This window comes from Rhizobium sp. 01T444 (assembly GCF_056398305.1).
The window spans coordinates 429,785-487,455 of record NZ_JBFTPD010000003.1 but is presented as its reverse complement, the minus strand read 5'-3'; the positions used below and the strand labels follow the sequence as shown (position 1 = coordinate 487,455).

At 58.4% G+C, this 57,671-nt stretch carries 50 protein-coding genes and 2 tRNA genes (2 of these 52 running past the window's edge); 31 read left to right on the top strand and 21 right to left on the bottom strand.

The window, feature by feature from the left end; translation table 11 throughout:
• The 3 genes in view from AC1DTN_RS07780 to AC1DTN_RS07770 are tightly spaced (at most 44 nt apart) and all read right to left on the bottom strand, a layout consistent with a single transcriptional unit that may run on beyond the window.
• Positions 1-421, bottom strand: the 5' end (the start) of a protein-coding gene (locus AC1DTN_RS07780) for an ABC transporter permease (RefSeq protein ID WP_113319862.1). The gene continues 647 nt to the left of window position 1, outside the view; only the first 421 of its 1,068 coding nucleotides appear in the window; the start codon lies at positions 419-421; its stop codon lies off the left edge, out of view.
• Positions 422-442: 21 nt separating this feature from the next.
• A complete protein-coding gene (locus tag AC1DTN_RS07775; RefSeq protein ID WP_113319863.1) occupies positions 443-2,083 on the bottom strand; it encodes an ABC transporter substrate-binding protein in 1,641 nt (546 codons plus the stop codon).
• A 44-nt stretch (positions 2,084-2,127) separates the two neighbouring features.
• Positions 2,128-3,186, bottom strand: coding sequence for a dipeptidase (locus tag AC1DTN_RS07770; RefSeq protein WP_477920301.1), 1,059 nt, complete (start codon positions 3,184-3,186; stop codon positions 2,128-2,130).
• Between the two features lie 212 nt (positions 3,187-3,398).
• On the opposite strand from AC1DTN_RS07770, the gene AC1DTN_RS07765 reads away from it, so the two are divergent.
• Complete coding sequence (locus tag AC1DTN_RS07765; RefSeq protein WP_477920299.1) at positions 3,399-3,950, top strand: NUDIX hydrolase; 552 nt, start codon at positions 3,399-3,401, stop codon at positions 3,948-3,950.
• A gap of 54 nt (positions 3,951-4,004) precedes the next feature.
• Here the strand turns inward: AC1DTN_RS07765 and AC1DTN_RS07760 are convergent, their stop codons facing one another.
• The 3 genes from AC1DTN_RS07760 to AC1DTN_RS07750 form a co-directional block, all read right to left on the bottom strand.
• Complete coding sequence (locus AC1DTN_RS07760) at positions 4,005-5,030, bottom strand: ABC transporter permease (RefSeq protein ID WP_310385437.1); 1,026 nt, start codon at positions 5,028-5,030, stop codon at positions 4,005-4,007.
• Positions 5,031-5,064: 34 nt separating this feature from the next.
• Positions 5,065-6,606, bottom strand: coding sequence for a sugar ABC transporter ATP-binding protein (locus AC1DTN_RS07755; RefSeq protein ID WP_477920298.1), 1,542 nt, complete (start codon positions 6,604-6,606; stop codon positions 5,065-5,067).
• Between the two features lie 69 nt (positions 6,607-6,675).
• A complete protein-coding gene (locus AC1DTN_RS07750) occupies positions 6,676-7,605 on the bottom strand; it encodes a sugar ABC transporter substrate-binding protein (RefSeq protein WP_310385441.1) in 930 nt (309 codons plus the stop codon).
• Between the two features lie 386 nt (positions 7,606-7,991).
• Here AC1DTN_RS07750 and AC1DTN_RS07745 point away from each other — a divergent pair, with 386 nt between their 5' ends.
• Positions 7,992-8,495, top strand: coding sequence for a DUF1993 domain-containing protein (locus tag AC1DTN_RS07745; RefSeq protein WP_477920297.1), 504 nt, complete (start codon positions 7,992-7,994; stop codon positions 8,493-8,495).
• A 7-nt stretch (positions 8,496-8,502) separates the two neighbouring features.
• Here the strand turns inward: AC1DTN_RS07745 and AC1DTN_RS07740 are convergent, their stop codons facing one another.
• Both AC1DTN_RS07740 and galE read right to left on the bottom strand, forming a co-directional pair.
• On the bottom strand, positions 8,503-10,047 hold the full coding sequence (locus AC1DTN_RS07740) for an alkaline phosphatase family protein (RefSeq protein WP_477920296.1): 1,545 nt from the start codon (positions 10,045-10,047) through the stop codon (positions 8,503-8,505).
• Positions 10,025-11,008 (bottom strand): UDP-glucose 4-epimerase GalE, encoded by a 984-nt coding sequence (galE, locus tag AC1DTN_RS07735; RefSeq protein ID WP_113319871.1) that lies wholly within the window; start codon positions 11,006-11,008, stop codon positions 10,025-10,027. Before galE ends, AC1DTN_RS07740 begins: the two co-directional genes overlap by 23 nt.
• 358 nt (positions 11,009-11,366) lie before the next feature.
• On the opposite strand from galE, the gene AC1DTN_RS07730 reads away from it, so the two are divergent.
• Positions 11,367-12,011, top strand: a complete 645-nt coding sequence (locus AC1DTN_RS07730; RefSeq protein ID WP_439016877.1) for a ThuA domain-containing protein — start codon at positions 11,367-11,369, stop codon at positions 12,009-12,011.
• A 188-nt stretch (positions 12,012-12,199) separates the two neighbouring features.
• On the opposite strand, the gene AC1DTN_RS07725 is transcribed toward AC1DTN_RS07730, so the two are convergent.
• Positions 12,200-12,457: a DUF2934 domain-containing protein gene (locus AC1DTN_RS07725; RefSeq protein WP_037102067.1), complete on the bottom strand. Its 258-nt coding sequence runs from the start codon at positions 12,455-12,457 to the stop codon at positions 12,200-12,202.
• 178 nt (positions 12,458-12,635) lie between these two features.
• Positions 12,636-14,165, bottom strand: a complete 1,530-nt coding sequence (locus tag AC1DTN_RS07720) for an MFS transporter (protein WP_477920295.1) — start codon at positions 14,163-14,165, stop codon at positions 12,636-12,638.
• A gap of 163 nt (positions 14,166-14,328) precedes the next feature.
• Here AC1DTN_RS07720 and AC1DTN_RS07715 point away from each other — a divergent pair, with 163 nt between their 5' ends.
• The 3 genes from AC1DTN_RS07715 to AC1DTN_RS07705 all read left to right on the top strand — a co-directional run bounded on the left by AC1DTN_RS07715 (position 14,329) and on the right by AC1DTN_RS07705 (position 16,543).
• Positions 14,329-15,273 (top strand): LysR family transcriptional regulator, encoded by a 945-nt coding sequence (locus tag AC1DTN_RS07715; protein WP_477920391.1) that lies wholly within the window; start codon positions 14,329-14,331, stop codon positions 15,271-15,273.
• Positions 15,274-15,709: 436 nt separating this feature from the next.
• Complete coding sequence (locus AC1DTN_RS07710; RefSeq protein WP_007824862.1) at positions 15,710-15,919, top strand: cold-shock protein; 210 nt, start codon at positions 15,710-15,712, stop codon at positions 15,917-15,919.
• A gap of 336 nt (positions 15,920-16,255) precedes the next feature.
• The gene (locus tag AC1DTN_RS07705) at positions 16,256-16,543 is read left to right on the top strand and encodes a hypothetical protein (protein WP_037072484.1); all 288 of its coding nucleotides are present in this window, start codon (positions 16,256-16,258) and stop codon (positions 16,541-16,543) included.
• Positions 16,544-16,850: 307 nt separating this feature from the next.
• On the opposite strand, the gene AC1DTN_RS07700 is transcribed toward AC1DTN_RS07705, so the two are convergent.
• Positions 16,851-16,940 (bottom strand) — tRNA-Ser (locus AC1DTN_RS07700).
• Between the two features lie 204 nt (positions 16,941-17,144).
• On the opposite strand from AC1DTN_RS07700, the gene AC1DTN_RS07695 reads away from it, so the two are divergent.
• The 3 genes from AC1DTN_RS07695 (at position 17,145) to AC1DTN_RS07685 (ending at position 27,001) form a co-directional block, all read left to right on the top strand.
• Positions 17,145-20,651 carry a helicase-related protein gene (locus tag AC1DTN_RS07695; RefSeq protein ID WP_477920294.1) on the top strand — a complete coding sequence of 1,169 codons (3,507 nt, stop codon included), beginning with the start codon at positions 17,145-17,147 and terminating at the stop codon, positions 20,649-20,651.
• A gap of 79 nt (positions 20,652-20,730) precedes the next feature.
• Positions 20,731-23,634: a DUF1156 domain-containing protein gene (locus AC1DTN_RS07690; protein WP_477920293.1), complete on the top strand. Its 2,904-nt coding sequence runs from the start codon at positions 20,731-20,733 to the stop codon at positions 23,632-23,634.
• Positions 23,635-23,644: 10 nt separating this feature from the next.
• On the top strand, positions 23,645-27,001 hold the full coding sequence (locus AC1DTN_RS07685; RefSeq protein WP_477920292.1) for a DUF499 domain-containing protein: 3,357 nt from the start codon (positions 23,645-23,647) through the stop codon (positions 26,999-27,001).
• A 112-nt stretch (positions 27,002-27,113) separates the two neighbouring features.
• On the opposite strand, the gene AC1DTN_RS07680 is transcribed toward AC1DTN_RS07685, so the two are convergent.
• Positions 27,114-27,680 carry a recombinase family protein gene (locus AC1DTN_RS07680; RefSeq protein WP_477920390.1) on the bottom strand — a complete coding sequence of 189 codons (567 nt, stop codon included), beginning with the start codon at positions 27,678-27,680 and terminating at the stop codon, positions 27,114-27,116.
• A 203-nt stretch (positions 27,681-27,883) separates the two neighbouring features.
• On the opposite strand from AC1DTN_RS07680, the gene AC1DTN_RS07675 reads away from it, so the two are divergent.
• Positions 27,884-28,144 (top strand): hypothetical protein, encoded by a 261-nt coding sequence (locus AC1DTN_RS07675; protein ID WP_477920291.1) that lies wholly within the window; start codon positions 27,884-27,886, stop codon positions 28,142-28,144.
• Between the two features lie 578 nt (positions 28,145-28,722).
• Here AC1DTN_RS07675 and AC1DTN_RS07670 read toward each other — a convergent pair.
• Positions 28,723-29,724 (bottom strand): hypothetical protein, encoded by a 1,002-nt coding sequence (locus AC1DTN_RS07670; protein WP_477920290.1) that lies wholly within the window; start codon positions 29,722-29,724, stop codon positions 28,723-28,725.
• A 925-nt stretch (positions 29,725-30,649) separates the two neighbouring features.
• On the bottom strand, positions 30,650-31,642 hold the full coding sequence (locus AC1DTN_RS07665; RefSeq protein ID WP_221130422.1) for a site-specific integrase: 993 nt from the start codon (positions 31,640-31,642) through the stop codon (positions 30,650-30,652).
• A 151-nt stretch (positions 31,643-31,793) separates the two neighbouring features.
• Between AC1DTN_RS07665 and AC1DTN_RS07660 the strand changes: the two genes are divergently transcribed.
• The 4 genes from AC1DTN_RS07660 to AC1DTN_RS07645 all read left to right on the top strand — a co-directional run bounded on the left by AC1DTN_RS07660 (position 31,794) and on the right by AC1DTN_RS07645 (position 35,457).
• Positions 31,794-32,897, top strand: a complete 1,104-nt coding sequence (locus tag AC1DTN_RS07660) for an HNH endonuclease (RefSeq protein ID WP_477920289.1) — start codon at positions 31,794-31,796, stop codon at positions 32,895-32,897.
• Positions 32,898-33,111: 214 nt separating this feature from the next.
• Entirely contained in the window at positions 33,112-33,876 is a 765-nt protein-coding gene (locus AC1DTN_RS07655) for an LEM-3-like GIY-YIG domain-containing protein (protein WP_477920288.1), read from the top strand.
• Positions 33,877-33,991: 115 nt separating this feature from the next.
• Complete coding sequence (locus tag AC1DTN_RS07650) at positions 33,992-34,324, top strand: type II toxin-antitoxin system RelE/ParE family toxin (RefSeq protein WP_477920287.1); 333 nt, start codon at positions 33,992-33,994, stop codon at positions 34,322-34,324.
• A gap of 44 nt (positions 34,325-34,368) precedes the next feature.
• Positions 34,369-35,457, top strand: coding sequence for a HigA family addiction module antitoxin (locus AC1DTN_RS07645; protein ID WP_477920286.1), 1,089 nt, complete (start codon positions 34,369-34,371; stop codon positions 35,455-35,457).
• A 21-nt stretch (positions 35,458-35,478) separates the two neighbouring features.
• On the opposite strand, the gene AC1DTN_RS07640 is transcribed toward AC1DTN_RS07645, so the two are convergent.
• Together AC1DTN_RS07640 and AC1DTN_RS07635 are read right to left on the bottom strand one after the other, a co-directional pair.
• On the bottom strand, positions 35,479-37,017 hold the full coding sequence (locus AC1DTN_RS07640) for an RNA-directed DNA polymerase (RefSeq protein WP_477920285.1): 1,539 nt from the start codon (positions 37,015-37,017) through the stop codon (positions 35,479-35,481).
• 179 nt (positions 37,018-37,196) lie between these two features.
• Positions 37,197-37,286: transfer RNA gene (locus AC1DTN_RS07635), tRNA-Ser, on the bottom strand.
• Positions 37,287-37,590: 304 nt separating this feature from the next.
• On the opposite strand from AC1DTN_RS07635, the gene rplU reads away from it, so the two are divergent.
• From rplU to AC1DTN_RS07615, 4 genes are all read left to right on the top strand, one after another.
• On the top strand, positions 37,591-37,908 hold the full coding sequence (gene rplU, locus AC1DTN_RS07630; protein ID WP_088677425.1) for a 50S ribosomal protein L21: 318 nt from the start codon (positions 37,591-37,593) through the stop codon (positions 37,906-37,908).
• A gap of 34 nt (positions 37,909-37,942) precedes the next feature.
• Complete coding sequence (gene rpmA / locus AC1DTN_RS07625; RefSeq protein ID WP_007824841.1) at positions 37,943-38,212, top strand: 50S ribosomal protein L27; 270 nt, start codon at positions 37,943-37,945, stop codon at positions 38,210-38,212.
• A gap of 125 nt (positions 38,213-38,337) precedes the next feature.
• Positions 38,338-38,994 (top strand): GNAT family N-acetyltransferase, encoded by a 657-nt coding sequence (locus tag AC1DTN_RS07620; protein WP_477920284.1) that lies wholly within the window; start codon positions 38,338-38,340, stop codon positions 38,992-38,994.
• Positions 38,991-39,578: a GNAT family N-acetyltransferase gene (locus AC1DTN_RS07615; protein ID WP_113322220.1), complete on the top strand. Its 588-nt coding sequence runs from the start codon at positions 38,991-38,993 to the stop codon at positions 39,576-39,578. The genes AC1DTN_RS07620 and AC1DTN_RS07615 overlap by 4 nt, the downstream gene beginning before the upstream one ends.
• Before the next feature lie 35 nt (positions 39,579-39,613).
• Here the strand turns inward: AC1DTN_RS07615 and AC1DTN_RS07610 are convergent, their stop codons facing one another.
• Positions 39,614-40,480 carry an endonuclease/exonuclease/phosphatase family protein gene (locus AC1DTN_RS07610; protein WP_477920283.1) on the bottom strand — a complete coding sequence of 289 codons (867 nt, stop codon included), beginning with the start codon at positions 40,478-40,480 and terminating at the stop codon, positions 39,614-39,616.
• A gap of 83 nt (positions 40,481-40,563) precedes the next feature.
• On the opposite strand from AC1DTN_RS07610, the gene obgE reads away from it, so the two are divergent.
• From obgE to modC, 7 genes are all read left to right on the top strand, one after another.
• Positions 40,564-41,634 carry a GTPase ObgE gene (gene obgE, locus AC1DTN_RS07605; protein WP_310389691.1) on the top strand — a complete coding sequence of 357 codons (1,071 nt, stop codon included), beginning with the start codon at positions 40,564-40,566 and terminating at the stop codon, positions 41,632-41,634.
• A complete protein-coding gene (gene proB, locus AC1DTN_RS07600) occupies positions 41,627-42,796 on the top strand; it encodes a glutamate 5-kinase (protein WP_477920282.1) in 1,170 nt (389 codons plus the stop codon). The genes obgE and proB overlap by 8 nt, the downstream gene beginning before the upstream one ends.
• Positions 42,789-44,072 carry a glutamate-5-semialdehyde dehydrogenase gene (locus AC1DTN_RS07595; RefSeq protein ID WP_477920281.1) on the top strand — a complete coding sequence of 428 codons (1,284 nt, stop codon included), beginning with the start codon at positions 42,789-42,791 and terminating at the stop codon, positions 44,070-44,072. The genes proB and AC1DTN_RS07595 overlap by 8 nt, the downstream gene beginning before the upstream one ends.
• Positions 44,053-44,709 (top strand): nicotinate-nucleotide adenylyltransferase, encoded by a 657-nt coding sequence (locus tag AC1DTN_RS07590; RefSeq protein WP_477920280.1) that lies wholly within the window; start codon positions 44,053-44,055, stop codon positions 44,707-44,709. The genes AC1DTN_RS07595 and AC1DTN_RS07590 overlap by 20 nt, the downstream gene beginning before the upstream one ends.
• A gap of 495 nt (positions 44,710-45,204) precedes the next feature.
• Positions 45,205-45,996 carry a molybdate ABC transporter substrate-binding protein gene (modA, locus tag AC1DTN_RS07585; protein ID WP_477920279.1) on the top strand — a complete coding sequence of 264 codons (792 nt, stop codon included), beginning with the start codon at positions 45,205-45,207 and terminating at the stop codon, positions 45,994-45,996.
• A 75-nt stretch (positions 45,997-46,071) separates the two neighbouring features.
• Positions 46,072-46,773 carry a molybdate ABC transporter permease subunit gene (modB, locus tag AC1DTN_RS07580; protein ID WP_113322214.1) on the top strand — a complete coding sequence of 234 codons (702 nt, stop codon included), beginning with the start codon at positions 46,072-46,074 and terminating at the stop codon, positions 46,771-46,773.
• A complete protein-coding gene (gene modC, locus AC1DTN_RS07575) occupies positions 46,770-47,840 on the top strand; it encodes a molybdenum ABC transporter ATP-binding protein (protein ID WP_477920278.1) in 1,071 nt (356 codons plus the stop codon). The genes modB and modC overlap by 4 nt, the downstream gene beginning before the upstream one ends.
• On the opposite strand, the gene AC1DTN_RS07570 is transcribed toward modC, so the two are convergent.
• A complete protein-coding gene (locus AC1DTN_RS07570; protein WP_477920277.1) occupies positions 47,841-48,218 on the bottom strand; it encodes a winged helix-turn-helix domain-containing protein in 378 nt (125 codons plus the stop codon). It abuts the gene before it with no gap.
• A 209-nt stretch (positions 48,219-48,427) separates the two neighbouring features.
• Between AC1DTN_RS07570 and rsfS the strand changes: the two genes are divergently transcribed.
• The 6 genes from rsfS (at position 48,428) to AC1DTN_RS07540 (ending at position 54,171) form a co-directional block, all read left to right on the top strand.
• The gene (rsfS, locus tag AC1DTN_RS07565) at positions 48,428-48,871 is read left to right on the top strand and encodes a ribosome silencing factor (RefSeq protein ID WP_007824813.1); all 444 of its coding nucleotides are present in this window, start codon (positions 48,428-48,430) and stop codon (positions 48,869-48,871) included.
• Positions 48,872-48,989: 118 nt separating this feature from the next.
• Positions 48,990-49,472 (top strand): 23S rRNA (pseudouridine(1915)-N(3))-methyltransferase RlmH, encoded by a 483-nt coding sequence (gene rlmH / locus AC1DTN_RS07560; protein ID WP_439016888.1) that lies wholly within the window; start codon positions 48,990-48,992, stop codon positions 49,470-49,472.
• 154 nt (positions 49,473-49,626) lie between these two features.
• A complete protein-coding gene (locus AC1DTN_RS07555) occupies positions 49,627-51,036 on the top strand; it encodes a murein hydrolase activator EnvC family protein (protein WP_477920389.1) in 1,410 nt (469 codons plus the stop codon).
• On the top strand, positions 51,026-52,348 hold the full coding sequence (locus AC1DTN_RS07550) for a S41 family peptidase (protein WP_113183655.1): 1,323 nt from the start codon (positions 51,026-51,028) through the stop codon (positions 52,346-52,348). The genes AC1DTN_RS07555 and AC1DTN_RS07550 overlap by 11 nt, the downstream gene beginning before the upstream one ends.
• A 77-nt stretch (positions 52,349-52,425) precedes the next feature.
• On the top strand, positions 52,426-53,625 hold the full coding sequence (locus AC1DTN_RS07545; RefSeq protein WP_477920275.1) for a divergent polysaccharide deacetylase family protein: 1,200 nt from the start codon (positions 52,426-52,428) through the stop codon (positions 53,623-53,625).
• A 12-nt stretch (positions 53,626-53,637) separates the two neighbouring features.
• Positions 53,638-54,171, top strand: a complete 534-nt coding sequence (locus AC1DTN_RS07540; RefSeq protein WP_477920274.1) for an RNA pyrophosphohydrolase — start codon at positions 53,638-53,640, stop codon at positions 54,169-54,171.
• An 86-nt stretch (positions 54,172-54,257) separates the two neighbouring features.
• Here the strand turns inward: AC1DTN_RS07540 and bfr are convergent, their stop codons facing one another.
• The 3 genes from bfr to AC1DTN_RS07525 all read right to left on the bottom strand — a co-directional run.
• Positions 54,258-54,743: a bacterioferritin gene (bfr, locus tag AC1DTN_RS07535; protein ID WP_007824799.1), complete on the bottom strand. Its 486-nt coding sequence runs from the start codon at positions 54,741-54,743 to the stop codon at positions 54,258-54,260.
• Complete coding sequence (locus AC1DTN_RS07530) at positions 54,709-55,083, bottom strand: BFD-like (2Fe-2S) protein (protein ID WP_081493316.1); 375 nt, start codon at positions 55,081-55,083, stop codon at positions 54,709-54,711. Before AC1DTN_RS07530 ends, bfr begins: the two co-directional genes overlap by 35 nt.
• 109 nt (positions 55,084-55,192) lie before the next feature.
• A protein-coding gene (locus AC1DTN_RS07525; protein ID WP_477920273.1) for an error-prone DNA polymerase crosses the window boundary here: on the bottom strand, positions 55,193-57,671 show its 3' portion. The gene runs 1,001 nt beyond the window's last position; only the last 2,479 of its 3,480 coding nucleotides appear in the window; the start codon falls outside the window, past its right edge — the gene reads right to left on this strand; the stop codon is at positions 55,193-55,195.

Below are 57,671 nucleotides of genomic sequence, written 5' to 3'. Positions count from 1 at the left end.
CGGCAGCGAGAACGCCAAGCGGCACACCGACAACAGAGCCGATGATCGTGCCGACGGTCGCAAGTTCCAGCGTCGCAGGGAAGACGCGGCGAATATCGACCATGACCGGATTGGTGGTCAGGACGGAATTGCCGAAATCACCGGAAAGGATGCCTTTTAGATAGATATAGAACTGCTCGTAGAGCGGCAGGTCAAAGCCCATCTCGCGGCGGACTCGCTCCACGACATGGGTCGGCGCGCGGTCGCCGAGTATGGCGAGCACGGGATCGATCGGCACAACGCGGCCGATGAAGAAGGTGACGGCCAGAAGGCCGAGATAGGTGGTGGCGGCGGCGAAGAGGAAACGCCCCAGCGCCTTCGCAAAGGAGAGTGCACGGCCCTTGCGGGGCCGCGCCTCCTGTCTTGTTTCGACGATGCTCACTGGATCAGCCTAGCCGGCTCATCACTTCGAGATCGGGCCTACATAGTTCGTGTCGAAGCTGGGACCCAGCTTGAAGTCCTTGAGGCTCTTGCGATAGCCAGCCACTTCGATCTGCTGGAAGATGACGACGAAGGGGCTGTTGGCCAGGAACTTTTTCTGGACATCCTCATACATGGCCGCACGCTTAGCGGCGTCACGTTCAAGAAGGGCAGCCTTCGTTTCCTTGTCGAGCTCGGGCGCTTCCCAGGTATTGCGCCATGCGAGCGTCTTCACCGTACCGGCGTCGGAATTGTCCGGGTTGGATGTGAACGTGTCGGCGTTAGAGTTCGGGTCGAAATAGTCCGAGCCCCACTGGCCGATATATATGTCGTGCGTGCGAGCGCGGTACTTGGTCAACGTCTGCTTGCCGTCACCGGGGATGATTTCCATCTTCACGCCGGCCTGGGCGAGTGTCTGTTGCATGGATTCGGCAATGCCGGTGACTGGCTGCGTGTTGCGCACATCCATGGTGACCGAGAAACCATCCGGCAGGCCGGCCTTGGCGAGCAGTTCCTTCGCCTTGGCAACGTCGAGCTTGTAGGGGTTCTCATTCAGCGCACCGAGCTGGCCGGTCGGCAGGAAAGTCTGGTGGATCTCGCCGATGCCCTTGATGAGGGTCGCGCCGATTGCATCGTAGTCGACCAGATATTTGAAGGCTTCCTGGACCTCAGGCTTCTTCAGATTCTCGTTCTTGCCGTTAAGGCTGACATAATAGACCGTGCTCTTCGGCGCATTAGTCGTCGCCAGATCCGCATTTTTGGTCACGGCGTCGAGGTCACCGGGCTCCAGGTTGCGGGCGATATCGATATCACCGGCCTCAAGCGCCAGGCGCTGAGCGGAGCTTTCCTTCATGTAGCGGTAAATGACGCGATTAAGCTTTGCCTTCTCGCCGTAATAATTGTCGTTACGCTCCATGACGACGACTTCGTTGGCGCGCCACTCACGCAGCTTGTAAGCGCCGGAGCCGGCATAATTCGTCTTCAGCCACTCGTTGCCGAAGTCGTTGTCGTATTTGTGGTCGGCATCGACGGTGACCGGTTTCACATGATCGAGAACCAGCTTCTTGTCGACGACAGAAGCCACCGTTGCCGTCAGGCAGTTCAGTACGAAGCTCGGCGCATAGGCCTTGTCGACAGTGAAGGTGAAGGTGGTCGGATCGACGGCCTTTGCCTTTTCGGTGACGTTGTCGCCGGTCAGGCCGAACTGGGTGAGAATAAAGGCCGGGCTCTTGTCGAGCTTCACGGCACGCTCGAAGGACCAGGCAACGTCTTCGGCGGTGATCGGATTGCCGGAGGCGAACTTCAGATCCGGCTTCAGCTTGAACGTATAGGTCAGGCCGTCATCGGAAACGGTCCAGCTGTCGGCGAGATCGCCCTTGATCTTTGACGTGTCGTTCATGTCGAGACGAACGAGCAGGCTGTAGGTGTTGCTTGTGACTTCCGCAGTCGAAAGCTCGAAAGCTTCGCCCGGATCCATCGTGATGATGTCGTCGATGGCAAAACCTTCGACGAGCGTGTCCTTCGGCGTCTCTGCAAAGGCCGCAGGCGCTGCTACCATCAGGAGCGAAAGGGCAGCCCCTGCGGAAAGAAGACGGAAGCTGCGGTTGAGTTTGGTAATCATCATGGTTTGTTCCCCTGTTTTGATTGATTACTAATTATTATTTGGTTTCAAGCGTCCTCTTCCCTCCACGCCGAAGCCAGAATGCGAAGCCAGTTTTCGCTGGCCATTTTGGTCAAGTCCTCCTCACCATAGCCAGCTTGCCGGAGAGCGGCAATCAGCCTCTGGTTGCCCGAGGCATCACCGATTTCTTCCGGAATGGTAGCACCGTCAAAGTCCGAGCCGAGCGCAACGCAATCGATCCCGACGCGGTTCACGAGATAGTCGATGTGGCGGATCATGTCGGAAAGCGGCGTGTCGGCATCTGAGCGGCCGTCCGGACGAAGCATCGCGGTGGCGTAGTTCACGCCGACGAGGCCGCGACGCTCACGGATCGCATCGAGCTGCCTGTCGGTGAGGTTGCGCGCGAGCGGCGTCAGCGCGTGGACGTTGGAATGGCTAGCTACGAGCGGCTGATCGCTCGTCTTCGCCACATCCCAGAAGCCTTTCTCGGTAATATGGGCAAGGTCGACCATGATGCCGAGACGATTGCACTCGCGCACCAGCGCGAAGCCGGCTTCCGTCAGACCCGGCGCCGTATCCGGCGAGCTCGGGAAGGCAAAGGGCACGCCATGACCGAAGATATTGTGCCGGCTCCACACCGGGCCGAGCGAGCGCAGCCCGGCGGCATAAAAAACATCAAGCGCAGCAAGATCGGCGCTGATCGCCTCGCAGCCTTCGATATGCATGACAGCAGCGAAAATGCCTGATGCCATCGCCTTACGGATATCTTTCACCGTGCGGCAGAGCCGCCAGGCGCCGGCACGGTCGAGCCGGAGCGCAATCGCCGCCATTTCCGTAGCAATTGTGAGCGACGGCAGTGGATCAAGGGGGGCAGCAAGCGGCGTTGCGTAGTGGCCGTTCCCATCCGGATCGGCAAAAACCAGATCGCCCGAGGGAATGTAGATGGCACAAAGGCCGCCCGCCAGACCGCCGGCCTTCGACCGCGGAGCATCTATATGGCCTGCGGTCGTACCGTTAGCAAATTCCGCAACCGGATCACTTCCGTCTTTCGCATGGGACCAGAGTCGAAGGAGAACGTCGTTATGACCGTCGAATACGAGTTGCATCTGCTTTCCTGCACTGCCCGAACGGGCGGATCGAAGCGGCAAGAATAGAAAAGCTGGCAGAAAGCGCCACCTATTTTTTTACAAATGCGCAATGGAGAAACCGTGCAATTTTGCGATGCAAAAAGGTAACGTCGCAAATACCTTGGATGCCGCAGTCCGCAGGCTCAACCGCCGCGGAACGTCTTTTTCTGCCAATGATCTGAGAGAACCCCATGAGTGAGGAAATTTTCCCGGCGCTTATTCGACAATACCCGGATGCCAGGCTGACGACAGCCGATCAGCCCTTGCCGGAAGCCGATTTTGAGACACAGAAACACAAGCACTTTTCCCGCCGGGCGTTGGGCGGAGCGATCGGCATCGTCCATAATGCCAGAGGCCAAATCGTCTTGGCGAAGAGAAGCGGTATGCATGCAGGCTGGTCTCTGCCGGGCGGAACGGTCGAAGAAGGCGAGGATTTCTCCGCCACATTTCGCCGGGAGATATCTGAAGAGATCGGCGTGTCTTTGGACCTGGTAGATCTGATCGAAGTCGAACGAAAAAAGTTTATTTCACCACAAGGCGAAACCTTCGATTTTCTGCTCACCGTCTTCGAAGCACGGATGCGTGAGGAAGAGCTGCCGGGACCAACGGATGACGCTATCGCGGAGGGACTGGAAATCGCTCTCTTCTACCCCGCCGATATTCCTTCCGAGATGATTTTGGGTGATCGCCAGAAACTCATGCAACATGTGAAGATATCGGGAGCCCTGGATTCTTCGTTGTGATCGCAGTCATTCTCCATGAAACAATGAAGGGGGCCGAAGCCCCCTTTTTTCGGTTCAGTGCTTGGTTCGTTTCTTCTGCCTGTAGACGTCGATGACGACGGCCGCGATGATGATGACGCCCTTGACGATTTCCTGGTAATAGGCATCGATCCTGAGGAAAGTGAAGCCTGACGTCATGACGCCGAGGATGATGGTGCCGATGACGGTGCCGGTGATGCGCCCGACGCCGCCGGTAAGCGAGGTGCCGCCGATGACGGTCGCGGCAATCGCGTCGAGTTCATACCCGACCCCCATGCTCGCTTGCGCGGTTTCAGCGCGCGCTGCCGTGACGATACCGGCAAGACCGGCAAGCAGTCCCGCGATCACATAGACCTTGACGAGGTGCGCCTCGATATTGATGCCAGATACGCGCGCAGCCTGCGGGTTCGCGCCGATGGCATAGGTGAACTTGCCATAGCGCGTGTAGCGCAGCGCAATATGAAAGATCAGCGCGACGACGAGGAAAACGACAACCGGCCACGCCTTGGTTCCAATGAAATGAAACTGCTCGGTAATGCCGGAAACCGGCTGTCCCTTCGTATACCACTTCGCCACACCTCTGGCCGAAACGAACATGCCGAGCGTCGCGATAAACGGCGGTATCTTCGTGTAGGCGATGAGCGCGCCGTTTATGAGACCGGCCGCCGCCCCGATCAGCAGGCCGATCATGATCGGCACGAGAGCCGGCAGGTCGGTCAGCGACGGGAAGACGGCTCGTCCCCAGGTAGAGGACTGGGCGAAGCTCGTTGCGATCATCGCTGTCATGCCGACGACCGAGCCCGACGAAAGATCGATGCCGCCGGTGATGATGACCTGGGTGACGCCGACGGCGATAATGCCGATGACGGAAACCTGCAGGATCATGATCGTCAGGCGCTGCGAGTTCAGAAGGAAGCTCTGGCCGATGAAGATCCAGCCAAGGATTTCGTAGATGAGCGCAATACCAACCAACACGAGGAAGATGCTGAGTTCCGGCGGCACACGCCGCCTTCTCGGCCGGGTTGCGAGCGGAGCCGTACCCTCTGCTGCCTTGGTAGTCATGTCAAACCTCCCTTTGGCGATCGCGGACAGCGCATCACTGCGCAGCCAGTTCCATCACCTTGATCTGCGTTGCTTCATCGCGATTGAGGAAACCGGTCACGCGTCCTTCATGCATGACCATGATGCGGTCACTCATGCCGAGCACTTCGGGCATCTCGGACGAGATCATGATGATCGCCACGCCGTTTCGCGCCATTTCGGTGACCAGCCGATGAATTTCCGCCTTGGCGCCGACATCGATGCCGCGTGTCGGCTCGTCGAGGATCAGGATCTTCGGATGGGTGAGCAACCAGCGCCCGATCAGCACTTTCTGTTGATTGCCGCCCGAAAGATTCTCGACCCGCTCGTAAAGACTGGGCGTTTTCACGCGTAGCCTTTTTGCCATGTCTTCGCACGTCGCCTCGATCGCACCCTGCTGCACGAAGCCGCCCTTGACATATCTGTCCTGCAGGACGGCAATCTGCATGTTCTCCAGAACATCGAGGATCAGCAGGCAACCGGTGTCTTTCCGATCCTCGGTCAGAAACGCCATCTGGTGACGGATGGCCTCGGTCGGCGAGGATATGGTCACCGGCTTGCCGAAGAGTTCAACCGAGCCGGAACTCGCCGGCGTTACTCCGAAAAGCGTTTCGGCGACGTTCGAGCGCCCGGAGCCGACAAGGCCGGCCACACCGAGAATCTCGCCGGCTCTCACTTCGAAGGAGACGTCGCGGAAGACCCTGTTGAGACAGAGATCTTTGACCGAGAGCACGACCTCGCCGATCGGTACCTCTTCCTTGGGGAACATCTGGGTGATCTCGCGCCCGACCATCATGCGGATGATGTCGTCGCGGGTGACCTCGGTCGAGGCATGCGTGCCGATATAGCGGCCGTCGCGGAAGACAGAGAATTCGTCGGCGATCTCGAAAAGCTCGTTCATCTTGTGGGTGATGTAGACGATGCCGATGCCTTGGGCCCTGAGATCGCGGATAATGCGGAAAAGATGCTCGACCTCGCGCTCCGTCAACGCCGAAGTCGGCTCGTCCATGATGAGGACGTCGGAATTGTAGGAAACCGCCTTGGCGATCTCGACCATCTGCCGGTTTGCGACCGAGAGATAGCGGACTTCGATATCAGGATCGATCGCGATATTGAGCCGGGCAAACAGCTCCTCGGTCATGCGATGCATCACGCCATGATCGACGAAACCGAAGCGGTTCTTGGGCTCGCGGCGAATCCAGATATTTTCCGCAACCGTCATGAACGGCATCAGGTTCAGTTCCTGATGGATCATGGCGATGCCGTTTTCCAGCGCATCGAGCGGAGATTTCAACCGGATTTCGACCCCTTTCAGGCGGATATCGCCTTTGTCGGGCGTGTAGATGCCGGCGAGGATCTTCATCAGCGTCGATTTGCCAGCGCCGTTTTCGCCCATCAGCGCATGCACGGAGGCGCGCTTCAGCCGGAACTGCACGTCGTCGAGCGCGACGACGCCCGGAAATTCCTTGCGAACACCCTCTGCGCTCAAGAGATATTCCGCATTCGGAACTGCGCCGCTCGCGCGCACGGCGGCCATGGTTGACGGGCTGACGGCCATATCATCTCCTCCGGATACGGACAGGCTGAAAGGATGCGGGCAGAGCCCGCATCCTGCTTGGCGTTTGCCTCAGTTCTTGGTGACGAAGTCCTTGACGTTGGCGGGCGTGACGAGCTGGAAGGGGATGTAGACCTTCTTGTCGGCCTTTTCGCCCTTGGCAATCTTGAGTGCCGTATCGAGCGCGCCCTTGCCCTGGCCGGCGGCATCCTGGAACACGGTAACGTCAAGGTCACCCGCCTGCATTGCAGCAAGCGCGTCCTGCGTGGCGTCAACGCCGCCGACGACGACCTTGCTCATATCCTTGCCGGCTGCCTTCAGCGCCTGGATGGCGCCGATCGCCATTTCGTCATTGTTGGAGATCACGGCGTCGAACTCTATGCCGCTGGAGAGCCAGTTGGTCATCAGGTCGGCGCCCTGGGTACGATCCCAGTTGGCCGTCTGCTCTTCCACGATCTCCAGTCCCTTGCATTCGTCCGTCTTGATGACGTCATGAACGTCCTGGGTCCGCATGCGCGCAGCCTGGTTGGAGAGTTCGCCCATGATGACGACGGCCTTGCCCTTGCCGCCGAGAATACGGCAGATTTCCTTGGTTTCCAGCGTGCCGGATTCCTGCTCGTTGGAAGCCACGAAAGCCTGCTTGTCCGGCAGCGTGTCGACGTTGACCGGCTGGCGGTTGACGTAAACCAGCGGAATGCCTGCATCGGCCGCAAGCTTCGACATCGCCGTCGTCGCATCGGTATCGACAGGGTTGACGATGATTGCATCGACCTTGGAGGCGATGAAATTCTGGATCTGGCTCTGCTGCTTGGAAACGTCGTTCTGCGCGTCTTCAACCTGCAGTGTGACCCCACTAAGCGTCTTTGCATAATCGGTCATGCCGTTGCGCAGAACGGTCAGGAAGTTATCGTCAAATTTGGCCATCGAAACGCCGACGGTTTCTGCGTGTGCGGCCGTCGACAGGACGAGCGCCATCGCAGTTCCCAGGATGAATTTTTTCATTGCATTTCCTCCACAAAGCGGTGCCCGGCTGCACCCTCCTCACGCCGGGGCCCCAGACATCCGTCTGCAGACCTCAATCCCACGCCGCCTCTCCCGTGGCGGCTCCGTCAAAACGGAACAAACAAACCGTAAAATTTATTTCGCGGAATATTCATTCCATTTTATCGAAACGGCGTCAAGCCTCTTTGCCGATTTCGGCCGTCGTTGCCGAATAGACGATGCCTGCTGCGGCGAATTGTGCGTGATCAGCCTGTTGCAATCCGCCCATGATGGGCAGAGAACCGTCACAGGCGCTTATTGCGAAAGCCGTAGAGATCCCCATCTAGTCGGAGCCCCGAACAGCCTGCGCACACCGGCTGTTTTTTAAAGATTTTGGAGACAGGACAATGTCCATTTCGATGTATCGCCTGACCGTGCCTATGTTCCAGCGCGGCATTGCCAGCCTGAAGACCTATCTCGACAAGGCGGAAGCCTATGCCGAGGAAAAGAAGATCGACCCGACCATCCTCGTAAACGCTCGCCTCGCCCCGGATATGCTGCCGCTTTCCGGCCAGTACCAGCGCGCCAGCGATAGCGCCAAGTTCGCGCTCGCCCGCCTGACGGCGACTGACGCGCCTAAATTCGAGGATAATGAGGCGACGATCGCCGACCTGCGCGAACGTATGGTCAAGACCGAGGATTACCTTGCGAGCTTCGCTGCCGAGGCTCTTGATGGTAGCGATGTGAGAGAGATCACCGTGCCGGGCCGCAATGGCTCCGTCGTTCCCGGCATCGAATATGTCGCCCTCTTCGCGCTGCCGAACTTCTATTTTCACGTGACGACGGCACATGCCATCCTGCGCAACCAGGGTGCGCCGGTCGGCAAGCGGGATTTCCTCGGAAACTTCTGATGTTTAATCAGGGCCGGTACATTACCGGCCCTTTTTCCGTCAGTTCGGTATAGGCAAGCGTCTGATCCAGATGCCGTGCTCTGAGCGACAGCAGCCGTTCGGCATAGTTGAGCCGCACCGAGGCATAGGCCGGATCATCGGCAAGATTGCGCAGCTCCATCGGATCGTTGACGAGATCGAAGAGCAGCGCCGGCAATGCGGTGAAATGCACGTATTTGAATTGCTCGTCGCGGATGATGGCAAGATTCAGCTCGTTCGACCGAAGGCCGAAATACCGCTCCGCCTCGCCATGAACGATATCCCGGAAATCGAATTCCCAGAAAGCCGCATCTCGCCAGCCCTGCGCGATGCCGCCATCGAGGAAAGGCGTAAGCGATCGCCCGTCGATGCCGTTGGTGGGCCTGATACCGAGCCGATCGCAGAGCGTAGGGAACACATCGGCAGCACTGGTGAAATTCTCGACGATACCGCCGGCGGAAGCCGCGCCAGGATCGCGGATGACGAGCGGAATATGATAGCTACCGTCGAAATAGCCGCCTTTGCCAAGGGTCCAGTGATCACCCGCCATCTCGGCATGATCGGACGTGAAGACGACGATCGTATTGTCCCATTCGCCGACGTCCTTCAGTGCTTGCCAGATACGCCCGAGCTGGTCGTCTACCTCGGCAATCATCCCGTAGTAGATCGACCTGATGGCGTCGAAGTCGGCAGCGCTCAAATCGCTGAGCGGCCCTTCCGCCCCACGGATGAAACTGCCCTTGTCGGCACGCGGCATGGCATAGGCGAGATAGGGATGGCCTTGCTGTTCCATTTCGCGGCCTATCGCACGTGCAAAGGCCGGGCCTCCGCCCGGCTTGAACATGCGGTTGAATGGCTCCGGCACGGAGAAGGGCGGATGCGGCCGCAGGAAGGAAATATGCGCGAACCACGGCGCATCCTGCTCACCCATCCAGCGGATGAGTTCCCCGGTCAGGAAAGCGGTCTGTGTCTCTTCGCGTGAATAGGCTGGCGCCGCATTCGAGATTTCCCCCGCTGCAGTGCCGACCGGAATATGGATATCACGGCTGACGGCATCAGCGCGGCCGCGCAAGCGTAGCCAGGAAAGCCATTGCCTCTCATGCTCGGGCAGGAGCTGGCGAACAGTGAAACCCGGCAGCACACCTTCATAGGTCGTCAGATGCGGATCATCGGCATCCATATCGCGCGGATCGGGCGCCGTGTCCGTGTAGCCGAACAGCGTCGGATCGTAACCCGCCCGTCTTGCCGCCAGCGCCAGATTGTCGAACCGCCGGTCGAGCGGCGAGCCGTTCCGGCAGACCCGGTGGTTCATCTGGTAGAGGCCGGTATAAAGTGTGGCGCGCGCCGGCGAACAGGGAGCAGCACCGGCATAATGGCGCCGGAAAAGCGTTCCCTCCTTCGCCAGGGCATCGACATTCGGCGTCCTGACGCAGGCGTGCCCTACAGCCGAGAGGCAATCGCCGCGCCATTGATCCGCAGTGATGACGAGAACGTTGGGCTTTCGCCGACGTTCAGTGGTGATTTGATCTCGCATGCCAGTTCCAGGCCGACTGAATGATCTGCGAGAGATCATACTGCGGCACCCAGCCCAGCACGTCCCGCGCCTTGTCGTTATTGGCGACCAGCGTGTGCGAATCGCCTTCGCGACGACCGATATACTCGACCGGGAAGGGCTTGTTGGAGACGTCCTCGATGGCGCCGAGCAATTCCTTCACAGTGGTACCGGTGCCCGTGCCGAGATTGAGCGCGACGGATTCGCCGCCATCCAGCAGATATTGGACGGCGCGCACATGCGCGTCGGCAAGATCGAGAACATGGATATAGTCGCGCACGCAGGTGCCGTCGCGCGTCTCGTAATCGCTGCCGAAAACCTTGAAGCCCTGGCGACGGCCCAGCGCCGCATCGATCGCCAGCGGGATCGCATGCGTTTCCGGCTGGTGCCATTCGCCGACCCGGCCTTCGAAATCGGCACCGGCAGCATTGAAGTAGCGCAGCACGACGGAGCGAAGGCTCTTGTACTGGTCGTAATCGGCAAGCGCTTGCTCGACGATATATTTGGTACGGCCATAGGGATTGATCGGCACCTGACGGTGCGTCTCATCGAGCGGCACGCTCTGCGGCAGACCATAGGTCGCGCAGGTGGAGGAGAAGACGAAAGCATTGATGCCGGCGGCCTGCGCTGCCGACAGCAGCGTCAGCGTGCCGATGACGTTGTTCTCATAGAAGGAGACCGGATCCTTGACCGATTCGCCGACTTCGATCAGCGCCGCGAAATGCAGGATCGCCGACGGCTTGTGCTTTGCCAGCACCTCATCGAGCCGGGCGCGATCGCGAATATCACCCTCTTCCGCCGGTCCCCATTTGACGAATTCGCGATGGCCGTTGGAAAAATTATCGAAGACGACGGGCTTGTAACCCTTGTTCGCCAGATCGAGACACGTATGCGAGCCAATATACCCAGCGCCGCCAACGACGAGTACCGTTTCACCTGCCATACATCTCACCTTTTGCAAGCCACAGATGCGCAGACCTTAGCCAAGTTACACGTCAGTAAAAAGTTATCTCGGTTACATATCTGCAAAAATAAGAAGATTAGAGACGGCTTGCATACGGAATACGCCTTTCGGCAGGGCGATTGACTTGCCGGCCACATAAAAAACCGGACACGTCTCGAGTGTGCCGGCAACGGCTTTCGCATCGGAGACATTCGTTATATCGCTAGCGACGTCGGCAATGAACGCGGCCGTCTCAGCCGTTTAGTTGTCGCAGAGATCAGGCGACATCTGGCCGACGAACCGTTGCGCTATAATGTTACCGTCGAAAGCCTGCTTATTCAGGCCTAGAGGAGGAAATATGAAAAAGGCGATCATCGTCTGGGGCGGCTGGCTGGGCCACGAGCCGGAGCCCTCCGCCAATATCGTTGGCGAATTGCTGCGCGAGGATGGCTTTGCAGTCGAAATCACCAATGATCTAGGCATATTCGGGTCGCCGCTCCTCGCCAGCGCCGATCTGCTGGTGCCGATCATTACCGGCGAGAAGCTGGAAAAGCCGCATGCGGATGCCCTGGTCGAAGCTGTTCGCGGTGGCCTCGGCCTCGGCGGCCATCACGGCTGCCTTGCCACCTCCTTCAAGGAAAGTGCCCCCTTCCGCTACGTCTCCGGCGTCACCTGGGTTGCCCATCCCGGCAATGTCATTGACTTCCGGGTTGCCGTAACGCGGCAGGACGATCCGTTAATGGAGGGCATTCCAGACTTCGACTACCGCTCGGAGCAGTATTATCTGCACTATGATCCCTCGGTCGAAATCCTCGCTACCACGACCTTCACCGGCCAGTACGATCCTGCCGCGCGCAATGTCGCGATGCCCGTCGTCTTCAAGCGACATTTCGGCGAGGGCCGCATCTTCTATTCCGCACTTGGCCATGTCGCCGCTGAATTCAGCCACCCCTACATGCCCCTCATTCTCCGGCGCGGTCTCAGTTGGGCCGCTCGCCAGTAATCGGGGCAGGATCGGAAGGAGCTGCGATGCTCGGTTGGGGGCTTCGATGAACATACAGAACCGAGGACCGTTCAGGCCATGATTGCGAACAAGCCCGCCTGACAATGAAAAAGCCGCCGACGCGACGGCCAGCAGGCTTTAGCATTCAGTATATAAAAGCGCCTCTGCGACGCCGGCCTCAGCCGAGCCTAGCGGCCAGCCGCCTTGCGCCGGCTGCTCTCACTATCCTGCGCCTCAGCCTCGTCATAAGCGCGCATCAGGCGCCCGGCTGCCTTCAGCTTTTCGATGAGATCGCTCCCATCGGCAGAGGCCTTGGTGGCTTCAAGCTGTTCGAATTCTCTGTGCGCCTGCGCCCAGTGGCTTTCGCCCCGACCATGCGGCCGGCCTTCCTCTTCCCAGATGGCATATGCCCGCTGGCTGACCCAATCATCCCGATTACGACTCATTGCAAAAACCCCAGCCAATAAATACGCACACGCAATACCAATGAGAATAAAAGTGCCAGCCTGGACTTTAGGAGTCGTTACTGCGGGATGTAATTTTGCAGGATAAATTGCTTAGAAAAGAGTAGTTTTTCGTTGGCTATAGTTAAAAGGGCGGAAACGTTCGTCCGCCCTGATATGTTCAAACAGCGATAGACTCTTCAACCGCTTCCTCGGCTTCACCGGTACCTCGTCCCATGAAGGTGAAAATGACGATTGCCGTCAGAATGGTAATGCCGGTTAGAAACCACAGAAGCAGGCCGAAGGCACTATTATAGGCACGGATGAGTTCCAGTTCTCCCATGCCGGAAAGGGCCTGACCCGCACCGTTGAGATCCCCCGTCACCAGTCGCTGTGCCGCCACTGTCGCTTCATGGCTTGTTCCAAGATAGGACTGCGTCAGTGCGGAGAGGACCGCACTCACGATAGCGAGCGCCACCCCTTCGCCGGCAACGCGGGTCGTACTGAAGATCCCGGTTGCCATGCCGGCACGCTCCTTCGGCACGACACTGACGGCAAGTCCGTCCATGAGACCCCAGGGCAGGCTGATGCCGATACCGATCGTCAGCAGCGGTGCGATAAGCGCCACATGGTCCGAACCGACGGGAATGTGCGCGAGCCAGAAGAGACCGGCAGCCGAAATGACGAGACCGACGCTGCAGATCGTTGCTGCCGGCAACCACCGGGTCAGCAGCCCGGCCGCGATCGGCAGGATGAGAAGCGGACCGGAAAGCGCGATCATCATCTGTCCGGCGGCGACCGCACTCAAACGCTCGACACCGACGAAGCGCACCGGCAGCAGGATCAGCAGGACGACGAAAGCATAAGCGGGAGCCGCCGCCAGAAGCTGCACACCGACAAAGCGAGGGTAGCGGAAAAGCGTCAGATCAAGCATCGGCCGCTTTACGAGATGCTCGATGAAGCAGAAGAGGGCCATCAGCAGCGCCGAGCCAAGAATGAGCCCAAGCGTGAGAGCATCGCCCCAGCCGCTTTCCGGCACCCGCAGCACGCCATAAGTAAAGAGCGATAGGGCGAGCGTGAAGCTGATAGCGCCCGGCCAATCGAGCCCCCTTGCCTCGGGGTCGCGGGTTTCCGTCAGGAATACCGCCCCGAAAACGAAAGCGATGATAGCGAAGCCAACCACGAGTGCGAAAATCGCTCGCCACCCGAAGGCCTCGATCATCATGCCCGACGCCATCGGTCCGAACGCCAGGCCAATACCGAAACTTGCACCGACGAGACTGAAGGCGCGCATGCGTTCCTTTCCGTCAAACTCCTGTGCCAGCGATGCCATTCCGCCGGAAAAGGCCGCGGCCGAGCCGAAACCCTGAAGCGCGCGAAGGCTGTCGAACCAGATAATGTCAGGCGAAAAAGCAAGCCCGCCGGCAAACAGGATGAAGGCGGCAAGGCCACACAGGAAGATGCGTTTGCGGCCATAGCTGTCTGCCAGCGCGCCGGCCGCCATCAATGTGCTGCCGAATGTCAGCATGAAGGCATTGGTGACCCAATTATGGGCAATAGGGCTGCCGCCAAGTTCGGCACTGATCGCCGGCAGGGCCACCGCGGGACCAGTGAATGTGAGCGGCATAGCCGCGGCCGCAGAGCAGACGGCGATCAAGACGAAGATTTTCTCCGCGATACTTGTAGGTTTGGACTTGTGGGGAACGGTCATCTGATATCCGCTGGTTCGAGGGTGGGACGCGCTTGGGAGGGGCGCGGGGCGCTGAAACGCCTGGACTTCGATTGCGGAAAGCAGCATAAATTGAGGATAATTCTTCGATAACCTATGGTTTGTTCCGCGTATAAAGGAAGAAACCGCTCGAATGGACCTGCATATGGACCAACCGCTGGGTGGCCTCACGGCATTTGTCAGAACGGCGGATCTCGGAAGTTTCGTCGCCGCCGGGCGTGCTCTCGGCCTTTCCGCCTCCGCTGTCGGCAAGGCTGTGACCGCGCTTGAACAACAGCTCGGCGTCCGCCTGTTCCAGCGCTCGACACGAAGCTTGCGGCTGACGGGAGAAGGCCGCCTGTTCCACGAGCGTTGCCGGCGTATCCTTGATGACCTGGAAGACGCCCAGGCCTCTCTGGCACAGGCAGTCGCGACCCCTCGGGGACGGTTGCGCGTCAGCGTGCCGCTGGTCAGCTACCATCTGATCCTGCCGATCCTGCCGGAATTCGTGAACCTCTACCCGGAGGTCGAACTGGATCTCGACTTCAACGACCGGATTGTCGACTTGATCGAAGAAGGCGTCGATGTTGCAATCCGCAGCGGGACATTGCCCGATTCAAGACTGATGTCGCGTGCGCTGCGCCCGTTTCAACTCTTGCTATGCGCCGCGCCTGCCTATCTGGAAAAACACGGAACACCCGATTGCCCTCGTGATCTCGAAGGCCATCTGAGCGTCCGGTTCCGATTTCCCAATTCCGGAAAGCTGCAGCCCTGGCCGCTCAGCCTCACAGCGGACCATCCGGAAATCAGAACCCGTACCGTTCTGACCTGCAACAACATGGAGGCGCTACGCGGCGCTACCGTCAGCGGCATGGGTATCGGCTGCATGCCGGATTTCCTCGCGCGCGACCCGCTAGCCAACGGCAGGCTGCGCACCGTGCTGGACGCCCATATAGACGCCCCTGCCCAGTTCCATCTCCTCTGGCCATCCAACCGGCACCTCTCGCCCAAGGTCCGCGTCCTCGTCGATTTCCTCAGCGAAAAACTATTCTCAGACCGCTGTGAGATTCACATGGAAGAAGAGCGACGATCACAGCCCTTGAAGCCCTGAAAACTTGCACCACTGCAGATGATTGCATCGGAGAAAGCTGCAGGCCGGCATTGATTCCGATCGAGGCGAAAAACGCCATCGTCAACGAGACCTTTGGGGAATGCGCAGACGACGTCATCGAAACAATGAAGCCACAGTTCCGAAACGCAAAGCATGTCACGCACCCACGAACGCAAAATCGATACCCGGAGCCTATTATAGTGTGATTCAGATCAACGACGCAGAAATACATCCCTTAGTAGCAAATCCAAAACTTTGAGGAACAAAGGTTGACGCGATAACCCGTAATGGATATAGAGCGCTATCGATACTTTGTTTGCCGTTATTTGTTTTTGCTGCGCTTCGCGCTTCTTGATCAACTTTCCCTCTCAAAAGTCGAAACAACCGCCGTGCGTCGCCCGGCGGCAGATTAATCGTTGCTATGAAAGGGTTTGTTATGACCACCGGCACAGTTAAATGGTTCAACGCCACCAAGGGCTTCGGCTTCATTCAGCCTGACGACGGCAGTGCGGACGTCTTCGTTCACATCTCCGCAGTCGAGCGCGCCGGCATGGGCTCGATCGTTGAAGGTCAGAAGCTTGGCTATCAACTTGAGCAGGACCAAAGGTCCGGCAAAATGTCCGCAGGCCAGCTTCAGGCCGCTTAAGGCTTAACTCCCCATGACCACGGATGTACTGGCATGGTGATGAAGGCATAGAAGGCCAGGCGGATGTCTGGCCTTTTTCGTTGGTATTGAACTGCCACCGATCCGCAATCTGCCCATGCCGAAGAGCTGCTACCGCCGGCTTTCAACCGTATCGGGTCGAAATCGCAGATGCCGGTCGCAAACCCGCTGCCAGGCCTGCCATGTCCGTGCTGCGCGCGGCGATAAAAGGCGACTGCAGAGAATGTCACAGACCCGCATTTCAAAACGATTACACCATTCAAGGACCGAACTTTGACTACAACCGAAAAAAGCACCAAAGACACCGCGCCGGCGCCACTGGTCTCGCTGACGCCGACCCAGATCAGGGGTTTAAAGCTCGCGAAGGACGGTGACCTGTTTGCCCAGGACGGCAATAAATGGACCCATCTGAACGCCACCGTCACCTATGCCAGGACCGACCGTTTCAAGGAGCGGCCGATCAAGGTGAAATTCCTGACAACGACCACGTTGAACGAATTGCGAGACTACGGCTTTCTGCAGAGCCTGGACGCAGATGCGACCCCGGAAACCTCCGCGCAGGGCATTACCATGGCAGGCAAAATGTGGCTCCTGAAGAATAAATGATCGCTGGGCAGAACGGATATTGTGAGCGCTGGAGGTTTGATCTGTGACATCGGCAGGTTTCGCATGCTGTTTCGACGTGGCCGACCTCAGGCTGAAATAAGCATTGTGAAAAGCCTTTAGTTATCAGCGACATAGTGGCGCCACATTACCGCCCGTTAAAGCACTGACTCGTAAGCATATCCCACTAGCCGATCACGTTCTGCGAACTGAAATCGACCTTATTGGCAGAATTGAGATCAGGGTAAGCAACAGGTATCACGCCGTCCGCGCTGAAAAAGCACTTTTCATAAGGGTTATGAAAAGGACGTGGCGGAGAGGGTGGGATTTGAACCCACGATACCCTTGCAGGTATGCCGCATTTCGAGTGCGGTGCATTCGACCACTCTGCCACCTCTCCGCGGTCTGGTCGGCGCTTGTTCGGCGCGGGCGTTCTCATAACGAGCAAATGACAGGCTGGCAATTTGCGTTTTCGGCACCGGCAGTGTGGCCGCAGCGCGCCGCTAAAAGTCTGAGTTGCAGTAGTTTGCAAGGCTACCTTTTTGAATAACCGGACAGTATGGTGACGGTTCGTCTTAATCAGTCAATTTATAGCCGCGCAACAATGAGCATTTTTGAAAACATTAAACCTGGTTCACGACTTCGCGGGCTAGATGCTGGTGGTATAGCCGAGATCGTCTCAGTCTCGCGCTTCGGCTCTGATGCCATGAACCTCGTTTTCCGGGTCGATGGTAAAGTTGCAGAGAGACTCGTCTACCGCGGCGAGGAAGCGAACTTCGAAATCGTCAGTGGCGGCCGCGCTTACGCATTTGATGCAGATGGCGCACTCCTCCGGCTCGCGTCTGAGGCTTACCGGATCCGCCTTGCACACCTATTTGATCCCTACCTCGCAGTAAGTGCTTCCCAGATTGAGGCGCTGCCGCATCAGATCACTGCGGTCTACGGTGAGATGCTTCCGCGACAGCCGCTTCGGTTCTTGCTCGCGGACGATCCCGGTGCCGGCAAGACGGTCATGGCTGGATTGTTGATCAAGGAACTTCTTATTCGCGGCGATCTTGAGCGCTGCTTGATCGTCGCGCCGGGCAGCCTGGTTGAGCAGTGGCAGGAGGAGATGGCAGAGAAGTTCGGCCTTCACTTCGACCTGTTGACGCGTGACCAGATCGAGGCTTCCGTGACTGGCAACCCTTTCCTCGACAAGAACCGGCTGATCCTCCGACTCGACATGGCCGCGCGGTCAGACGAGCTCAAGGCCAAGCTCGAGGCAGCGCCTGACTGGGATCTAGTCATCTGCGATGAAGCTCATCGCATGGCCGCGTCCTACTTTGGTGGCGAGATCAAGGAGACTCAGCGTCACAAGCTCGGCAAGCTCCTGGGCACGCGCACGCGGAATTTCCTACTGATGTCAGCGACACCGCACAATGGCAAGGAGGCGGACTTCCAGCTCTTCATGGGTCTGCTGGATGCCGACCGCTTCGAAGGCAGATTCCGTGAAGGAGTCCACAAGGCTGACGTCTCGGACATGATGCGCCGCCTGACCAAGGAGGAGCTCTACCGCTTCGACGGAACCCCGCTCTTTCCGGAGCGTCGTGCCTATACTGCGAGTTACGCGCTGTCGCCCGTCGAGGCCGACCTCTACCAGGCTGTCACCACGTATGTGCGCGAGGAGATGAATCGAGCTGATCGGACGGGCGACGACAAGCGCCGGTCGAGCGTCGGCTTCGCGCTCCAGATCCTACAGCGGCGGCTCGCCTCCTCACCGGCCGCGATACATCGCTCGCTCGAGAGGCGTCGCAAGCGGCTCGAGGAGCGTCTGCGCGAGGAGAAGCTGATGCGCCAAGGAGGCGCGTCACGGTTGACGGGCGTTCCCGATCTGCCGCGCTACGACCCAGATGAATTCGACGAAGTGCCCGGCACCGAAGCGGAAGCTACAGAGGAGCAGATCGTTGACCAGGCGACGGCTGCCTCGACGCTTGCGGAGCTAGAGGCCGAGATCTTTATACTCCGGGACCTCGAGGAATGCGCGCTCAGGCTCAAACTGTCCGGCCAGGACGCCAAGTGGCGTGAGCTCCAGTCCATTCTCGATGAGCCCCTTATGCTCGACAAGGCGACCGGGCTGCGGCGCAAAGTGCTTATTTTCACCGAGCCAAAGGATACGCTCGAATACTTGCAGCAGAAGATCGGTGCGTTAGTGGGCGATCCGTCTGCAGTCGTCGTTATTCACGGTGGGATCGCTCGTGAAGCCCGGCGTGCGGCGATTGCCGCGTTCAACTCCGATCCGCAAGTCAGGGTCATGATCGCCAACGACGCCGCCGGCGAAGGTGTGAACCTGCAGCGCGGGGCTCATCTGATGGTCAACTACGACCTGCCGTGGAATCCCAACCGTCTCGAACAGCGCTTCGGCCGCATCCACCGCATTGGCCAGACTGAGGTCTGCCATCTCTGGAACCTTTGCGCGGCCAATACGCGTGAGGGCGAGGTCTATCGCCGGCTGCTCGAGAAGCTTGAGGAGGCGCGAACAGCACTCGGCGGCAAGGTTTATGACGTGCTCGGTGAGCTGTTCGAGGGCCAGGCGCTGCGCGACCTACTTGTCGAGGCCATCCGCTATGGCGACCGTCCGGAAAAGAAGGCCGAGCTCTTCCAGAAGGTTGACGGCGCCGTCGACGTTGACGCGATCGAGACGCTGGTCGCCGAGCGCAAGCTCACGTCCGAAGGCATGAACCCCAACTCCGTCGCCGAGATACGCGAGCAAATGGAGCGCGCCGCCGCCCGCCGTCTTCAGCCGCATTTCATTGGTGCCTTCTTCCGCGAGGCCTTCGACATGCTCGGCGGAAGGATTGCCGAGCGCGAGAAAGGTCGCTTCGAAATCCTGCGCGTGCCCTCGATCCTCAAGGAGCGAGACAGGTTGATCGGCCGATCTGACCCGGTTCTTGATCGCTACGCGCGAATCTCCTTTGAGAAGGCGCTGATTGTCGGTCAGCCGCAGGCCGAACTCGTCGCGCCGGGCCACCCGTTGCTTGAGGCTCTTGTCGACTTGGTGCTCGAACGGTTTCAGCCGCTGCTCGGCCAGGGGGCTATCCTGGTCGACGATGCCGACGACAGCCAGGACCCTCGTCTGTTGGTCTACCTCGAGCACGCCGTCCGCGATGCGCGCGCCAGCCGCTCCGGCGAGCCGCGCGTTATTTCCCAGCGTCTCCAGTTCCTGTTCCTCAAGGAAGACGGTTCCGCGATCGATGGCGGGCCGGCGCCCTATCTCGACTACCGCCCGATCACCGAGGAAGAGCGTTCAAGAATAGCCGGCGCGAGGGACGCGGCCTGGTTGGCAGGCAATGTCGAGAAGCAGGCGTTGGGCTATGCGATTGCCTCGCTTGTGCCGCAGCACCTTGAGGAAGTCCGGAAACGCAGAATCGCCGAAATAGACAAGGTCGAGCGCGAGGTGCGCGCGCGCCTCACCCGTGAAATTAACTACTGGGATGCGCGTGCCGCCCGGCTCCGCGAGGAGGAGCGTGCTGGCAAGGAGCAGCGCATCAATGCCCACAACGCCGAGGCGACGGCCGCACGCCTGGTCGAACGATTGCACAAGCGCCAGACCGAGCTCGATCACGAGCGGCAGATCTCGGCACTGCCGCCGGTGTTGAAGGGTGCCGCGCTTGTGATTCCGCGCGGCCTGCTGGCTGCCAGGCTGCCGGCGACCGCTGCGCCGACGGTGGGCGGTTTTGCCGAGGACCCCGTCCTACGGGCACTATCAGAGAAGACGGCCATGGACGCGGTGATGGCGGCGGAAGTTGCCCTCGGCCACGTCCCGCGTGATGTCGCTGCCGAGAAAAAGGGCTGGGACATCGAGAGCCGCGACGGCAAGACGGGCCACCTGCGCTTTATCGAGGTCAAGGGCCGGCACGCCGAGGGTCGCGACATCATCCTCACCAAGAACGAGCTCTTGTCGTCCTTGAATACGGCCGAAGCCTTCATCCTGGCGATCGTGAAGATCGAGGAGGGCTTTGCGCGCGAACCTGTCTATGTCCGCCGCTTCTTCCACAGGGAACTGGGTTTCGGCGAGACGGCAGTGGTGTTCAACGTCGCTGATCTGCTATCGATGGGAACGACACCGTCTTGACGAGACGATTCCCTGATAAGCGGCAAAAAAAACATTGGATTGGGCGGCGCTCGCGACGTGCCCTAATTGTAGGTAGAATATGACGGCTTCGGCTCCACGTAAAAAACTCATCGAGGTCTCGATCCCGCTCGAAGCAATCAATGCGGCTTCTACCCGAGAGAAGTCGATCCGACATGGCCATCCCTCGACGCTCCATCTGTGGTGGGCGCGTCGACCATTGGCAGCCTGCCGCGCTGTGCTGTTCTCGCAGCTGGTCGATGATCCGTCATCCTGGCCGGACCGTTTTCCGACAGAAGAGGCGCAGGACATTGAGCGGCGACGCCTTCATCGCGTGATCGAGCGCATGGTGCCCTGGGAGGCCTCGAACAACGAGGACATCCTCAATGACGCGCGATGGGAAATCGCGCGGTCGGTGGCGTGGGGGCTCGGCGAGGAGCCGCCAGCCAAGGGCGATGGCAAGGCGATCCTCGCCTATCTGCAGGAGAAGGCGCCGCCGGTCTACGATCCCTTCTCTGGCGGTGGCTCGATCCCTCTCGAGGCGCAGCGGCTCGGCCTGCGTGCCTACGGCTCTGACCTCAACCCGGTGGCGGTGCTGATCGGCAAGGCGCTGGTAGAGATCCCCCCGAAATTCGCCGGCCATCCGCCCGTAAACCCGACGGCCCGCAAGGAACTTGAGCGCGGCCGCTGGAACGGCAAGGGCGCGCAGGGTCTTGCAGACGACGTTCGCTACTATGGGCAATGGCTTCGCGATGAAGCCGAGAAGCGGATCGGCCATCTATATCCCAAGATTAGTTTGCCCGGGAACTCTCAGGCGACAGTGGTCGCATGGCTCTGGGCCAGAACAGTTCGCTCGCCTGATCCATCGGCAAAAGGAGCACTGGTGCCCCTCATCCCCTCGTTTATGCTATCCACGAAAGAGGGAAAAAAAGCTTGGGTGGAACCGGTTATCGACCCCAACGCGCCGGATGGATGGAGCGTGAAAGTTAAGACCGGAAATCTGAGCAAGTCGGACGAAGAGGTATTGAAAAGAGGCACGAAGGCGGCCCGCGCTACGTTTTCATGCATTCTCACCGGTGCAAACATATCCGGAGACTACGTAGACAGCGAAGCCAGGTTGGGTCGTTTGTCTGAGCGCTTGATAGCAATAGTCGCGGAAGGCGACCGTGGACGCGTCTATCTTAGCCCTACCCCGGAGCATGAACGCTTCAATAACGTCTGTAAGACCTATATAGACGAGAATGGCGAACAGATGAGGGCGCCATCACAGACTTGTCGTGGCACGTTCGGCAGCAACGCACAGGGCAGAAGATACTGTTTTAATACTTTTTCGGATTACTTCACTGCTCGGCAACTCATAGCCATGACTACGTTTTCCGACCTCGTCTCCGAGGCGCGGGAAAGAGCGCTCGTAGACGCTGGCAGCTCACGACTCCCAGCCTCGTTTGCGAGGCTATCAAATGGTGGAATTGGCCCTGAGGCTTATGCCGATGCAATCGCCACGTATCTTGCCTTCGCGGTGAGTAAGTCCTCGACCCGATCATGTGCACTCGCAATATGGGAAACTGGAATGGGTCGACTTGCTGGAGCTATGGGCCGGCAGGGCATTCCTATGCAATGGTCCTTCGCGGAAACAAATCCGCTTGCTGGCGCAGGCGGAGATATCGCTGGCACTGCGATTTCAGTTGCTGAAAATCTGCAGAACTTAGGTGTCGGCGGAGTAGGGAATGTTCGCCACCTTGCTGCCCAGAGAAACACATTCTCTGATATCCCTGTGGTAATTTCGAGTGACCCTCCATACTACGACAACGTGGGCTACGCAGATTTATCAGACTTCTTTTATGTGTGGCTGAAACGATCGATACCGGACGTCTGGCCAGAGCTATTCCGCCGACTGCTGACACCCAAAGACGATGAACTGATTGCTGAAAGCTATCGACACGGTGGAAATTCCAACGCGGAAGCCTTCTTCTTGGATGGCATGTCACAAGCGTTGACCGCGATCCGCAAAGCTTCTACCAACGCTGAACCGGTTGCAATTTACTACGCATTCAAACAATCAGAGGTCGCCGCAGATGGCATAACTTCAGCTGGATGGGCAACTTTTCTCCAGGCGACAATTGACGCCGGACTGGTTGTCGACGGCACCTGGCCTGTGCGAACTGAAGCGACGAACGCACTCAAGGCAAACATCAACGCTCTGGCATCGTCGATTGTTCTGGTGTGCAGGAAACGCTCGGCTGACGCCCTGACGATCACTCGTGCCGATTTCGTGCGAATCTTACGCAAAGAACTTCCAGGAGCGATAGACGACATACGCAAGGCTGGTGTCGGCCCAGTCGACATGCAGCAATCGGTGATCGGTCCTGGCATGGGTGTGTTCTCCCGCCATGCCAAGGTGCTGGAGGATGATGATAATGCCATGACGGTGAAGACAGCACTCGCCATCATCAACCGTGTATGGGAAGAGATCGACCAGGAACTCGACGCCGCCTTCGACTCTGAAACGCAAGTGGCGCTCGCCTGGTTTGCGACCTATGGCTTCGACTCCCGCTCGTCTGGTGAATTGATCACTCTGGCCAATGCCAAAAATATTGCGAGCAATGCGCTGTTCGACTCTGGAGTATTCGAGGATCTGAGGGGCAGGACAGCGCTCACTGCGCGCGAAAAACTACCAACGGATTGGTCGCCCGTGAAGGACAGGACGCTGACCATCTGGGAGTGTGTGCAGCACACTGCTCGTGTGCTTAACGCCGAGGACGGCGGTGCGGAGGCGGCCGCGCGGCTGGTGGCGCAGATGGGGCCGACAAGCGACCAGGCGCGCAAGCTGGCCTATCGCCTCTTCGAGATCGCCACGCAGAAGGGCTGGTCACAGGAGGCGCTGGTTTACAACGAGCTCGCGCAGGAATGGCCGCATCTCGAGGACGCCGGCACGCAGGTCGCGCCGTCCACCACAAAGCCGGCGCAGGCCGCGTTCGATCTCTGAGGAACTGACCATGGCGGGAGAAGACATCGAAGGCACGAAGCGGGTTCGCGACACATTGGATTTCGTCCTGAAACCGGTGCTCGAGAGCTTCGTCGAAGCAAACATGAAGAAGAAGCACGGGCCGCGCTGGCTTCACTATGCCAGCCGGGCCTCTGGTTCCGGTCCGAACGATCCGCTCGACGCCTATGGCCTGCTCAAGACCGTCATCGACAATTGGAACGACGTCTTCTACGCCTGCTTCGACCGCAAGATCATGCACAAGGCGCGCAACCATGTTTCCGTCGCCTTTGACGCACGCAATGCAACCTCCCACCTCAACTTGCCGCTCAGCGACGCCGAGGCGCTGAACTACCTGTTTGCGATGCTGCAACTCGCCGAGATCCTCAAGGCGCCCACTGCGACACTGGAAAAAGTGAAGTCCGCCTATGCGGCGCAACGCACCACCGGCATCGAGTCAGGCCAGGTCGATCCGGCAACCCCGGCCGTCCACAAGGTGGTGGAGGCAGCCGTTCAGCCGCAGCTCGGCCTGACGGCTCCAGAGCCTTCCACTGGCGCGCTGAAGCCCTGGATCGAGGTGGCTCTGCCGCACCCCGACGTCATCGCCAACCGCTTCAAGGAAGCCGAGTTCGCCGCCGACCTTTTTGCCGTCGACGCTGGCCTTGCCGGCGAGGGCTATGCAACGCCTTCCGCCTTCTACGGTATCACCTTCCTTACCGAGGGTTTGAAGCGCGTCCTTACAACCGCGGTGCAGCGCCTGGGTGGCTCGGGCGGTGACCCGGTGATCGGCCTGCAGACCGCGTTTGGCGGCGGCAAGACGCACACCATGCTCGCGCTCTTCCATCTCGTGAAGCACCTCCAGGACGGCGGCGATCCTCGCGCACTCCCGGGCCTTGCCGAGATCCTTGATCGCGCCGGTGTCACATCCCTGCAGAAGCCGAAGATCTCGGTGTTTGTCGGCTCCTCGAAGGGCGTCGATGTCTCGCTAAACATCAAGGACGGCCCACGCCTGCACACGCTCTGGGGCTATATCGCCTGGCGCATCGCCGGCGAGGAGGGGCTGAAGCTGGTCGCCGAGGCCGAGGCTGCCCGAACCAGTCCAGGCTCCGGCTTGATGGTCGAGTTGTTCAGGCTCGCTGGGCCGAGCGTGATCCTGCTCGACGAGCTGACCATGTTCGCCCGGCAACTCGATGAGGATCGCTTCGAGGCGCTGCTGTCCTTCATTCAGTCGCTGACTGAGGCCGCCAAAATGGTGCCAGGCATATTGATCGTCGGCTCGCTGCCCGAGAGCAATGCCGAGGCGGGTGGCGAGCGCGGCGTGAGGGCGTTGTTGCGGCTCGAGAAGATTTTCGGACGCGTGCAGTCTGCCTGGCTCCCGGCCTCCGGCGACGAGACCTACGAGATTATCCGGCGCCGCCTGTTCCAGCCGCTGGACGTCGAGGGAGAGAAGGCGCGCGACGAGACTACCAAGGCATTCCACAATCTCTATAGGTCCAACGCCGCAGAGTTTCCGCCGGCAGCCAAGGAGGCCCGCTATCTCGAGCTCCTGCGGCTCTCCTATCCGATTCACCCCGAGCTTTTCGATCGCCTCTCGAAGGATTGGGCGAGCCTCGAGAAATTCCAGCGGACGCGCGGCGTGCTGCGTTTCATGGCGAACGTCGTCGGCGTGCTCTGGCATGGGCAGTCGCGCGATCCGATGATCCTGCCGGCCCGGATCCCGGTCAGCAACGAACGCGTGCGTGCAAGTGTGCTCTATCCGCTTGATCCCGCGTTTGGCGCCGTCGTCGACAGAGAGGTCGACGGTGACGGTTCGCTGCCTAACCTGATGGAGGCCAACCCGTCCCGCCGAATCTCGCAGGCGCGCGCAGCCTCGCGTGCCGCACGCGCCGTGTTCGTCTGCTCGGCGCCTTTGGTCGGTCAACCCAACGCCGGAGTAACGGGCCAAGGTCTACGGCTCGCCTGCGCAGAGCCAGGCGACCAGCTTGCGATCTTCGGCGAGGCGCTACGCGAACTTACGGAGCGCGCCACCTACCTATACGAAGAGGCCGGTCGATATTGGTTCTCGACGCAGCCGACACTCAACCGGCTTGCGGACGATCGGGCCAGGGCACTTCCCGACCACGAAGTCGATGCCGCGATCGCGGATGTGCTGCGCGACGACGCCAGGGCCGCGAGTGGCTTCCATCGTGTCTTCGCCGCGCCTGATGATCCAGTCACGATCGACGAAGCTCAGGCGCTATCCCTCGTCATTCTCGGCCCGGCCCATCCGCATGCTGGTCGCGGCGCGGAGAAGTCTGCTGCGACCGAGACAGTCGATGACGCCCTCACGCGTTGCCGCTCGTCACAGAGGCGCTTCAGGAACACGCTGGTCTTCGTCGCACCCGATGTGGCGCAGCTCGACACGGCGCGCGAAGTGATGCGCAAGTCTATCGCCTGGGCGTCTATCGCTGCGGACGACCGGCTGCAACAACAGATGACGCAAGCGCAGTCAGCGGATGCGAAGGACAAGGCCAAGACGAGCCGGGAGTCCGCTCAGAAGGCCATAAGAGCCGCCTGGAGCCACATTCTTCACCCAGTCAAGAGTGACACGCCTGGCAAACCCTTCGAACTCGAGCACAACCAGGTCTCTTCACGCGATCGACCTGCAATTCCGGCTATGCTCTACGATAAAGCGAAGGCCGATGGAGTAGCACTGGAGAAACTCGGCACCGAGCGTCTCTGGCTCGCGCTGAAGCCGATTTGGCCCGAGGACAGACCGCATCTGCCGGTAGCGGAGATCGCCAACTGGTTCGCGTCTTATGTCTACCTACCGAAGCTGCGCGACCGGGTCGTGCTCGAGGCCGCAATTCGCGATTCGCTGGCGAAGCTCGATCCCCAGTTCGGATATGCTGAGAGCTTCGACGAAGCGACTGGCAAATATCACAAGCTTATTTGGGCCAGGGAGCCGGCGAGCCTTGATCTCTCGACGGGTGTCATCGTGCGGGAGACTGAAGCCCGGCGGCAGATTGACGAGGAAGCAGTCGCCAGATCGGTATCAACCCCAGGAGAACCAACTGGAACGGCACCAGGCAAGCCGGCAGCACCAGTTCGCGGCACGGATCCCGTCGTCTCGGAACCTATCGGGCCGAGTAGGCCAACACGCTTCTATGGCTCGGTCGAGATCGACATGATTCGCCCGGTAAAATCGTTCGACGCCATACTCAACGCTGTCGTGATGGAGCTGCAGCGCACGCAGGGAGCCAAGGTGACATTAACACTTGAGATCGAGGCAACGGTAACTGATGGCTTTGATAGTGGCGAGGTCAGTATTATTCGAGATAACGCGAGACAGCTGAAATTTAAACCGGAATCGACTGGCTTTGATGATTGATGTTGCGGCCGACATACCGGAGCTCACTCGCTGGCTTGGTGGTCGCAAATGTTGCTTTGCAGCTCTCGACGTGCCAAACGTGCCAGTGACTCTCTCTGTAGACTTCGACACGCTATTCGATCCGGGTGCCCCGTAGAACACGAGCCAGCGTTTTCGGATGGACCTGATACCTCGCAGCCACCTCGGAGATCGGCTCTAGGTCGATCTCGACAGCTTGCTTTGCAGCGTCAGTCTGCACTTCGGTCATCGACGGGCGACGTCCGATGCGAGATCCTCGCGCTCTGGCAGCTTCCATCCCCGCTTTGGTGCGCTCGCTGATGATGGCTCTTTCGAATTCTGCCATCGCCGCCATCATGTGAAAAACCAGCCTTCCGCCCGATGATGACGTATCAATGCTCTCGGTCAGCGATCGGAAGTCACAACCTCGCTTCGACAGCCCGTTCACAGTTTGTATCAGATCGACAAGGGAGCGCCCAAGTCGGTCGAGCCGCCAAACGACAAGCATGTCACCTCTCTTAATTTGTCTGAGAGCTTTGAGCAGACCAGGACGCTGGAAGTCGGCACCGGATAGTCCCAGATCAGTGAAGATCTCCGCGCAACCTGCGGCCTTCAATGCGGCAACCTGCATATCGAGGTTCTGCTCGACCGTTGACACACGGGCGTAACCAACCAGCTTCATCTCCAATACCCTCATGCTCTCGATTGCTGCTAAGCGATTGACATAAAGGAACCATTTAGCTCTGTCGGTCATTAAATGGAGCTGCGCCGGAAGCCCTTGAAACCACAGGATGCGACCGAGTCAGCAGTTACAGCTGACCTCTATCGGACAAAGGTTCCCTTTCGCTCTCGCGGGTCACGTCTAGACTCGATCAGCGAGGATGCATGGACATTTCATTGATCATTTTTGCATCTGGCGTCGTGTTCGGTGGCGGATGCGCGATTATCGCGGCGAACAAGAACCGTGATCCGTTTGGATGGTTTGCCTTGGGATTCCTCTTTAGCTTCGTCGCATTGATCGTCGTCGCTTCCATCTCGCCGGCCGATCGATCCTCCACACGCAAACGAGATAGATCGCACCCGCGGCGTTCAGGAAGCGAATTCGTTGCCAATCCGAGGGACCCAGAGCGACCCTGGCTTGATTGAGTCGCTCCAGCTTCTTGTCGGTTATAGCGCGGCGCCAGGGTGAGAGCCCTTCAGAACTGCGTGCACCCACCGTCCTCCTACAAGCGGCATATGACCGTCCTCTCCCGCTAACACCCTGTTAAGCAGACGTGCGACGTCGCCATAACTCCGCTCCTCCCGGAACCAGGTCAGGTATTCGTGACCGCAGACCTTCCGCATGTCGGGATTATAGTGACGCGGGAACGGCTCCAGGTCGTTCTCGAGAGTCGTGCATAGCTCCCGGAGCGTCAGCGGAGATTCGTCACACCCGTCCGCGCCAAAGCTATCCGTGTTGTCCACGTAATATTCGAAGCGGTTACGGAAGAACCGGCGAATGTCGAGAATGCTTACGTTCATGGTTACCTCGATGGATATAGGAAAGGGGCAGTGCGCCGCGCCGGCGCACTGATCGATTAGTTTGAGTTGAGGGGCGGAAACGTTTGGCCGGAGGTAGTGAGTTGTGACGGTCTGCCAAAATGTTACTATATTAAAGTAGATAGAAGACATATTTGGCGAACCGTCACAGATAGCATCTCTCCGGGCGGTCAAATAGCTTCCGGTTACGACATAGAGGCTATCAACTCCTTTTTTGCCCGCCACCTCGCGGTCCGCCTCCGCTGTCCGGCCTTGCGAGTCTGATCCCGCTCATCCTTTAGCTTGGAGACGCTGCCATGCCGCTTGATCATCGCGGCGGCCACAACCTTGCCCATAGGCTGGCACCTCGCACTGAAAGCGCATGATGAGCAGGGTGATACGGCAGGAGCATAGGCCGCGATCAACCCAAAACAGGCTGGCACTAGCGCGATCTGCGGGAGCGCTTCCCGAGGTGCTTGAATGGTCAGTTCGCTCTCCTGCTCAACGCGCAGTTCGGTCATGATGCGCCACCGCTGGTCCTTGGGCACGAGCTTGATTGCCACCAGCAGCGGAAGATGCCGCTTCTCTAGACACGGCCCGGTCAGCCGAAATGCCCAAGGCGTCGTGGAGGCACGAATATGGTCAATCAGGTAGGAGCGGAATTCATTCTGAACCGGCAAGTGCCGGTAGTTCTCGATGCGATACTGTGGAAGATCGGCGAGCCGATCGATCACGTGAGGCAACCGATCGTTCAGAAACTTCTCCATCTCAAGAGGCCAGGCAATGTCTGAGTCGGCAGAGCCGAATAACTGCATCGGCCGCGGCGCATTCTTCCATCCGCCCTTGCGGGCGAATTCAAAGCCGAACTCGATGAGCAGTTCATAGGGGAGACCGAGTTCGTCCGCGCGCTGGCGCGCACGCCAGAGTTCGGTCAAAGAGCCGTTGGACTTCTGAAAAATACGAGATCCCAAACCCTGGCGAAGTTCGGCTTCGTCCCGATCGCGGTTAAACCTGATGTAAGCCTTGAAGCCCTTGCTGTATAAAGTCGCAAAGTGCCTAGTCGCAGCGAGAGGGGTCATGAAGCGGTATGCGAACCACTTCTTGTCCGCAACTTCGCGCTCACGCTCCAGAACATCCGGCATAACCAGACGCATCGCTTCAAGACTATCGTCAAGCCGCTGGTTGGACGACTTCGAATAGAAAGACATGAGTTCTCCTTCGGACGAGGGTGGTCGTCCGGCTGTGCTGTTAACGATGGGCAAGCGCTTACCTGTTTTGGGTTATAGCGAGATCCCGATCGAAGCGCTGCGATCGTGACAGAAAGTGTCTGCCGGTGGCTGGGTTCCTGGACTCGAGGTTTCGCACTGGCGAGATCCGTGTCGCTGAATGAAGGAAGTGCTGCCCAACCAACCGTGCTCACCTGTGAGCTTCTCTATCGATTTCGGCATGGGAGGTTAGGGCGATTGGATCGTCGCCAGCACGGAAAGCATCCCCATCTAGAAGCTTGATTATTTCTAGGACTTCGATGTCGGCTGGCGCCAGGAGTAGCAAAGCGCTATCGACCTGGTCCGAGCAAGGGAGGTTTCGCAGCACTGGATTGATCTGGACAGAAGGACAGCGCCGTTCCGCTCACCGTCCATCTGAGGCAGGCGCAATGGAGATTCGAACGACGCCAGATCAATCAGGGCTCAGATTGTTTGTGCAAACGGAGCAAGCAATCGTCGTCGCCCCATCAGGTGGCAGGACATGCTAAACGTCGACGGATATGTTTTCGGTGCTGGCAATCAAGGGTTCCGACACGTGCCCCGCAATCTCGGACCACGTCGAGCGCGGCTTGCCTGCGGTTTTGGCATTCGCAATGCTCTAACCTGGACCAAAACCGGAACTCACTGCAACCAAAGCGGGCCGAGAAACCTTTACATCAGAAGCAAAATTGCTGATTTCAGGGTGTTTTGTAAAGAAAACGTAAACTTGACGTAAAGGTCGTGACGGTTTTGGTGAGGATTTCAGGCTTCATGTCAAGGCGACACACAACCTAAAGTATGCATTTGTAAAGATTGCGGAGTCCTGACCTTTACATAATTGCTGCTGCGAACCGCAATATGTAAAGGTCAAGACTAAATCCTAAGCGCATCAGCCGAGGCGGGAGACCAGATTGTCGGCGGACAGATGCGAATAGCGCCGGAGCATCCGGAGCTCTTTGTGACCGCTAATCGTGGAAACCTCGATCACGTTTAGCCCGCGCTCGAACAGACGGCTGACGCCCTCGTGGCGAAGATCGTGAAACCGCAGTCCTGTGATGTTCGCGCGCTTCAGAAGACGTCGCCAAACCTGTTCAAAAGAGCCGGGGGTTATGGGAAAGATCTTGGCTTCATCTACGGGCGCATTTTCCTTCCACCTGGAAAACGCATCGAACGCACGCTGCGTCATTGGCACCTCGCGACCGGACCCGTTCTTCGTCATTTCTAGCGTGATGACGCGGCGGTTGTGAGAAATGTCGCTCCACGTCAGACCGAGGATTTCGCTGCGGCGCATCCCTGTCTCAATGGCAATGATAAGCAAAGTCCTCATAAAGGCGATTTTGCCACTGTCGCAACCCTCGAGCAGGCGCTGCTCCTCGTCACCTTCCAAGCGGCGCTTGCGCTCGTTGCGAATGATTGGTCGTCGAACCAGCTTGACCACGTTGCGGCTGAGAGGAAAGCCCCAGTCTCGCATCGCGACTTCGATGACGTGACTAAGGATCGCCATTTCGCGAACCGCAGTAGATGGAGCTACGCTGCTAAGACGCTCGTCGCGAAACGATGCAATATCCGGCTGTGAAAGGCCGACAAGTGTCCTGTGCGCAATCTCGTGACGCTCTAGCACGTCAATGCGCTGGATCTCCTGGACGCATCCGCGTTTGGTGGGTGATACTTCGATCTTGTAACGTTTGAGTAAGTCCCCCAGCGTTGTGGTTTCCAGGATCTTGGTGTCAGGTGCAACACCGAAGCGATCGACCTGGCTTTCTAGCTCGCGTGCCCACTTTTCGGCTTCTGACTTGCTATCAAAGCTTTTTGCCCGAGGCTTCATACCGCGCCGACGAACCTGTGCTTGCCAGCGTCCTCTGAGTTTCCTGATCGTCGCCATGTGATCTCCAATCGATGTTGAAGATCACGCGTAGGATGCCCCTCGAAAGGTGCCAATCCTGCGAGAGCATTTTTCCGGGCCGAGAAAAATGTAACTCAATATTGTATGTTCGGATGCAATTTTAAGAAGCATTCCACAAGGAGGATTTCGCTTGAGCAGTCTGCCGCAAGCTGTTTCGTTCATTGACGAGAGAATATTCGAACCTGTTTTGGCCCGTCGGAAGGCAGAACCGGACAACAAAAATCTGAAAGAACTAGCGGATAAGATTAAGAACACGAAGATCTGGGTCAGTAAATTCACGTCCCTCGGCGATCTAAAAAGATATATAATGCGATTTGAAGAAGATAACAAAATTACAAATACTTCTATTATGCTAAGACAAATGGATTTTCTTACATTTGAAGCAATCATACCAGAATTCAAATTGCGATTTGGACATGTAGATGACAACGTATTCATCGACGAATTGATTGTGGGCGGCGACTATACGATCTATGATATCGGCATACTCACAGAAAGCTACGACACAAGGTCCGGAGGGATATTGCGTGCCCGGACGAGGAACGGAGCTCAAAGGACTGTTCTTAAAACAACAATTGGCGGGAAAAAGTATCGGAATGAGTGGCTTGAACCGAATGAATTGCTGAAGTCGTATCTGCAGGCGAAGTCCGGGGTTTTCTCTGTAGATTCGAGCACAAACAGGCTTGTTATAGATGACCCAGATCAAGCCATTTTCTGCTTTGTCCGGCAGAAGGAGGGAATTCCATTTACCTTCAAAGGAATATTTCGAAACCTTGAGGTGTGCGAGGATGCTGATGGAGGCGGAAAGTGGTTTAAGCTTAAGCGACAGGCGCTGATGACGTCACAAAAGCTTACGACCTTCGAGACTGCCCAACAGGAGCTCGCTGACCAGGTCGCGAAATCTTCGGCTTCGAATGCGGAGGACCGTCAAAGGCGTCTAAAAAATGCACCGAAAAAAGCGAAGAAACGAACGGTGGTTTGTGACATTTTCGATAGAAATGCTGATGTTGTAGCCGAGGCGCTTTTTATTGCAAAAGGTAGATGCCAAGGATGTCATGAAGCAGCACCTTTCAATCGCAGGATCGATCGGACCGGATACCTAGAGGTTCATCACAAGTTGCCGCTTTCGCTGGGCGGTGACGATACCCTTGAAAATTCTATTGCGCTTTGTGCTAATTGTCATAGGCGAGAACACTATGGGACGGAGCCACGTTGGCCATTCCGCCGGATATAGAACCCCTCCGCAAGGTCAGCGGCAACCCTGGGCTCAAAACTCATAAAGTTTCATCGATCGCGTCTGCTAGCTTGTTCTTGCGTAAATTGCTCAAGCAGTGCTGGCTTAGAGAGTCGATTGGCACATCCATGCCAGGCAAGGGAACGGTCGGCGGAGATAAGAAGTTTCAGAACTCTCGCCCGCGAAGATCATCAGCTTGAACTAAGGGGCAGCCGTGCGATTTTCTGAAGAAGTATGCGAGCGGCTTGGCAACTATGTCTATCGCCTTATCGATCCGCGGAACGGGGAGACGTTTTACGTCGGTAAAGGTCGTAACAATCGCGTATTCGATCATGCCGCCGGCGTCGCATACTCAGCAGATGACGATAACCAGGCACTAGGATCAAAGCTCGATCGCATCCGGGCGATAAAGAACGCCGGGCTCGAGGTGCTACATGTTATCCATCGTCATGAGATACCTGAGGCAGCGATCTTTGAGGTCGAGGCTGCATTGATCGATGCCTATCCAGGCCTCACCAACACCCAAGGTGGCCACGCCAGCAGCGACCGCGGTCCCATGAACCATGTCGAGATCGTGGACAAATACAGCTTGCCGGCATTTCCTTCGAACCCGGAGCATCGCCTCTTGCTGGTCAACATCAACAAGCTTGATAACAGGTTCGATCGTCGAGCAATCTACAATTTCGTCCGCTATTGCTGGAGAATTTCAAGGTCACGCGCTGAGAATGCTCAGTATGTGCTCGCTGTTGTCCGCGGTGTGGTTGTAGGAGCGTTCGAGGCCGAGAGGTGGATGGCCGCGACTACCGACAACTTCCCGGACATTCTTTATGCCGACGGATCTGAGGCAAATAGGTTCGGCTTCGTCGGGAGGGAGGCACCGAAAGAGATATGGGATCTCTACGTTGGTGCGAGAGGAAAGCGGATAACGACCCCCGAGCTCAAGCACGTTCAAAATCCCGTCCGGTTTTGGAATTGTTGAAAGACATGGCCGATCGCTCTCCTGAGACAGGCAAACTTTAAAGTTTTGCGCGGCCGTGTTACCTATTGCGTAACGATTCCGATTCTATTACTTATTGGGTAACGGGCAGCAGCTGATGAATATCGATTTTGCGAATGGCAAACTTCGACGTCAGTTGGAGTCTGACAAGGAGTTGAGGAAGGCATACGGTGATCGCGCCGGCCGCTTGAAATTGCGGTTAGCGGTGCTGGAGCAGGCAAACAATTTAAGCGAGGTCCCGACTGAATCGCCAGATCGATGCCATCAGCTTGATGGTGAATGGACTGGTTGTTTCGCGGTAGCTATCACTGGGAATTGGCGGCTGATTTTTGAGCCGGATCATGACCCGGTTCCGATACGTGATGACGGTGGCATAGACCGTGCCGCCGTTGTCGCGATTCGGATTCGCGGTGTTGTTGACTACCATTGATGCCATATGACCTTTCAAGCAATGAATGGCGATGGGATTAGGTGATGGTTATTGTAGCGAAGAAGGAAGACTGGGCGCCAGATTGGGCAACTCATCCAGGCGAACATCTTGCTGAGTATCTTGAGGATCGCGGGTGGTCCCAAGCCGAATTTTCCAGGCTCGCGGACATGAGCCCGAAGCATGTCAGCACTATCATCAACGGCACCAACCCGGTGACGGCAGACACGGCACTGAAATTAGAACGCGTTCTTGGTTTAAAGGCGAGCGTCTGGACGGGTTTACAGGCTAAGTGGGATCTCCATGAAGCCAAGGCCGTAAACAACCGGGCACTGGCAGACGCGGGTCAAGTTCTTTCCAAGTTCCCAATCAAGGAACTTAAAGATCGTGGTGCACTGCCCGCGACCAATGATAACGGCCGACTTCTTAGTTCCCTGCTAGAGTTCTTTGCCGTCGGAACCCCGCATGCTTTCGGCGCGAGATGGGCGAATTTAGCTGTCCATCATAGACAATCTAAGGCCTTCGATACCAGCCAATATCACGTTGCTGCGTGGCTGCTCCTCGGAGAGAAGAAGGCGCGTGGGATGAATCTGCCGACGTTCGACGCCGAAAAGTTTGCGAACGCTGTGCTCGAAATCCGTAAGCTGACAACAAGCGAACCAAATATTTTCTATCCCCGGATGGTGGATCTATGCCGTAGCGCTGGCGTGGCGTTTGTGCTTGAGAAGCCGATTTCGAAGACCTGCCTATTCGGTTCCGCGCGATGGCTCGAGGGCGACAGAGCAATCATTCAGATGTCCCTGAGAATGAAAAGTAATGACCACTTCTGGTGGACATTCTTCCACGAAGCCGCTCACATAACGCTTCATAAGGGACGAGCGTTCGCTGATGATAAGGGCGGCGAAGGCGACGGAGTAGAGAACGAAGCTGATTCCTGGGCCGAAGAAAAGCTAGTGGGTAGAGCTAAGTTTGCAGCTTTTAAGAAATCTAATCCGCGATCTGAGATGGCAGTAAAGGCCTTCGCCCAACAAGTTGAGATCCACCCCGGCATAGTGGTTGGAATGCTTCAACACTGTGGCGCTATCCCTTACCGCAATTTGAACGGGCTTAAGGTGAAATTTGAGTGGGCCGAATAATCCATGCCTGGTCATAAGAGTTCACCTGCGAGCGCGAGCCCAGTCGACAAAGAGCGACGACAAGGGAAAATTTAGGTTTAGCCGAATATTGCCAAGCCAGGTTCGATACTCTTCCGCTGGCAAGCACGCTGCAGAATACAGAAAAGCAGGCTGCAGCCATGGTGTCAGTTCATGAATTCGGGCTTTCCTTTGGCGAAAGTAGTGGACCTCACCAAGACGGGCACGAATTTTAAATAACGCCCGTTGGTCTAAAGTATCGCTTAATACGTCGAGCCTTCTTGCCTGAGCGGCACTTATAGATATCACGCCACGAACGAATAACTCCAGTAACCATGCCCGAGTGACGTGCAAATGCCGGATTGCTGGTGTTAAAATAAGGTCGATGATAGCGCCTTCTAGATCTTGGAAGGAAATATCTCCGCTGGATACGAGCTCCTCCATTAAAAGGACAAGCTCTTTTGCAAAAGGCATCAAAATCGAGTAGTTTTCCCTAAGAAAATTCGCGGCATTCGCGTCTCTAGTTAACTTCATGCACCGGAGAAGGACTCGTATTTTGCCGAGATCCCAAAACTCTTTTGCTATCTCAGCATACATTTCCGCAACTAAGTCTAAATTCACCAAATCCTCAGGAGGCTGATCGCCTTCTTCTGCGTCGTAGAGCGCATATAGCAAGCGCTCTGCCGCCGACTCCTCAGCCTGACTGGCGTCTTCTCCGCTAGAGAGCTCTAGCTGCTCGCGATACTGCTCGAACGACACTACCCGCGTTTTCGCTGACGCTAGTGAAAGCCCTTCACTTGACCAAAGATTGTCTGCGAGAAAGGCTAAGGCGTTATAGGGGTCCTGATCTGGTTTGATGAATATTCTGAAATCGTCCACGTAGCGCGTGAACTCGTAACCCTCGCCCAGCAGTGCACGATCAATGTCCACGAGAGAGAGCTCGGCTAATAGCCTCGTCGCGTTCCCTCCCACCGGAATACCGAAAGATTGTCGGGCGCGAATATCCCTAAGAAACGAGCGGATGAGCCGTGTCTCGGTAGTGTCGCCAACAGCCTCCAGCAAACTATTATCTAGGCGATGATGATAGATCCGCTGATAGAAATCTGAGATATCGGCTTCGACCACATGGGTGTATTCGCCTTCAGCGAACATGGTGCGAACATATTGGCTTTGAAGCCAACTCCCAAACCTGCAGTAGGGGGCAAACATTGCAAATTCTTCACCAGGCTCAAATTTATAAGAGAAACCCGGCCGGTCTGCCCCGCCTCGCGCTGCTTCGATCTGAGGCCCGATGGAGAAAGTGGCGGCCAGCAAGAATATAGCGTCAGTTGGGTAGAGCTGATGAGCTACACGGAATCCGTGGCGACTCTTCGGAATGAGTGAGTCCAGCGGGCTTAGCGGTCTGAAGGTTGCAGTATTCTCCGTAGCAAGAGCGTCGGCGATCTCTTCCTTCTTTTCTCGCAAAAACTCGAACTCAAAGGGATAGGGAAAAATATCTGTATCGCCGTGCGCAGTGATGTGCTCAAGGCTCCAAAGCAGCGCCTGGCGGTCAAGATGCGGCATTGATAACTGCTCCGTGAAGTTGCCAAGGTTTGTCACAGAGCGGCGCCGGTTGTAAACATTTAGCGAAGGGAAACTGACTTGACGTGCCGAGAGTGTGGCCCTAGCCAATTTCGGCACCGGCATCTAAGATCGAGAGAAATCAGAAAATCCCGGGAAGCCTTACAGCCGAAGGCCTAGAATGGCGGAGAGGGTGGGATTTGAACCCACGATACCCTTGCAGGTATGCCGCATTTCGAGTGCGGTGCATTCGACCACTCTGCCACCTCTCCGCGGTCTCGGTCGGCGCTTGTTCGGCGCGGGCGTTCTCATAACGAGCAAATGACAGACTGGCAAGCCGAAATCTCAAGCTTTTCCATCCTTTTGCCTTGACACCTTTTTGTCACTCGCGTATCCCGCTTTCGCAATAGGAGTGGAGTAATCCGCCCCTTGCCCGCCTCGCGCTTGCGCGGGGTTTCACCGGCAGACCAGAGTTCCGGGCTAGTCCCCTGAAATCCCTGCTTAACTTCGACTGATAAGAAGACAGCCACCTGCGTATTGCGGGGAGAGCTGGATCGAACATGAAAGGATAAAATAATGTTCGCAGTCATCAAGACCGGCGGTAAGCAGTACCGTGTGGCAGCCAACGACGTGCTGACCATCGAGAAGCTTGAAGCCACCGCTGGCGACTCCATTGAATTCACCGAAGTCCTCGTGATCGGCGAAGGCGCCGACGCAGCGATCGGTGCGCCCTTCGTAGCCGGCGCCTCCGTCAAGGCGGAAGTCGTCGACCAGACCCGCGGCAAGAAGGTTATCGCCTTCAAGAAGCGCCGTCGTCAGAATTCGAAGCGTTCGCGCGGCCATCGCCAGCATCACACGGTCGTCCGCATCACGGACATCGTGGCTGCCAAGTAAGATCAACGGGTTTCAGGTTTAAAGGAGAACTCCAATGGCACATAAAAAAGCTGGCGGTTCCTCGCGTAACGGTCGCGATTCCGATTCCAAGCGCCTCGGCGTGAAGAAGTTCGGCGGCGAGAACGTCGTAGCCGGCAACATCATCGTTCGCCAGCGCGGTACGCAGTGGCATCCGGGCGCCAATGTCGGCCTCGGCAAGGATCATACTATTTTTGCGCTTACGGCTGGCAATGTGGACTACCGAACGAAGGCCAATGGTCGCGTGTACGTGTCTGTAATGCCGAAAGCGGAAGCAGCGGAATAAGCCGGTAGCGCTCAAAAACAGCCGGCGTCTCATCGACCCGGCTGACCGTACCAGGTTCAGTCCAGAAAACAGGGGAGATGGGGCGCCATCTCCCCTTTTTCTTTGTCCAAACAGGAGGACTGAACATGCAAGGCGAATTGATAAGGGTCGACCAATCACGGTCGCCCAGGGAAGACCAGCGGTCTTCCACGGAACGGCTGAGGCCGGAGCGGTTAAGGACCGATTGCCCTGTCTTGTTATCGGAAAGGCTCGTCATGCGCGCGCCCCACGAAGAAGACATTGACGCCCTTGCCCATCTCGCCAACAACGCCAAAGTCGCCACCATGGTATCGCGTATGCCGCACCCCTATACCGCCAATGATGCCGCCGACTTTGTTTGGCGTACGCGAAATGGCGAGATTGGCAAGTGCGTCTATGCCATCACCAAGGCCGAGAATGGCGCCTTCATGGGTTGCTGCGGAATAGAGCCGCATACCGACGAGAAGACCGTCGAGATCGGCTACTGGCTGGGCGAACCCTATTGGAACCAGGGTTATATGACCGAGGCCTGCCATGCCCTCGTCGACATGGTGTTCAGGACGCGGCAGCAGGTCGAGCAGATCGATGCCCGCTGCCGGGTTATGAACGTCGCTTCGCGCCGCGTCATCCAGAAGTGCGGCTTCCAGTTCCAGGGATCCGGTCTTGCCGCATCGCTGGCACTCGGCAGCAACGTGCCGGTCGAATGGTACCGGCTCGACCGCAAGACCTGGATGTCGCTCAGAAGCTGGGGTGCAATCTCATGAACGCCGCACCCCTACAAAGACCCGGGACCAAGCCCATGATGCCCGGCCCCGCGCCGCTCATATCAACGGCGAGGCTGACGCTTCGCCCCCATAGGCTGAGTGACGCTCCGGCGATTGCGGAATCACTTTCCGATTTCGCAGTCACCCGCATGCTGGCCCGCGTTCCCGCCCCTTACGACCGGCAGGATGCGCTGGACTGGCTGATTCCGGTCATATCGGGCGTCATGCCGGATTGGGCGCTGGCAATAACAGGCAATGACGACGTCCACATCGGCAATGTGTCGATAGAACTTCGTCACGGCCGCTGGCACCTCGGTTACTGGCTGAACCGCTACTACTGGCAGCGCGGCTATATGAGCGAGGCGGCGGAAGCCGTGCTGGAGCGTTTCTCGCGGCGCATGCCTGACGTTCCGGTTCATTCGGGCGTCTTTGCCGACAATCCTGCATCGCTCCGGCTGCAGGAGAAGCTCGGTTTCCGGATGACCGGCTGCAGCGAAATCTACTCTTTCGCCCGCAACACCATGGTCGCCCATATCGAAACCGTGCTGCAGCCAGGTGCTCTGCAACAGAAAAAGGTCGCCTGACATAAGAAGGACGCTGCGCTCAAGGCGGCGTCCTTTCAATCGCCGATCTCGACCCTCAGGGGAAAATGATCGGAACCCAGGGAATTCGTATCAATGACAGCGGATTTCAACCGGTCCTTGAGGCCGCAACTGACGAAACAGTAATCGATATGCATGCGCTTGCCGTGATCTTCCGGATCCATCCAGCTGTAGCTGCCGGGCCCATAGGCGCCAAGCGCCGCAAAGGCATCGATCGGCGTGCCGATCCGCGCCGTGCGACCATAAAACCCGTCAAAAGCGCCGGCGAAGGTGCAGTATTCCGGCGATTCCGGCTCCATATTGAAATCGCCCATGATCACGTAATCCTCCGGGAGCGGCGGCTCGGGAAGCCCGAATTCGCAGGCTCCGGTCAGCGACGCACCCTCCTGAGTGAACGCATTGATGCGGTCGCCGAGATGGTGGAGCTGCGCAATGCGCTCGTCGATGGAAACGTGGTCGAGATGGACGGAATAGACGCGGACAGCACCATCAGGGATGGCAATAACGGCTTCCGTCGCGCCGCGCTGCAAATTGATCTTGTCGACCGTGCGGCTGCGCGGCAGAAGCAGCGTTCGCGTCGACAGGATGGGCCAGCGCGACAGAACCATATTGCCGAACTGGAAACGGGTGCCGCGCGGCGGGGAAACCTGGCCTTCCGGCGCCTCGACATGTATGTCGCAGGCCGGTCCATAGACCCAGAAATGGTCGGGAAACAAGGCGGCAATGATATCAGGCATGTCGGCATAATCGTTCCGAACGAAACCTCTCGTCACCTCCTGCAGGGCGATGACATGAGCGCCTTCGAGACTTTGGGCGATGCGTTCCAGATCGTATCTGCCATCGAGACCGAAGCCGTACTGTATGTTATAGCTCGCAAAAATCACGATATTCTTTGACCTCCGCCTGAACCGCCTATATCGAATGGGCCAAGAGGGGTCGCCCAAACGCACCGAGTACTGGAAGTAAAATGAAATTTCTCGATGAAGCAAAGGTCTATATCCGGTCGGGTGATGGCGGCGCAGGCAGCGTTTCCTTCCGTCGTGAGAAGTTCATCGAGTTCGGCGGGCCGGATGGCGGCGACGGCGGGCGCGGCGGCGACGTCTGGGTAGAGGCCGTCAATGGCCTCAACACACTGATCGATTTTCGCTACCAGCAGCACTTCAAGGCCAAGGTCGGCATGCACGGCATGGGCAAGAATCGCACCGGCGCCAATGGCGACGACGTGACGCTCAAGGTTCCCGTCGGCACACAGATATTCGAAGAGGATCAGGAAAGCCTCATCTGCGACCTTACCGAGGAGGGCCAGCGCTTCTGCCTCGCAAAAGGTGGCAATGGCGGCTTCGGCAACGCCCACTTCAAGTCTTCGGTCAATCAGGCGCCGGACTGGGCCAATCCCGGCCTGGAGGGCGAAGAAAAGACCATCTGGCTGCATCTGAAGCTGATTGCCGATGCCGGCCTCGTCGGCCTGCCGAATGCCGGCAAGTCCACCTTCCTCGCTTCCGTGACACGCGCCCGGCCGAAGATCGCCAATTACCCCTTCACGACGCTGCACCCTAACCTCGGTGTTGCCACCATCGACGAGCGGGAATTCATCCTTGCCGATATTCCCGGCCTTATCGAAGGCGCGCATGAGGGCGTGGGCATCGGCGACCGCTTCCTCGGCCATGTCGAGCGCACGCGCGTGCTGCTGCATCTCGTCTCTGCCCAGGAGGAAAAGGTCGGCAAAGCCTATAAGACGGTGAAGCACGAGCTCGAAGCCTATGGCAACGACCTAGTCGACAAGCCGGAAATTGTCGCACTCTCGCAGATCGACGTACTCGACGATGCGACCCTGAAGAAAAAGGCCAAGGAACTCGCCAAGGCCTGCGGCAAGACACCCTTCCTGATTTCCGCCGTCACCGGCAAGGGAATGACGGAAGTGCTGCGCGCGCTGCGCGACATCATCGTCGAAGCCAATACCGTAGAGAAGCCGGCCAAGACGCCAAAACTGCGCCATCGCGACATGATCCTCACCGACGAGGACGAGAGCGATGAGTAGCCGCAAGCCGCTGGATCGCTATCGCCGCGTCGTCATCAAGATCGGCTCAGCGCTCTTGGTCGATCGCAAGACCGGCCTGAAGAAATCATGGCTCGATGCCATGTGCTCCGATATCGCTGCGCTGAAATCCAAAGGCGTCGATGTGCTCGTGGTCTCCTCCGGCGCCATCGCTCTTGGCCGTTCGGTGCTCGATCTTCCCTCCGGCGCCCTGAAGCTGGAGGAAAGTCAGGCGGCAGCGGCCGTCGGCCAGATCGCGTTGGCCCGGGCTTGGTCCGAAAGCCTCTCACACGATGAGATCGTCGCCGGCCAGATCCTGCTGACCTTGGGCGATACCGAAGAGCGGCGCCGTTACCTCAACGCCCGCGCCACCATCAACCAGCTTCTGAAGATCGGCGCCGTGCCCATCATCAACGAGAACGACACGGTCGCGACCAGCGAAATCCGTTATGGCGACAATGATCGCCTCGCTGCCCGCGTCGCCACCATGACCGGCGCCGACCTCCTGATCCTTCTCTCCGATATCGATGGTCTCTACACCGCCCCGCCGCATCTCGATCCGGATGCGCAATTCCTGGAAACCATTGCGGAAATCACCCCCGAGATCGAAGCCATGGCCGGTGGTGCGGCCTCCGAACTCTCACGCGGCGGCATGCGCACCAAGATCGATGCCGGCAAGATTGCGACGACTTCGGGCTGCGCCATGATCATCGCGTCGGGCAAGACGGAAAGCCCGCTTTCGGCAATCGAAAACGGTGCGCGCTCCTCCTGGTTTGCGCCTTCGGGCACGCCCGTCACTGCCCGGAAAACCTGGATCGCCGGACAGCTTCAGCCGGCCGGCATGCTGCATCTCGATGAAGGCGCCGTAACGGCACTCGGCGCTGGCAAGAGCCTGCTGCCCGCTGGCGTGCGCAGCATCTCCGGCAATTTCGCCCGCGGCGATACGGTTGCGATCATCGCCCCCTCCGGTCGCGAGATCGCCCGTGGGCTGGTCAGCTACGATGCGGAGGAAGCCCGCCAGATCGCCGGCCGCAAATCGGCAGACATCGAGGCGATCCTCGGTTATCCCGGCCGCGCCGCCATGGTCCATCGCGACGATATGGTCATGACGGCGCAGATCGGTTCGAAATCGGAAAGGCAGAAGAAGGACGCAAGCTATGCTTGATACAGTTGCGCAGAGCCCTGACATTGACGTGCTGATGAACGACATCGGCCGCAAGGCCAAGGCCGCCGCGCGACCATTGGGCTTTGCCTCCACCGATGCGAAGAACAAGGCACTGAACGCCATGGCCGATGCTATCATGGCGAACAAGGCTCAGATCCTGTCGGAAAATACCAAGGATTTGAAGGATGTGGAGGGCACGGACATGCTCGCCTCCTTCGTCGACCGCCTGACGCTGAACGATAAGCGCGTCACGGAAATGGCCGAGGGTATTCGCGCGATTGCGGCTCTTCTCGACCCCGTCGGCGAAGTCATCGCCGCCTGGGATCGCCCGAATGGCCTGAAGATCGAACGTGTCCGTACGCCACTCGGCGTCATCGGTGTCATTTTCGAAAGCCGGCCGAACGTCACGGCCGATGCCGGTGCGCTCTGCCTGAAGGCCGGCAATGCGGTGATCCTGCGCTGCGGTTCGGATTCGCGCCGTTCCTCGGCTGCGATCCATGCCTGCATGGTCGAGGGCCTGAAGGCAGCCGGCTTGCCGGAGCATGCGATCCAGCTTGTGCCCGTGACCGATCGCGCCGCTGTTGGCGCCATGCTGCGCGGGCTTGATGGTGCAATCGACGTTATCGTGCCCCGCGGCGGCAAGAGCCTCGTTGCTCGCGTTCAGAGCGAGGCACGCGTACCGGTTTTCGCCCATCTCGAAGGCCTCTGCCATATCTATGTCGACGCCTCCGCCGATCTCGAAATGGCCAAGAACATCATCGTCAACGCCAAGATGCGCCGCACCGGCGTCTGCGGCGCAGCCGAGACGCTGCTGGTCGACGGCGCCGCCATCGGCACGCATCTGACGCCGCTGATCGAGGTCCTAGTTGAAGCCGGCTGCGAGGTTCGCGGTTCGGCCACGGTTCTCAAAGTCGTGCCGGGCCTGAAGCCTGCCACCGAAGAGGACTGGTCGACCGAATATCTGGATGCCGTCATTTCCGTTGCCGTCGTTGACGGCATTTCCGGCGCGATCGACCATATCCAGAAATATTCGTCGAACCATACCGAAGCCGTGCTTGCCGAAGACCCCGAAGTCGTCGAACGCTTCTTTACGGAGATCGACTCGGCCATCCTGCTGCATAACGCCTCCACCCAGTTTGCCGATGGCGGCGAATTCGGCATGGGTGCGGAGATCGGCATCGCCACCGGCAAGATGCATGCTCGCGGCCCTGTTGGCGTCGAGCAGCTCACCTCCTTCAAATACCGCGTTCGCGGTCATGGACAGACGCGGCCCTGACGTGACCACGGAGCATATAGACCGGCGCTATCTCCGCATGCCGCATAGCGAACGCGGCATGATCGTCGGTCTGTTCGGCGGCTCATTCAATCCGCCGCATGAGGGCCATGCCCTGGTTGCCGAAATCGCCATCCGCCGCCTGGGTCTGGATCAGCTCTGGTGGATGGTGACACCGGGCAATCCGTTGAAAAGCCGCAATTATCTGGCACCACTTTCGGAGCGTATAGCGCGCAGCGAAAGCATTGCCACCGACCCGCATATCAAGGTCACAGCCTTCGAACAGGCATCTGGCGTGAGCTACACGGCCAATACGCTTGCCCGCGTGAAGGCGCGCAATCCGCATGTGCATTTCATCTGGATCATGGGCGCCGACAGCCTGGAAAATTTCCATCGCTGGCAGAAATGGCAGAATATCGCGCGAACCTTTCCGATCGCTGTCATCGACCGACCGGGCTCGACGCTCTCTTACCTTTCCTCGAAAATGGCCAAGACCTTTGCCTTTGCCCGCATCGACGAAGATGATGCCCGTGTTCTCTGGAAGAAGCCGGCGCCCGCCTGGACCTTCATTCACGGTCCTCGCTCGACTTTGAGCTCGACAGCCATCCGCAACGGCGATCAGCACAAGACCGCGGAATAAATCGGATTGTTTGAAAGTTCCCAGAAATGAAAAGCCCGACGCGGGAGGAGGTGCGTCGGGCTTAAAACTTGATCGACAACTGGGAGGAGGAGTGTTGTCGATCCTATCGGACGGCTATGGGAGGAGGAGAAGCCGTCGGATGATTGTGTTTTAGCACATTTGTTCAGAAGGTGAATATAGGCTGGTGCATTGCAGCAATGCACGAAATGCAAACCTCCGTGGAGAAATATAGAATTCGCTGCCAGTTTTATCAGCAAAAACAGGTTGATCCAAACTGGCTTGCCAGATCCCTTCCCATTTACCAAGCAGAAGCGCCATATTTTTGCCTCACGAACTCTAGGCTTGACAGGAGCCATGCGCCTCACGAATGCGTGAAGAGACGGCGCGGGCAAATCACGTCTCCACTGTCGTTATGTTTTATGAAATACAACTCTGGTCAAAGCTTACTCGCCGTTATATTCGTTTAAATATTTCGAACCCCGGAGTGAAGAAATTATGCAAAGCCGCCACCACTGGATGAAACTGGCAACCGCCGCGATCTCGGCCATCTGGCTTGGTGCAGCAGCGCTTTCGACGCCTGCCGCAGCCTCTGAAAAGGTAACTGTCTTCGCCGCCGCAAGCCTCAAGGATGCGCTTGATGCGGCCAACGCCGCCTGGACCAAGGAAAGCGGCAAGGAGGCCGTTGCCTCCTATGCAGCAAGCGGCGCGCTGGCAAAGCAGATCGAAAATGCGGCCCCGGCTGACGTCTTCATTTCCGCCGACCTGAACTGGATGGATTACGTCGCCGATAAAAAGCTGATCAACGCGGACACACGCTCCAACCTGCTCGGTAACCGCCTTGTTCTGGTCGCTGAAAACGGCAAGCAGAAGCCGGTTGAAATCAAAGAGGGCTTCGATCTCGCAAGCCTCATCGGCGACGGCAAGCTCGCCATGGGCGAGCCGAAGTCGGTTCCGGCCGGCAAATATGGCCAGGCAGCGCTCGACAAACTCGGCGTCTGGAAGTCTGTCGAGACTAAGGTTGCTTATTCAGAAAGCGTGCGTGCCGCCCTCGCCCTCGTTTCCCGCGGCGAAGCGCCATACGGCATCGTCTATCAGACCGATGCGGCCGCCGATAAGGGCGTTGCGATCGTCGGCACCTTCCCGGCCGATTCCCACCCGCCGATCATCTATCCGATCGCCCTGCTCGCCGAGAGCAAGAACCCGGATGCTGCTGCCTATCTCGACTTCCTGAAGTCGGACAAGGCTGCCCCATTCTTCACTGCGCAGGGGTTCACCATCCTGAAATAATTGCGTAATTGGCGCCCAAAGCTTAGCGTGAAGGCTCGCTTCGGCGGGCCTTCACTATTTCGGAGAAGATGACGCTTGGATATGTTCGGCTTGAGCGATGAGGAATGGACGGCGATCCTGCTGAGCCTGCGCATTTCCTTCGTCGCCATGGTAGCAAGCCTGCCGCTCGGCATCCTCGTCGCCCTGCTGCTTGCCCGCGGCCGCTTCTGGGGCAAGTCCATCCTGAACGGCATCGTCCATCTGCCGCTAATCCTGCCACCTGTTGTTACCGGCTTCATTCTCCTCATCCTTTTCGGCCGCCGCGGCCCGATCGGCAGCCTGCTGGATCAATATCTGGGTATCGTGCTCTCCTTCCGCTGGACCGGTGCAGCGCTTGCCTGTGGCGTCATGGGTTTTCCACTGATGGTGCGCAGCATCCGTCTCTCCATCGAGGCCGTCGACCGCAAGCTCGAGGAAGCCGCCGGGACGCTTGGCGCGAGCCCGGCATTGGTCTTCCTGACCGTCACGCTGCCGCTGATCATTCCCGGCATCATTACCGGCATGATCCTCTGCTTTGCCAAGGCGATGGGCGAGTTCGGGGCCACCATCACCTTCGTCTCCAATATCCCGGGCGAAACGCAGACCCTGTCGACCGCCATCTATACCTTTACCCAGGTGCCGGGTGGTGACGCTGTCGCCATGCGGCTCACCCTCATTTCCATCGCCATTTCGATGCTGGCCCTGCTGGCTTCGGAATTCCTCGCCTATCTCGCCGGCCGGAGGATCGATCCGGAATGACGCTCATCGTCGAAGCAAGACATCGCCTCGGCGCCTTCAGGCTCGATGCCGCCTTCACCTCCGAGCGCGGCGTGACGGCGCTCTTCGGCCGTTCCGGCTCTGGCAAGACCTCCGTGATCCGCATCATTGCTGGCCTTACCCGACCGACCGAAGGCCGGATCCTGCTCGACGGCGAGGCGCTGACGGATACTGCAAAGGGCATCTTCATTCCCCGGCACCGCCGCCGCTTCGGCTACGTCTTCCAGGAAGCCCGGCTTTTTCCGCATTTGAGCGTCCGGACAAATCTCGCCTACGGCCGCTGGTTCACGCCGAGATCCGCACACATTGAAAATTTCGATCGTGTCCTCGACCTGCTCGGCATCGGCCAGTTGCTCGCCCGCAGCCCTTCAAAGCTGTCGGGGGGCGAAAAGCAGCGTGTCGCTATCGGTCGCGCACTGCTTTCTTCGCCGCGCCTGCTCCTCATGGATGAGCCATTGGCCGCATTGGACGAAGCCCGCAAGGCCGAGATTCTGCCCTATCTCGAGCGTCTGCGTGACGAGATGGATATTCCGATCGTCTACGTCAGCCATTCGATCTCCGAAGTCGCCCGCCTGGCAAATCAGGTCGTGGTCATGCGCGACGGCAAAGTGGAAGCCACAGGCCCCGCAGCAGAAATCCTCAGCCGTTCGTCGCTGCTCCCGGAAGACCGAAAGGAAGCCGGTGCAGTGCTGGAAGGCACAGTCGAAAGTATCGATTTGGCCCATCGGATTTCGACAGTGCTGCTGAAGGCGGGCAGGCTCTATGTTCCGGGTGCTGCGCCCGCCATAGGCAAGCCTGTGCGCATCCACATCCCCGCCCGAGACGTGATGCTGGCAACACGGAAGCCGGAAGGGTTGAGCGCCCTCAACATTCTGGAAGGAACAGTCACGCAGATTTCGCCGACGGAGGATGGAACCGTCGAGATCCGCCTCGATTGCACCGGCAACGCCGTGCTCTCGCGCATCACCGCGCTGTCCTGCGAGCGTCTGGGATTACGCCCGGGCATGCCGGCTTTCGCCGTTATCAAGACGGTGGCGCTGGAAGCCTGATCAGCGCCGATCGTCCGGCTGCAGATTACGGTTGTTTTCCAGCCAGGCGAGATCATCGGCAAGGCTGGTGCGCACCGTCTTTTCCATGTCGCGAAAGCGCGCCAGCAATTGTTCCCCGAATGGCGTCAGTGTCGCACCGCCGCCCTTCTGGCCGCCGCGCTGCGATTCCACCACCTGCGCCTTGAACATGCGGTTCATCTCGGCAACCAGCATCCAGGCACGGCGATAGGACATGTCCATGGCGCGGCCGGCGGCCGAGATCGAACCTGTCTCGCGGATATGCTCGAGCAGCTCCATCTTGCCGTGGCCGAGGCGATCGTCATCGGGAAAGGTGATTCGCAGGACAGGTGCGAGCGGATTTTTGGCGGTTTCGGTCATGTCGGTCGGTATTTGCGGAAATCACCGGCACTTTACGCCCGACCGCAGACGCTGTACACCGCACCTCCATCTCGACCGAGGGTCGAAATCTCGATTTCGTGACGCCAAATGCGGCTTTCGGCCGTTCGCGCGCTGCGCCGCGTCTTGAAACATTAATGGTTTGATGCCTATCTTAACCATGATCCGGTTGTGCTGGATCCGTGTTGTGCATGGTTTGTCATTCCAGGAAAGGGAAAGCACTGACAACAGTACACGCCAAGGGAAAAACGCTTGCCGTTATCCCGAAGGGTGCGGAACGTGGCGCCGATGCCGCCGCCCGTGCTCTGGAAGCCGTCCTCGTCAGCCTCGAGGACTCCAAAGCCGAAGATATCGTCACCATCAACATTGCCGGAAAATCGGCGCTGGGAGACTACATGGTTGTCGTCTCCGGCCGTTCGAACAGGCATGTCATGGCGATCGCCGATCATCTTCTGACTGATCTCAAGGACGAGGGCTTCGGTACTGCCCGCGTCGAAGGTCAGGAAGGCGGTGACTGGATCCTGATCGATACCGGTGACATCATTGTGCATGTGTTTCGTCCCGAAATTCGTGAGTTCTACAACATCGAAAAGATGTGGGCGGCTCCGGATATGGACGAGGAAACGCGGCACTGACAGGCAGCCTGGCATTCGCCCGGCGCCTGAGACGTGGTAGCTGACCGGGCCGGCTTTCGATAGCTGGCCGGTAAGTCCACATTGCGCTTCGGAAGCGCGGCATAGCAGGAGCGGATGAATGCGGATTGGTCTTTTTGCGGTGGGACGGCTGAAGCCCGGCCCCGAAAAGGATCTTGCGGCCCGTTATTTCGACCGTTTTGCAAAGGCTGGTCCTGCGATCGGCCTGGAATTTTCTCGTATCGCCGAAGTAGCCGAAAGCCGCGCCTCCAATGCGGACACCCGCAAGCGCGAGGAAGCGGCCATGCTGCTGAAATCGCTCCCCGAAGGCAGTGTCCTCGTTCTCCTCGACGAACGCGGCAAGGCGTTGGACAGCGAAGCTTTCGCCAATCTTCTCGGCGGCTACCGCGATCAAGGCAAACGCGACCTGATGATCGCAATCGGCGGTGCCGATGGCCTCGACCCTTCCCTCTACGACCGCGCCAACATGATCCTTTGCCTTGGCAAGATGACCTGGCCTCATCAGATCGTCCGCACGCTCATTGCCGAACAGCTTTATCGGGCCGTGACCATCCTGTCCGGCCACCCTTATCATCGCGTCTGATGCAGACCAAAACACTCACGCAGCCGTGTTTTGCCTCAGGGCCTCTTCTCATTCAAACTTTCTGGCCAACAGCCCCAAATCAGCTTAGGTTCCGGGCGATTTGAACGAGTAAACCCCGACACGCATGACGAGAGCTGCCCCCAAGCGATCCCGCCTGTTTCTGCCGGCCGTTGCCGCAGGGCTCGGTGCGGCCGCCATTGTTATTTCGGGAAACCCCTTTTCCGTGCAGGCGCAGGATGCGCCGCCACCGCCCGCAGCAGCCGAACCGGCCGCCCCAATCACATCAGCCAAACAGCCGCCGCCTGATCCTGCCGCCGAACTTGCGAAGAAGCGCGACGAAACGAGGGCCGAGCTCGACAAGCTGTCGAAGACGATCAGCCTCTCCTCGGACAAGGCGAGCGAGCTTCAGAGCAGCATCGACAATCTGGAAAAGAGTACGGCAAGTATTCGACAGGCACTGATCGATTCCGCCGCCCGCCGGAAATCCCTGGAAGGCAAAATTCTCGACAGCGAGAAGAAACTCGCCGAGCTCGGCGTCAAGGAAGATGGCATCCGCCGTTCGCTGCATGAGCGTCGCGGCCTCCTGGCCGAGGTTCTCGCCGCCTTACAGCGCATGGGCCGCAACCCGCCGCCCGCCCTTCTCGTCACACCCGATGATGCGCTTGCCTCGGTCCGCAGCGCCATTCTGCTCGGCGCCGTGGTTCCCGGTATCCGCAAGGAGACTGAAAAGCTGGCAGCCGATCTCGCCGATCTCGCGGCTTTGCAGACGGCAAGCGCCAAGGAGAAGGAAGGCCTGACCACCACTATGGCAAACAGCCTGGAGGAGGAGCGGCGCATGGATCTGCTGCTTGCCGAAAACGACAAGCTGAGCCGCTCCAATGCCGCCGAACTGGAAGCCGAAAAGCAGCGGTCTCAGGAGCTGGCAAGCAAGGCAACGACGCTCGAAAGCCTCGCCGCTTCGATGGAAACGGAAATCGCCTCCGTGCGCGATGCCGCCGCCGCCGCCAGGCAGGCAGAGGAGAACCGCAAGCTCCTGACGGACGAGCAGCGCGCCCAGGCGAAGGCCCTGGCCGACAGCGGAGTGCCCGATAAAAACCGCATTGCGCCCGCATATCCCTTCGGAGAATTGAAGGCGAAACTGGAGCTGCCTGTGGCAGGCGATATTCTGCGCCAGTTCGGCGATGCCGACGGTACCGGACACGAGGCCATGGGAATGACGGTCGCGACCAATGCGGAAACGGTGGTGACCGCGCCTGCTGACGGGCTGGTGGTTTTCGCCGGCGCCTTCCGCAGCTATGGCCAGATGATTATCCTCGACGCTGGCGGCGGATATCACCTGGTTCTCTCAGGCATGGATACGATCAACACCCGTCAGGGAAAATTCGTTTTCTCCGGCGAGCCCCTGGCCGTGATGGGTGCGAAAAGAGTGGCAAGCGCAACCGCATTGGCGCTGGAAACAGATCGGCCAACGCTTTACATTGAGTTTCGAAAGGACGGTAAACCGGTCGATTCCCGACCGTGGTGGACCGCCAAAGACACTGGAAAGGCACGCAATGATTCGTAGGGCTTCTCTTGTTCTGGTCGGCGCACTGATGGGCGCGACCGCGATGAGCGTCATTTACTCCGCAGGCGTGCCTGCAGAGGCGGCGGGAGCATCGACCTATAAGGAGCTTTCGGTATTCGGTGACGTCTTCGAACGCGTGCGTGCACAATACGTAACGCCGCCGGCCGAGGACAAGCTGATCGAAAGCGCCATCAATGGCATGCTTTCATCGCTCGACCCGCATTCCAGCTACATGAATGCGAAGGACGCCGAAGACATGCGCACCCAGACCAAGGGTGAGTTCGGCGGCCTCGGTATCGAAGTCACCATGGAAGACGAACTCGTCAAGGTCATCACCCCGATCGACGATACTCCGGCTGCCAAGGCTGGCGTTCTGGCCGGCGACTATATTTCGGAAATCGATGGCCAGTCTGTTCGCGGCCTGAAGCTCGAAGACGCCGTCGAAAAGATGCGCGGCGCCGTCAACACGCCGATCAAGCTGACGCTCATCCGCAAGGGCGCCGACAAGCCGATCGAACTTACGATCGTACGTGACGTCGTTGCCGTTCAGGCGGTCAAGTCGCGCGTCGAGGACGATGTCGGCTATCTGCGCGTCATCTCCTTCACCGAGAAGACCTATCCGGACCTCGAAAAGGCGATCCAGAAGATCAAGGCGACCATTCCGGCCGACAAGCTCAAGGGCTTCGTCCTTGACCTGCGTCTCAACCCCGGCGGTCTGCTCGATCAGGCGATCAATGTTTCCGACGCCTTCCTGCAGCGCGGCGAAGTGGTTTCGACCCGTGGCCGCAATCCGGATGAAACCCGCCGCTTCAATGCTGGCCCGGGCGATCTGACGGATGGCAAGCCGCTGATCGTCCTCATTAACGGCGGCTCGGCTTCCGCGTCGGAAATCGTTGCCGGCGCCCTGCAGGATCTGCGCCGTGCCACGGTTCTCGGCACGCGTTCCTTCGGCAAGGGTTCGGTCCAGACTATCATTCCGCTTGGCGAAAACGGCGCGCTGCGCCTGACGACGGCGCTCTACTACACACCGTCGGGCCGCTCGATCCAGGGCACCGGCATTACGCCTGACATCAAGGTGGAAGAGCCCCTTCCGGCCGATCTGCAAGGCAAGATGGTGACCGAGGGCGAATCTGCCCTGCGCGGCCACATCAAGGGCCAGAGCGAGACCGACGAAGGTTCGGGATCGGTTGCCTACGTCCCGCCGGATCCGAAGGATGACGTCCAGCTCAACTACGCGCTCGATCTGCTGCGCGGCAAGAAGACTGACCCGTCCTTCCCGCCGGACCCTGAAAAGGCTGTCGTCGCCAAGTAATCCATCGATCTCAAGGCCGGGCAGCCCGCCCGGCCTTGAGACTTTCTGCTGTTTCCCGGTTTTGGAGTGGCAACGAATTGGGAACGGACCTGCATGCACCTCTAGGCCGCAACCGCAAGGCCGCGCGAAAGCGCCCCGGCATATTGCGGATCGGACAGATTGCCGCGAGCGTCTGTCTTGTCGCGATTGGCGGCTTTTCCCTTTACACGGCATTTCGCAATGATGGCCTCGAGCAGTCGAAGCCTCCGGCATCGCTGGACACAGCGGCCGCGCCGCCGACCGATGCGATCCAGGAGCCGCAGGCATCTGCCAATCAGGCAGCAAACGGCATACCCCGCTCCGAGCCGCAATCCGGCGCCAATGTAGAACGGATGGTGACAGGCGACGGTTCTGTCGTCACTAAATACAGCCCTCGCCCGCGCGATGGCAGCGGCCCGGTTCTGGTCGATGCCATGCAGATGGGCCAGGATCCCCGCATGGCGGCCATCCCCAACGACAATCTGCTCGAAGAGACACCCTTCGGCCGGCTGCCCATCACGGGTCCCGATGGCCGGCGTCCGATGGATCAATATGCGCGGCCGTGGTCCGGCACGCGCGGCACCCGCATCGCGATCGTCCTCAGCGGCCTCGGTCTCAGCCAGACCGGCACGCAGCGCGCCATCAAGCAATTGCCGGAGGAAATCACCTTTGCCTTCGCCGCCAGTGGCAACAGCCTGCAGCGCTGGATGCAAGATGCGCGGCGCGGCGGCCATGAAATATTGCTGCAGGTGCCGCTGGAGCCGTTCGATTACCCAGCTAATGATCCGGGACCGGATACGCTGCTGACGTCGAAGCCTGTGGCGCACAACCTCGAAAGCCTGCATCGGGCGATGGGCGAGATCACCAACTATACGGGCATCATGAACTATCTGGGCGGACGTTTCCTCTCCGATCCCAAGGCCATGGAGCCGGTCATGCGGGATATCGGCAAGCGCGGGCTGCTGTTTCTCGACGATGGCACTTCAGCGCAATCCAAGACCGCCGTGGTCGCCAAAGGCACGGAGCTTCCTTACGCTTTCGCCGACTTGCAACTGGATAGCCAGGTCGATGTGAACACCATCCTGCAGAAACTCGACGAACTGGAGCGCATCGCTCGCCGCAACGGCCAGGCAATCGGTGTTGCCTCGGCCTTCGACGAGAGCATTGACGCGATCTCCAAATGGAGCGAGGAAGCGACCATGCGCGGCATCGAGATTGTCGGCGTTGCTGCACTCGTCAACGACCCCAAGAATCCCTGAGCGGAGAAAACCATGAGCCAGGCGACCGTAAAAGCTGAGGACCTCCCCTATCGCCCCTGCGTCGGTGTGATGATCCTCAACCGCGAGGGCCTCGTCTGGGCCGGGCGGCGCATTCCTGATGGTAATTCGGAGTATGACGGTTCACCCCAGCTCTGGCAGATGCCGCAGGGCGGCATCGACAAGGGCGAAGACCCGCTGGAGGCAGCCTATCGCGAACTTTACGAAGAAACCGGCATCCGGACCGTGACCCTGCTTGCCGAGGCCAAGGACTGGATCAATTACGACCTGCCGCCACAGCTGATCGGCATCGGGCTGAGGGGCAAGTACCGCGGCCAGACGCAGCGCTGGTTCGCCTTCCGCTTCGAGGGCGACGAAAGAGAGATCGCCATCAACCCGCCGCCCGGCGGCCATGAGCCGGAATTCGACGCTTGGGAATGGAAGCCGATGGAAGACCTGCCCGGCCTGATCGTTCCCTTCAAGCGCGCCGTCTATGAACGGGTCGTGGCGGAATTCAGCCACCTTTCCGGCTTAATCCCGGAAGATTGAGCATCGAACGAAGCTCAGCAATGCGTTCCAAAAGGAAACCGGCCGCCTTTCAGGCGGCCGGCTGAGATAAGATTGCCGACTGCGAATTATTCGGCTTCGTTGGCCGAATCTGCGTTGAGCTGACCATATTTGGCTTCGCCGATCTTCTCGAGCAGTTCGAGCTGCGTTTCGAGGAAGTCGATATGGCCTTCCTCGTCTGCCAACAGCTCTTCGAAAAGCTTCATGGAAACATAGTCGCCGGCGTCATGACAGATATCGCGCGATTTCTTGTAGGCAGTGCGGGCGTCATATTCGCCGGCAAGATCGGCCTCCAGAACTTCCTTGACGTTCTGACCGATGCGCAGCGGCGCAAGCGTCTGTAGATTGGGATGGCCTTCGAGGAAGATGATGCGCGCGACCAGACGGTCGGCATGGTGCATTTCCTCGATCGATTCGGCACGTTCCTTCTTGGCGAGCTTGGTGTAACCCCAGTCCTCAAGAAGGCGATAGTGGACCCAATACTGGTTGACTGCACCGAGCTCTAGAAAAAGGGCCTCGTTAAGCCGCTCGATGACTTTTTTGTCGCCTTTCAATGTCCGCTCTCCTGTTTTCCTCGTGGAATTGTTTCAAGCGGGACATGAAATCAAATATTTCCGTCTCCGTCGAGTGGCGACGGGCATGATAATCTTCGGTTGTCTGGATGATGATATCGACAACGTTCGGGAAACAGCCGCAGCAACGGCCGCGCTTGGCCATGGCGTGATAGACCTTCGCCGGCACGATAAGCTGCCAACAATCTTCATCGAGAAGATTGTTGATGACGTCCCGGATTTCCTTGTCGGTTATGTAATTGCAACTGCAGACGAGCACGTCTTCATTCCAAACATGACACTTACTATCGTGTTTTCTGCAAAAGAAGATGGGAACTGTCAAGAAAATTCGCGACCCTCATCCGATCACGATTCAGCGACAGGATATCACACGCCAGCGAGCGCATCCTTAAGTCCTTAAGAAGCATCAATTTCCTGGCTGCAAACGCCCATCAGTGAAAATTACGCCCGCGCGGCATCACGCTCGCAGTCTCTGCGATATCACCATCTTTCGCTTGTTCTGATGGGCTTCGCTCGCCGATCTTTCTGAGCAGGTTGTCCCGCGCCAGAATATCCGCCGCCTTCCGCTGTCGATGATCCTGTGTCGGGCGCAGCACCTCGTCCGAGCGCTCGCTGACGCCAAAGCGTTTTATCTCTCGCTGAAGGATACCGAGTAGCGGCGTCATATCCTCGATATGTTCGACGACGGTATGGATGACACCGCTCTGGCTTTGTAATTTGCCGTAGATCTTCACAAGCCGAGCGCCCATGACCACTGCGCGGTATTTTTCGAAGACCTTCTTCCAGACGATGGCATTGGCAACACCGGTCTCATCCTCCAACGTCATGAAGATCACACCTTTCGCCGAACCCGGCTGCTGGCGCACCAGCACCAGCCCCGCGATCGTCACTCGTCTCCCATTCGCGACACGAAGCAGATCGACATTGCGCGTCACACCTGCCTTGCCTAACTCCTCGCGCAGGAAGGAAACGGGGTGCCCTTTCAAGGAGAGCGACAGGTAGCGGTAATCCTCGATGACCTGTTCTCCCGGCAGCATATCCGGCAGCTTCGCAGCCGGCTCAGGCTGAAGATCGATATGGCGGACCTTCTCGAAGAGCGGCAGCTCCTCGGTTGCGCTTTTCACATCCAGCGCCCGCACCGCCCAGAGCGCCTGACGTCGTGATAGTCCGATGGATTGAAAAGCATCTGCATCTGCCAGCCGTTCGATAACAGATTTCTGCAGGCCGGAGCGCAGCCAGAGGTCACGTACAGAATGGTAACCCCCACCCCGGTTTTCGACGAGCTGTCCCATATCTTTAGAGGAAACGCCCTTGATCTGCAGAAGGCCAAGCCGCACGGCATGGCGAGTCTTGATGATGTCGCGCATTTCGTCGTGGCGGAAATCGACACTTGCCTGGTCAAAAACCGCTGCCTCAAGGGTGCACTCCCAATCCGAGCGATTGATATCAGCCGGCAGGATTTTCACCCCATGCTCGCGCGCATCCCGTGCCAGCTGCGCCGGGGCGTAAAAGCCCATCGGTTGCGAATTCAGCATCGCCGCACAGAAGACGTCAGGATAATAGGCTTTCAGCCATGAGGAGGCATAGACGAGCAGCGCGAAGGACGCGGCATGGCTTTCCGGAAACCCGTATTCGCCGAAACCTTTGATCTGGTTGAAGCATTGCTGCGCAAACTCGCGATCGTACTCCTTCTCGACCATCCCATCGATGAACCGCTTTTCGAAATTACCGATCGTGCCGGTCCTTTTAAAGGTCGCCATCGCCCGTCGGAGCCGGTCTGCCTCGGCAGGCGCAAAGCCCGCCGCAGTGATGGCGATCTGCATAGCCTGTTCCTGAAACAGCGGAACCCCAAGCGTTCTCTCGAGCACCGTTTTCAGTTCCTTGCTCGGATATTTGATCGGAATGTTGTTTTTGTCGTCTTCGCGACGCTTCAGATAGGGATGAACCATGTTACCCTGGATCGGTCCGGGTCGGACAATGGCTACTTCGATGACAAGATCATAGAATCTAACAGGCTTAAGACGTGGCAGCATACTCATCTGCGCTCGGCTTTCGATCTGGAACACACCAAGCGTATCCGCTCGCCACATCATCTTATAAACCGCCTCACCTTCCTTTCCATGCTCCTTATGGCCGAGATCAGCGAGCGTCTTCTTTACCTCGTAATGTAGCTCAAGCAGCGTGAAAGCTCGTCGCAGGCAGGTGAGCATACCGAGCGCCAGCACGTCCACCTTGAGAATTTCAACATTGTCGAGATCATCCTTGTCCCACTCGATCATGTAGCGATCCGGCATTGCCGTTTTCATGATCGGCACCACTTCATCAAGCCGGTCCCGCGTGATGACGAAACCGCCGACATGCTGTGTGAGGTGACGGGGAAAACCGAGAAGTTCGGAGGCATATTTGAGCACGTTCTGTGTCACCGGATCTTTGATATCAAGACCGGCCGCCTTCGCGTCCCGTTCAGAGAGATTATCCTCTGACCAACCCCAAATGAGACTGCTTATCGCAGATTGAACATCCTCCGACAGACCGAAGGCCTTGGCGACTTCACGGCCAGCCGAACGGGTGCGATAGCTGGTGACAGCAGCCGTCAGACCGGCATGCTCACGGCCATATCTTGCATAAATGGACTGAATAACCTCTTCCCGCCGTTCATGCTCGAAATCGACATCGATATCCGGCGGCTCGTGACGATCCATCGAGATGAAGCGGTCGAAAAGGAGGGTGCATTTTTCAGGATTAACCTCGGTAATCTCAAGGCAGTAACAGACAACCGAATTGGCCGCCGAACCACGCCCCTGACAGAGAACATTGAGCACATAACGGGCATGATGAATGATCTTATGAACCGTCAGGAAATAGGAAGCGTAATTCTTGTCCCCGATGAGCTTCAGCTCGTAGTCGATC

Coding starts and splice junctions, on each gene's coding strand:
- AC1DTN_RS07615 (WP_113322220.1), top strand. CDS start 38,991: ATGAACGCCGCACCCCTACAAAGACCCGGGACCAAGCCCATGATGCCC.
- AC1DTN_RS07740 (WP_477920296.1), bottom strand. CDS start 10,047: ATGCGAGATCAAATCACCACTGAACGTCGGCGAAAGCCCAACGTTCTC.
- AC1DTN_RS07745 (WP_477920297.1), top strand. CDS start 7,992: ATGTCCATTTCGATGTATCGCCTGACCGTGCCTATGTTCCAGCGCGGC.
- AC1DTN_RS07680 (WP_477920390.1), bottom strand. CDS start 27,680: ATGAAGCTGGTTGGTTACGCCCGTGTGTCAACGGTCGAGCAGAACCTC.
- AC1DTN_RS07650 (WP_477920287.1), top strand. CDS start 33,992: ATGAATATCGATTTTGCGAATGGCAAACTTCGACGTCAGTTGGAGTCT.
- AC1DTN_RS07665 (WP_221130422.1), bottom strand. CDS start 31,642: ATGGCGACGATCAGGAAACTCAGAGGACGCTGGCAAGCACAGGTTCGT.
- proB (WP_477920282.1), top strand. CDS start 41,627: ATGAGTAGCCGCAAGCCGCTGGATCGCTATCGCCGCGTCGTCATCAAG.
- AC1DTN_RS07765 (WP_477920299.1), top strand. CDS start 3,399: ATGAGTGAGGAAATTTTCCCGGCGCTTATTCGACAATACCCGGATGCC.
- AC1DTN_RS07730 (WP_439016877.1), top strand. CDS start 11,367: ATGAAAAAGGCGATCATCGTCTGGGGCGGCTGGCTGGGCCACGAGCCG.
- AC1DTN_RS07715 (WP_477920391.1), top strand. CDS start 14,329: ATGGACCAACCGCTGGGTGGCCTCACGGCATTTGTCAGAACGGCGGAT.
- rpmA (WP_007824841.1), top strand. CDS start 37,943: ATGGCACATAAAAAAGCTGGCGGTTCCTCGCGTAACGGTCGCGATTCC.
- AC1DTN_RS07590 (WP_477920280.1), top strand. CDS start 44,053: ATGGACAGACGCGGCCCTGACGTGACCACGGAGCATATAGACCGGCGC.
- modC (WP_477920278.1), top strand. CDS start 46,770: ATGACGCTCATCGTCGAAGCAAGACATCGCCTCGGCGCCTTCAGGCTC.
- AC1DTN_RS07670 (WP_477920290.1), bottom strand. CDS start 29,724: ATGTCTTTCTATTCGAAGTCGTCCAACCAGCGGCTTGACGATAGTCTT.
- AC1DTN_RS07550 (WP_113183655.1), top strand. CDS start 51,026: ATGATTCGTAGGGCTTCTCTTGTTCTGGTCGGCGCACTGATGGGCGCG.
- AC1DTN_RS07685 (WP_477920292.1), top strand. CDS start 23,645: ATGGCGGGAGAAGACATCGAAGGCACGAAGCGGGTTCGCGACACATTG.
- rplU (WP_088677425.1), top strand. CDS start 37,591: ATGTTCGCAGTCATCAAGACCGGCGGTAAGCAGTACCGTGTGGCAGCC.
- AC1DTN_RS07620 (WP_477920284.1), top strand. CDS start 38,338: ATGCAAGGCGAATTGATAAGGGTCGACCAATCACGGTCGCCCAGGGAA.
- AC1DTN_RS07755 (WP_477920298.1), bottom strand. CDS start 6,606: ATGGCCGTCAGCCCGTCAACCATGGCCGCCGTGCGCGCGAGCGGCGCA.
- AC1DTN_RS07760 (WP_310385437.1), bottom strand. CDS start 5,030: ATGACTACCAAGGCAGCAGAGGGTACGGCTCCGCTCGCAACCCGGCCG.
- AC1DTN_RS07710 (WP_007824862.1), top strand. CDS start 15,710: ATGACCACCGGCACAGTTAAATGGTTCAACGCCACCAAGGGCTTCGGC.
- rlmH (WP_439016888.1), top strand. CDS start 48,990: ATGCGGATTGGTCTTTTTGCGGTGGGACGGCTGAAGCCCGGCCCCGAA.
- AC1DTN_RS07695 (WP_477920294.1), top strand. CDS start 17,145: ATGAGCATTTTTGAAAACATTAAACCTGGTTCACGACTTCGCGGGCTA.
- AC1DTN_RS07720 (WP_477920295.1), bottom strand. CDS start 14,165: ATGACCGTTCCCCACAAGTCCAAACCTACAAGTATCGCGGAGAAAATC.
- AC1DTN_RS07675 (WP_477920291.1), top strand. CDS start 27,884: ATGGACATTTCATTGATCATTTTTGCATCTGGCGTCGTGTTCGGTGGC.
- AC1DTN_RS07775 (WP_113319863.1), bottom strand. CDS start 2,083: ATGATGATTACCAAACTCAACCGCAGCTTCCGTCTTCTTTCCGCAGGG.
- AC1DTN_RS07725 (WP_037102067.1), bottom strand. CDS start 12,457: ATGAGTCGTAATCGGGATGATTGGGTCAGCCAGCGGGCATATGCCATC.
- AC1DTN_RS07645 (WP_477920286.1), top strand. CDS start 34,369: ATGGTTATTGTAGCGAAGAAGGAAGACTGGGCGCCAGATTGGGCAACT.
- galE (WP_113319871.1), bottom strand. CDS start 11,008: ATGGCAGGTGAAACGGTACTCGTCGTTGGCGGCGCTGGGTATATTGGC.
- rsfS (WP_007824813.1), top strand. CDS start 48,428: ATGGTTTGTCATTCCAGGAAAGGGAAAGCACTGACAACAGTACACGCC.
- obgE (WP_310389691.1), top strand. CDS start 40,564: ATGAAATTTCTCGATGAAGCAAAGGTCTATATCCGGTCGGGTGATGGC.
- AC1DTN_RS07570 (WP_477920277.1), bottom strand. CDS start 48,218: ATGACCGAAACCGCCAAAAATCCGCTCGCACCTGTCCTGCGAATCACC.
- AC1DTN_RS07540 (WP_477920274.1), top strand. CDS start 53,638: ATGAGCCAGGCGACCGTAAAAGCTGAGGACCTCCCCTATCGCCCCTGC.
- AC1DTN_RS07640 (WP_477920285.1), bottom strand. CDS start 37,017: ATGCCGCATCTTGACCGCCAGGCGCTGCTTTGGAGCCTTGAGCACATC.
- AC1DTN_RS07690 (WP_477920293.1), top strand. CDS start 20,731: ATGACGGCTTCGGCTCCACGTAAAAAACTCATCGAGGTCTCGATCCCG.
- AC1DTN_RS07770 (WP_477920301.1), bottom strand. CDS start 3,186: ATGCAACTCGTATTCGACGGTCATAACGACGTTCTCCTTCGACTCTGG.
- AC1DTN_RS07595 (WP_477920281.1), top strand. CDS start 42,789: ATGCTTGATACAGTTGCGCAGAGCCCTGACATTGACGTGCTGATGAAC.
- AC1DTN_RS07750 (WP_310385441.1), bottom strand. CDS start 7,605: ATGAAAAAATTCATCCTGGGAACTGCGATGGCGCTCGTCCTGTCGACG.
- modA (WP_477920279.1), top strand. CDS start 45,205: ATGCAAAGCCGCCACCACTGGATGAAACTGGCAACCGCCGCGATCTCG.